We start from the raw sequence: 56,166 nt of genomic DNA on the forward strand, positions 1-56,166 counted from the left end.
AGGCGAGTCTGCGGTGTCGATGATCCAGACGGTCTTGGCCGACACACCGCACTTCTGCAGCGTGAGACCCTCGTCCTGGTACGCGGTGTGGGCGAGACCCGCGCACAGACCGGTGCTCTGGCCATGCGGCGCATACTCGACCTCCACCGCATGCAGGCTCCCGTAGTGCTTGTTCACCTCGGCGGACACGAGGCCGTCCTTGTAGAAGTCCGACACCGCGCCCGCGCGGTGGCCGATGATGTCCCCGGCCGCACGGTACGTGCTGACGGGGTGCATCGCGGTGGGCTGTCCCACCCTCGCCAATCCTCGGTAGACGGTCTCAACCAGGTTGGGCTGCTCGGACGTCCCGAACTTGGCGCTGTAGATCTTGATGCAGCTCGCGCCGCACTCGGGCGTGGCCGCACTCGCGGACAGAGTCCCCACCGCACTGAGACCACCCGCAAGGGTCACCACTGCCGCAGCAGCCAGCACCTTGTTCTTGACAGACATAGATGATTCCTTCACTCGAGTCACAGCCGCACCGTGCGCACTGCTCGGACGGACGGGCCCACACCGGTCACCCGCGCTCGAGTAACCCGCTGCCGCAGCCGCCTCCGCTTCCGGCCCTGTCGCCTCCCGGCGACCGGCCGACTAAATAGGCGAAATGCCAAAAAACGCACCTCATCCACTTAAGAGCATATGCTCCTAAGTGTGGGACGGCAACCCCCTGTCGCCAGCCACCGCCCGGCATGCCGGCGGCGGCCGCCGCGGCGATCGCGGCCCCGGCGGCCGTGCTGCAGGGGGAGCGGGCGACAGTCAACGCCTCACGCGGGGCCGGACTTTGCGCGCGACGGCCCGCCGACCATCCGGCGCGCCACGAGTGCAGGCTCGTCTGGTGGCGGAAGGGGGGCGCCTGAACGGCCCCTCCGCGCGGGAAGGCTCCACGCTTGCCATCCGCACACGTATGAGCATATGCTCGTAAATGTCAACGGGATCCACCGGGCCAGCACGTCGCCGTGCGCCCAGGGGCCCTGGCACGCGAGTGGCGCCGAACCGCCACTCCGTGCGAGCCGCAGAAACAGAGCAAGGAGGTCGGGCCATGCCCATGCTCGATGTGTACATACCCGAAGGTGCGCTGGAGGCCGACGCCGAAGCCGCGCTGCTGAACCGCATCACCGAGATCCTCATCGGCTACGAGGGATTCGACCCCGCCGATCCCGGGACCCAGGCCATTTCGTGGGCTTTCCTGCACCGTCCGGCCGCCCTCTACGTGGGAGGAAAACCCGCCGACGTGCCCCGCTACCGGGTGATCGCCTCGGTCCCGGAAGGACAGCTCGACCGGCAGGCCCGGGAGGCCGTGGTCGCCGAGGTCACCGAAGCGATCCTCGACGCCGAGAACGGAATGTGGCCGCGCGACCCCCGGCGCGTGTGGGTGTTCCCCGCCGAGATCCCCGAGGGCTACTGGGGCGGCGCCGGCCGCATCGTGCCATTGGCCGACATTCTCACCCTCACCGGCATCGATATCACGCAGGCCCGCGAGCTTGCCGCCCAGCGCATCACCGCGAGCCGGACCGAGCGCATCACTCCCTCGTGACCGGCGCAATGACAGCCCCGGCCCCGCGGCGCGACGGGGTAGGGCTCCGGCGATCCGACGGCGGCCGGAGCTCGTAGATCAGAACCTGGCAGCGGTCCGCAAGCTACCTCTGCACCAGGGCCTGTTCAATGAGGCCTACCGCACCCGCAACGTCTACGACCCCACGCCTCGCGGCCTCGACCTCTACGAGTACGGTCACGGTCCCGGCTTCTGACTCATCGGGCGTGCGTAGACGATCAGCGCGGCGTTCTGCGCTGCTACACAGCCCACTCCACTCCCAACCCGAAGGCGCGCAGGCGTGGCCGGGAGACCGCACGCAGAGCCCAGTCGGCAGCCCGGTGACGGTCGCGCCGGGCGGGCTCCTCCTGGAGGCGACCCACGACACCGAGACCGCCACCACCGCCCTGCGCATTCACGCCGTGCCCAGCTGCCCCGTCCCACCCGCACGTCCCCATCGTCGCGAGCGATCAGGACGTGCTCAAGAAGGTAGGGCCGCCTGAACACCCCACAAGGACGGCCGCCGGGCGCGGTCACAGCTTCCGTGGCAGGAACCGAATCAATGGCGATGTCGTCGAAGGGGCAATTGAGCTGCTGAAAGGCCTAGCCGTGACGAAATCCAGCATGTACCTGCTCGCCGCATCCGCTGCGCTTGCCCTCGCCGTGGTCGGCTGCGACGCAGGGTCCATACCGGCCACCGCCGGAGGCGGTGTCCAGGCCAAGGCAGCCCGATGGTCCGAACCGAATCGGTATTCTTTCCGGCTTCTTTCCGAATCCGGAGAGCGGGGCGGCCTTGGGGAGTACCGGATCACCGTGGGAAACGGGAAGGTCGTCAAAGCGATCGGCCTCGACGAGCCGGCCCGGCGCACGGTCGAGGAGAATCTGCAGGATGTCCCGACGCTTGGCGGTCTCCTCACTGATGTCCAGAAGGCCCGTGCAGGCCAGGCTGAAGTCGCGGAGGCGGTATTTGCCGCAGATGGACACCCCACTGAGATTCACATCGACTGGCTGGAGAATGCCATCGATGACGAGGCCGACTACCTCATCACCGAATACCGCGAACTCCCCTGATCGGCGCGGCAGGCGGGGGCAGCCCCGGCCATGAGCGCGAGACCCAACAGCGGGCCCAGAACCCGCACAGGTCTGCGTCTGCGCGGGCCTCACAGGCTGGTGCCGGGCCCGAAAATCTTGTACGGATGTCAGTGGCGGCGGTCACACTTGATCCATGACGCTTCGGCACCGCTGCTGCTGGTCCCCTCCGGATCAGCGATCAACCCCATGGTGTTGGACCGGCCGATGCTCCTGCCCGTCCTCGACACCAACGCGCTGCTGGTCGAAGCCTGCTCTCTGGTCAAGCACGCTGGCCGACAGGACCGGGTCACCGCGCTGGCCGCTACCGGCCGCGCCACCCCGTACGTCGCCGCGCACGTTCCCGGCGAGGTCGACGAACACCTGGCCAAGATGGCCGCCCACTTCGAGGTGCCGGAACGGCAGGCGCGCCGCGTGCTCGACCAGCAGGTCCTGCCCGCCCTTCGAGTGGTCGACCTGGAGATCCGCGACCACCTGTCCCCGCAGACCCGGCACATCCTGCGCATCGACCGGGAGATGCCGCTGAAGTACCGGGGTGACCCGGACGACGCGCCCACGATGGCGCTCGCGGAGTTCCTGGGGCCATGCGTCATCGTCACCCAGGACAGCGTCTTCTCCCGCTTCGGGTTCGCCGTCATCGAATGGATCCCCGTCGCCCAGAGCCTGTTGCGTTTGGCAGGCCTAGAGGCCACAGCCGCGAACGCGCTGGTCTTCATCGACCTGGCACTCCGGCTGTTCGGCGCGGGCGCTCACCGCCTGGTCGTCCTCGCCGCGCGCAATCCGCTGCCTACGACGGCCGCCGTGGCCGGGCTGCTGTGGTGGTGCTACCGCCGGGGGTACTTGGCCCGCGACAACTGGCGGCGGCGCCTGTCGCGGGTGGGGGAGGCGACAGTGCCACTGCTGGAGCTGGGCAGCGCCGCGATGACCGAGCACCAGAGGCTCAGCGACTCGCTCCTGGTGGTGGAGCCCCCGGCCTACCCCACCAGCGAGCAGCTGGCCGCCCGGCACCTCGCGCGCTGCGGCCGGCCCCTGACCCCCAGCGAGCTGTGCGACGCGCTCGCCCGCCGCGGCCACACGGTCTCCGCCGAGCGGCTGAAGCGGGACATGCTCGCCCACCGCGCGTTCGTCCGCGCCCCCGGCGACCTGTTCACCATCGGCCGCCCGGCGCAGGGATAACGCGATGGCACCCGCAGGTACGGCCTGCTGCCCGTGGGGTCAGGCAGCCAGGACGTCCCGCAACTCCCGTACGGGCGCTTGTGGTGGTGCTGCTGACGTGCTGCGGATGCTGGGGTGCGTACCGGATAGACACAGTCCGGCAGATGGCACAGGTGATCACGCCAGAGGATGCGGACAGCCGGTCGTACGTGCGCAGGGCGATGAAGCGGTTGGCGGAGCTGGGTCTGGCGGAGACGAGCGGCCGGGACGGCAAGCACCCTATTTGGAACCTGACCGTGCAGGGGCAGAAGGCTCTGGCCGAAGCGCTGGGCCGCACTGCTGTTCATGCCCAGGCTCCGCCGCGCGAGCGAGCCGAGCATCTCTGCCGTGAATGCCTCAAGCGAGGACGGACCTCGCACATCTCCTCAGGGGTCACACCTGATACAAGCTCACACGGTATCCGGCAGACGGCAGTTGGGGTACCTAACGAAGCTCTACTAGTAACTCGTAATTTAGGAATTATTATTGACACGCGCCGGTAACCGCTGCAAGATCCTGGAAACCGACCGCAGGCGCGCGGGGATTGACTGGTCCGAAGGCCGACCGCCGCACCCTCCACGAGGGAGCGGTACCTCAGACTCACGACCAGGACGGGTTGGCACGCCTGATCGAAGGATCCGATGTGAAACGACATCTCACCGTCCTCCTCGCCCTCCTGACCGGCTTGCTGGTCGTGGCAGCACCCGCCCACGCCGGGCCAGCGGCCGGCACTGTCGCCGTCACGGCGCCAGCACCTCAGCAGGTGCTGAGCCCGACGCCGTACATGGGCTGGAACACCTACTACGCGCTGGGTGGCGATCCGACCGAGGCCGAGGTCAAGTCAATAGCCGACTTCCTGGTCAGCAGCGGTCTGCGCGACGCCGGCTACCAGTACGTCTGGATCGACGGCAATTGGGCGGCGCCGACCCCACGCAGCTCGGCCGGCGACTTGGTGGCCAACCCCGACCAATTTCCGAACGGGCTGAAGCCGCTGGTCGACTACATCCACGCCAAGGGCCTGAAGGCCGGCATCTACACCGACGCCGGCCCGTACATCCCGGGCAAGTGCGGACTCGGCAGCCACGGCTACTATCAGCGCGACGCGGACCAGTTCGCCGCCTGGGAGTTCGACGCGGTCAAGGTGGACTACCTCTGCGGGATCGCCGCGAACCTCGACCCGAAGACCGTCTACACCGAGTTCGCGCAGGCGTTGCGGAACAACGCCAGCGGGCGCCCCATGATCTTCAACCTCTGCAACCCGGTGACCTCCCCGGACTGGGGCAACTACCCGGAGGAGCAGCAGTCGACGTACTCCTGGACCTACGCGCCGGCGATCGCGCAGTCCTGGCGGACGTACACGGATGTGGGTTTCGTCGGCGAGATCAAGTTCAAGGACGTGCTGCGGAACTACGATGCGAACGCGCGGCACCCCGAGGCCGCCGGGCCGGGGCACTTCAACGACCCGGACTACCTGGGACCTGAGCTGGGGATGACCGACGAGGAGTTCCGTACCCAGATGACGCTCTGGTCGGTGGCGGCCGCGCCGCTGCTGATCGGCAGCGACGTCCGTAAGCTCAGCCAGACCTCGCTCGGCATTCTCGCGGACCCCGATGTACTCGCGATCAACCAGGACACCGCCGGCATCCAGGCCGTCCGCGTCGGCCCCGCCGGTACGACGGAGACCTGGGTGAAGCGGCTGGCCAACGGTGACCGTGCCGTGATGCTGCTGAACCGGGGCGACAGCCCAACGACCCTGACCACGAAGGCGTCGTCGGTCGGGCTGTCCGGGGATCGGTTCACCCTGAAGAACGCCTGGACCAACCAGGTCACCGAGAGCGCCGGCACCATCAGTGCCGCCGTCCCGGCCCACGGCGCGGCCCTGTTCCGGGTCGTCCCGGCCACGGGCAAGCCCGGTATTCCGCACGTCGTCGCCGGCCTGCCGCAGGTGACGCAGGTCGGTGGCGACGCGGTGCCGGCCGGGGCCGCCCCGCTGGTCGCCGGCGGCGACCAGGCCCGGGTCGAGGTCACCGTCCGTAACGACGGTGCGCAGCCGGTCTTCGCGCCGCAGGTTGAGCTGACGGTGCCCGCCGGCTGGACGGCCCGTCCGCTCGGCAAAGCGCCGAAGCTGCTGCGCTCCAACCATTCCGCGACCTTCGCCTTCACGGTGACCCTGCCGGCCACCGCCGCGCCGGGCAGCACCGTGCTGACCGGCAAGACGTCGTACAAGGTGATCGGCAAGGGGCGCCTGCGGCAGGAGACGGCCACGGCGGTAGTCGTCGCACCGGCAGCGCCGGACGGCGACGTCGTACTGTCGCACCACAAGTGGATCAGCGCTACCAGCGGGTGGATGAGCCCGACGGTCGACCTGAGCGTCGGTGGCTCGTCGCCGATCAGCATGCTCGGCCAGGTCCACCCGACCGGTATCGGGGTCGCCTCACCCTCCGCGGTCCGCTACTACCTCGGCGACAAGTGCAGCCGGCTGACCACGACCGTCGGCATCGACGATGCGGTGCGCAACGTCGGCCCGGACGGCGGCACGTCGACCTTCCAGGTGATCGGTGACGGCCGGGTGCTGTTCGACAGCGGTGTGCTGACCCGCGACGACACCCGCCAGGCCGACATTGACCTGACCGGCGTCCGCGTGCTCGACCTGGTGGTCGGCGACGGCGGCGACGGCGGCTACAACGACCGCGCCAACTGGGCCGGTCTGAACGCCACCTGCTGATTCGGCTCGGCCGCACCCAGGTGACACCTCACCTCGGTGCGGCCGATTCGCCAAGACTTTGAGACGCCGTGGCGCGGTTACGCGCCACGGCGTTGTGACGTTGGGCCGGCCCGCATGGGGAGCGGACGGCGTCAGGCGCGCCGCAGCACAACGAGTTCGGGGCCCTCGATGACTATGAGGTCGCATTCCCTGAGCCTGATGCGGACCTGGGAGTAGAGCGTCGGTGAAGCCACATGCAGCATCGGGAAGATCACGAATTCAAGTGGCGTCCCTGTCCGCCTCATGGTGATCAGCAGATCGGACGGCATGCCCGGTCACCTCGATGATCTGCATGATTCCGGGCCGCGATCGGTTCGTCATTGCCGAGCAGCGCGGATGGGCCCTGCACTTCAAGGTGCTGGCGATCTTCATGAGTCTTCTAGCTACTTGCCCCTGAAGAAGTCGGGGTTTGCGTTGGGTTGACCTTTGGTGAGAGCTGGTGCTGGCTGCTGGTGAGTCGGGACAGTAGATGCGGGTCATCGGCGGCCGGGGGTGGTAGCGGTGTTGCGGGTCACTCCGCGGCGGGGCGAAGCGTTCCTGCCTTTGCTCCCGGCGGGGCGCTGCGCCGTCCGTCGTTGCCGAGGTCACCGGCGGTGACAACGGCGAGCTGGTTGTCCCGTGACAAACGATCTTGACTGTTTACCCAATGATCTTGACCGGACGTTAAGGCCGTTTTCTTCGGATCATCTTGCTGGTCAGATGTAGATGGAGGCGGTCTTGTCGTAGCGGGTGGCGCACGCCGCGCATCTGCTTGGGCTTGTTGATGCATCGTTCGACCGTATTGCGCTGTTGTGCGGGCGCTTCGTCCGCCTTCGCAAGCACGGCGCCCTCGCCCGGAGGCACCCGGTCCGACTCGAGCTTTGCGTACGGCGATCGGGAGCATGCCCTGGTCGATGCGAGCCGGTCGGAGTGTTGTGGCACCATCCCCGTTGTGGTTGATCGCATGGATGACGTGGACTGGTCCGGACTGTTCCATGCCGTGGGGCCCGCCTGCGATACGCCGCGGCATCTCGCAGCGCTCCTCGGCGACGATGCAAAGGCTTTCGTCGACGGGTACTCGCATCTGTGGTCGACGCTTCGCCGCGAGGGCAAGGCCTGGCCTGCGACGGCGCCTACCGCGCTGCTTGTCGTCGAGCTCCTGGACAATCCGTTGCTGGGGCCTGACGATCCCTCACTGCCGGACGCGATGCTCGCCTACCTGTACGCGGTCGGCGTCGCCGCCGACCTCGGCGACCGGGCTGTGGAGATCCGTGCTCGGGTCGAGGACCGCGCACCGGAGCTGCGGGCCTGGACTGACGACTACCTGTCGGCCGATGCCGATGGCCGGGCCCGGATGTGGCAGGACGGCACGGGGCTGGGTGAACTCGTCCTCGATCAGGCGGCGCTCGCCTGCTTCGACCTGGTTCCAGCGTTCCTGCGGCGAACACTGCCACACCTCGCGTCGGAACGTGCCAGGTGCAGGACGTGTGCCGCCGCAGCCGTCGGGTCACTGGCCCGGCATCCCTCGGCCTCGGCGCAACGTCCGGCGCTGCTTGAGCAGTTGACATCGATGGCCCGGGCCGCCGATTCCTCGTACGACCTGGCGACGATTTTGATCGCCATTGGCCACCTCGGCGGCGACACGCGCTCCTGGCTAACCGATCCGCATGCGGGCGTTCGGGGCTGCGCGGCCCTGGCGCCCGACCTTGCCGGCGACGACACGGCGGACCGGGTGCTGCTGGGACTGGCACAATCGCCGAGCGCGTTCGGCGAGTCCTTCGGCGACATGGCTCCACCGCTGCAGTTCCAGTTCAAGCCGTATCAGGACCTGCTCACGTCCGCACTGCTCTGGCGGCGATGGACGGCTACCGGCATCGCGACCCGCAGATAGCGATCGTGCTGACTGCGGTGAAGGCGACGGTCAAGGGCGGCATCGGCTAGCTCCGCGAGCGGCCGCGCGGCGGCGGCTGGCGTCCCGGCGAGCCGTGGCCGGCCCTGAACCGGCCGACGTGGCGCCCGGACATCCGGGTGGTCCCGTGCTGGGTTGCGTGACTCCTGGAATTCGCCCTGAAGGGACGGGGCTTCTCGCTATGCCGTGTGGGCGTTGCGACGGACCAGCCCGGCCCGTAGAACATTGAGTGCTCCCACTGTGTCGGCGTGCGCCGTGTGTCCGCACGACTGGCAGAGGAAGGTCTCCTGTGTGGGCCGGTTCTCCTTGGAGACGTGCCCGCATTCGGGGCAGGTCCGGGAGGTGTTGCGGGGGTCCACGGCGATCACTTCCCGTCCGGCGCTTTCAGCCTTGGCGTACAGGATCGTCAGGAACACCCCCCATCCGGCGTCGGCAATGCTGCGGTTGAGTCCAGCCTTCGCCGCTGCCCCATTGGGCAGGAATGCGCCCGTCTGCTCGGGGTCGGGCTTGGGTGCGGGGGCCTTGCTCATGTTGCGGATCTCGAGGTCTTCGTGCGCGATGACATCGTGCGCCCGGACCAGGTCGAGCGCGGTCTTGTGCGCGTGGTCGAGCCGCTGGCGACGGACCTTGCCGTGCAACCGGGCGACCTGGTCCACTGCGCGCTGGTGGTTCCTGGTGCGGTCCTTGGCCTTGCGGCGCGGGAACCTGGACAGGGCCTGCTGTGCGGCTTCGAGTTTCGCAGCAGCGCGGTGGCCGTGGCGCGGGTTGGAGACGAACTCGCCGCCCGAGTCGGCAAGGAAGTTGGCTATGCCCAGGTCGATACCGACCACGCTGCCGGTCGTCGGGAGCGGTTCGGCCTGCTCCTGTTCGGCGGTCAGCACGACGAACCACTTGCGGCCCTCACGCTTGACCGAGACGGTCTTGACCCTGCCGACCACCGCACGGTGCTGGTTAACCCTGACATGCCCGACCCCTTGCAGCCGCACGCGGGTGACAGGGTCGTGCGGGGTGGAGTCCCACCGGCAGCCGTCCCCGTCCTTCGGGAACTCCACCGTGTCGAACCAGCTCACCGAACGAAAGCGCGGACAGCCGGGCGTCTGACCGGACTTGATCCGGCGGAAGAACGCGGCGAACGCTTTGTCCAGCCGGCGCAGCGTCGCCTGCTGCGAGGAGAACGACCAGCGCCCCTGACGCTCAGGATCGAACGCCCTAATGTCCTTCAACTGCCCGGACTGCATCCCGTACCGGACGGTGGTCCTCGATACATGCCGGTAGGCATCCCGTCGTTCCTGTAACGCCTCGTTGTAGAGCGAGCAGTGATCCCGCAGCATCTCGCCAAGCGCGATCTGCTGGCCCGTGGTGGGCCGCATCAGGAACTTGTACGCACGAATCATCCAGCCCACCCCCCCTTTTGGGTCAGTCCGGTCAACATAGCTGGCGCCACTGACAACGCAGAGAACTCCGGCGCTCCGCGCCTCCGGGCCAGGGATCGCATTCCCGCCCGGCCTGAAGGCCGGGATTCCCCGCGAAGATCAGGGATGGTGACGTTCAAGCGGCGCTGTCACGTTGGCTGGCTGAGTGGGATGATCTTCGGGTTGATCACGCTGGAGAGGGTTGTCCGTGGGGGACGTGTCGCCGTCGTACAAGGGCCATCGGTACCCGGTCGAGGTGATCTCCCACTGTGTGTGGCTGTACTTCCGGTTTCCGCTGTCCTTCCGTGAGGTGGAGGAGCTGATGCTCGAGCGCGGTGTCGTCGTCTCGCATGAAACGGTCCGCCGCTGGTGTGCCAAGTTCGGGCAGGGCTACGCCAGCGCGCTGCGCCGCCGGCAGCACCGGCCCGGCGACAAGTGGCATCTGGACGAGGTCTCCATCAAGGTCAACGGCGAGCGGAAGTACCTGTGGCGGGCCGTGGATCAGGATGGCAATGTCCTGGACATCCTCGTGCAGAACCGCCGGGACACCGCCGCGGCCCGGCAGTTCTTCCGCAGACTGCTGAAGACGACCCGCACAGTGCCCCGGGTGGTCGTCACCGACAAGCTGCGCTCCTACGGCGCGGCTCACCGTGAGGTCATGCCCTCGGTGGAGCACCGCTCGCACAAGGGTCTGAACAACCGGGCGGAGAACAGTCACCAGTCAACCAGGCAGCGTGAACGGGCGATGAAGGGCTTCCGCTCCGTAGGTGGGGCCCAACGGTTCCTGTCCGCGTTCAGCGGGATCTCGCCCCACTTCCGACCCCGCCGCCACCTGATGACCGCACACCACTACCGAGCCGAAATCCGCCACCGCTTCGCCATCTGGGACCAGATCACCGGCGCTGTCGGCCGGCCCACCACGGCCTGAACACAGGCCCGGACCGGGGCCCACCATGCCCCGACGCCCCGTCAGGCACGTACACACCCAACAATGTGACAGCGCCCGCCGCATCGATGCCCCCGGGCAGCCGATGGGGCGCTGCCCAACGGAGTGGCCTGCCGACCCCAGCCGGACTCAGTCTCGAACCTCTGTGCGCTAACCCTCCTGCACCACGGGGCGCGCGTGCTCGACGATGTCGTCAATGAGGACGACCTGGTGTCCGACGGCGGCGAGCAGCGAGGCGGCGATCGCGGCCCGGAAGCCGCTGCGGCAGTGCACCCAGTGCTCGGCCTCCGGCAGGGACACGATGGCATTGGGCAGTTCGGGCAGCGGGATGTGGCGGGCCCCGGGCAGGTGGCCGGAGCGCCACTCGCGGTCACTGCGGACGTCCAGGACCTCCACCTGTCGCCCGGGCCGGACAGTGGCGAGGGTGGCGAAGTCGGATCGCGGGTAGGAGGCCAGCTCTTGTGGGCCGACCCATTCGAGCGGGTTTCCGACGGCGGCAGCCGCAAGATGGTCGAAGCCGATCCGCAGCAGCTCGATGCGGGCTGCCTGCAACTCGTTGTGGTCGGCGGCCAGCAGGGTGACGGGGGCGTCGAAGGGCACCAGCCAGCCGAGGTAGGTGGCAAGGGAACCGGAGGCGTCGAAGTTGACCGTGCCCGGCAGATGGACCGGCGCGTAGTCGGCTCGCGGACGCACGTCGACCACCCACTCGCCCGCTGTGATCCGGTCGGCCAGTTCGGCCGGATCCGCAAGCCTTGGCCCGGGGAGCGAGGCGCGGGGCGGCGGCCCGGCAGCGTTGATCGGCGCCATCCGGCGGTAGTACGCGGGGCAGGGCTCCAGACCCGTCAGTGTCCCGGTCACGAAGGCGTCTTCGGTTTGGCTGAAGACAGGGTTCACGGCCCGCTCGCGGCCGATGGTGGAGCGTTGGACCGCGCCGACGGTCGTCGCGGCGCAGAAGCTGCCGAAGCCGTGGGTCGGCAGGATGATGGTGTCGTCGGGTAGTACCTCGGCCAGGTGGCGCACTGATCGGTACTGCTGGTGGGCGAGCGGCTCGGCCAGGTCTGCACCCATGAGGTCGGTACGGCCCGTGGTGCCGTACAACAGGGAGCCGCCGGTGCATACCAGCCGAGGCGCCCCGTCGGCGGGCGCGAAGGCGTAGGCGAGATGGTGGTCGGTGTGCCCGGGTGTGGCGATCACCTGGATCCGCAGCTTCCCGGCCGTCAGTTGGTTGCCGTCGCCGATCCGGACGGCGTCGAAGCCAAGGCGCGGCCCGGCTGGCACCGCGTACGCCGCCTGGCAGCGGCGGGCGAGCTCCAGACCGCCTGTCACATAGTCGTTGTGCAGGTGGGTCTCCACGACCGTGTCGAGCCGCAGGCCGCGGTCCTCGAGCACACTGGTGACGCGCTCCAGGTCACGTTGCGGGTCCACGGCGACCGCGACCGACCCGTCCGTGATCAGGTAGCTGCGGTTCCCGAGGCTGAGCGTGGAGATCTGGATGATCTCCACGCTATCGGGCAGCCGCTCGGAGAGCCGCAGCTCGGCCTGGGTGGCCCGGCCCGGCTCCGCCTCGTCCGGCATCTCCGTGACACCACGCGGCGAGAGCGCCTGCAAAACCCAGTGCCCCGGGGGCACGTAGAAGCGGAATTCCCCAATCGCGGAGGTGACTACCTCACCGACGAACTCCCCTGCCGGATCGAGCAGCCGGACCCAGACGCCCGCGGCCGGCCCGTCGGCGACCTGGACGCGGCCGGTCACGACGGTTCGGGTGGTGGGTTTGGGATCCACGGGTGTCGCGGTCATCTCTGATCCATCTCGCGCAGCCCCGCCTATGCTTCCGGCGGGGTCACTTCTCGATCGGAACGCCGACCATCGAGCCGTACTCGGTCCACGAGCCGTCGTAGTTCTTCACGTTGGGGTGGTCGAGCAGTTCGTGGAAGACGAACCAGGTGTGGGCGCTGCGCTCGCCGATCCGGCAGTAGGCGATGGTGTCGCGGTCGAAGTCGACGCCTGCGTCGAGGTAGAGCGCCCGGAGTTCCTCGTCTGTCTTGAAGGTGCCGTCGTCGTTGGCCGCCTTGGACCAGGGGACGTTTCTGGCACCGGGGATGTGACCACCGCGCTGCGCCTGCTCCTGCGGCAAATGGGCGGGGGCCAGCAGCTCACCTGAGAACTCCTGGGGGGAGCGGACGTCGATCAGGTTCTGGTTCTGCTGCCCGATCGAGGCCAGCACCTCGTCACGGAAAGCCCGGATCGAGTAGTCCGGCTCCTTGGCGGTGTAGCCGGTCCTCGGTCGCTGCGGCACCTCGTCGGTGAGCGGCCGCGACTGCAGTTCCCAGATTTTGCGACCGCCGTCGAGCAGGCGCACGCGCTCGTGCCCGTAGACCTTGAAGTACCAGTAGGCATAAGCGGCGAACCAGTTGTTGTTGCCGCTGTACAGGACAACGGTGTGGTCGGGCGTGACGCCGCGCTCTGACATCAGCTCCTCAAAGCGCTTCTGGTCCACGAAATCGCGGCGGACCGGATCCTGCAGATCGTTCTTCCAGTCCAGCTTCACCGTGCCCGGGATGTGACCGGTGTCGTAGGCGCTCACATCCTCGTCGACCTCGGCGATCACCATGCTCGCGTCGTCCACGTGCTGCTGCACCCAGTCGGCGTCGACCAGGGATTGGTCACGGCTCATGGGCATGCCTTTCACTCGGGGTATACCCCTCTTCCAGCACAACCCCTGCCTCGGAAGGTGTCAACATCAGGATCCGCCTGGCAACTACAGGACCCCGCTCCAAAGCTGGAGCGCGCCGGTCGCAGGGCCGCTGGAAGACGTCGCTGGTGCTGACGACGGCTGGAGGCTCGCTCCAAGCCCCTCAGCGCCGCTTTGGCATCTGGCGTGCGCCGTAGCGGGCGGCCCCGGATCCCGCGGGCGGTGGCCTCTACCGGCCGGTCACATCGAGCTCGGCGTATATGCCGGCGGCGTAGTGGCTGGATTCGTTGCTCACCAGTTCGTAGCGGCCGGGCCGCGGCGGCGAGGGTGAAGACGCCGGAGCCGGTGTCCTGCCAGCTGGCGGGGAAGACGATCACGGGTGCGTAGGTGAAGAACTGCTCTCCGTGAGCGGCTCGCAGGATCGCGTTCCAGGCCACGGGCCCGAGGGCCGCGGCGAGCGCACCGGTCGCGGCGACGGCGCGGCTGCCCGGGTGGCGGCGATGAGGACGGCGGCGAGGACGGCCGACAGCGCGGCGCCGTAAACGACCTGGACATCCCACATGCCACCCTGCTGGACCTCGACTACGGCAGGGCCGGAGCGGGACCGGCTTGGCTACGCGACGCCTGCAGCCGACTAAGAGCGTCCGCCAGTAGGCGTGAGTTGTGGCTAAGCGGCTTCGGTGAAGTTCGCCGACGAGTGCTGGTCACAGGTTGAGCCCGTCAGCAGCGCATGACAGGCTCGTGCCCCATGATTGATGACTTTGCGAAGGACTACCTGCACAGCGACCTGCGAGAGATTCGCAAGGCGATGCTCTGGAAGCTCGACGGGCTCTGTGAGTACGACATCCGTCGCCCGCTGACCTCGACAGGTACCAACCTTCTTGGCCTGGTCAAGCACCTATCGCTTTGGGAGGCTAGGTACTTCGGCGAGGTCTTCGGCCGACCGTTCCCCGAACTTCTGCCCCGGTGGGACGACACCGCCGAGCGCGGCGCCGACCTGTGGGCGACCGAGCACGAGACGCGCGAGGAAATCACCGACCGCTACCGTCGCGTATGGGAACACTCAGATGCGACGATCACCACCCTCACCATCGACTCCCCCGGCCACGTGCCCTGGTGGCCACGCCCCAACGTGAAGCTGTTCAACATCCTGGTCCACGTGCTCACCGAGACCAGCCGGCACGCCGGACACGCCGACATCCTGCGCGAACAACTCGACGGCTCGACTGGGACAACAGCCGAATACGCGACTGATCAGCGCGACGCAGCCTTGTGGGATGCCCACGGAGCGACGATCGAGCGAGCTGCCAAAGCTGCCGCCGAGAAGGACCAGCACTTGACTTCGCCGTAGCCGCCTAGCGGATGCGCGGGCTGGCGGGCCGGGAGTCCCAGCGGTGGGTGTACCAGGCCCTGCGGATGAGGCTGCGGACGGTGATGATGGCGGTAGCCAGCTGAAGGAAGAACTCGGTGCAGGCGCGGCGGCGTTCGGTGTTGCGGCGGAGTCTGCCGAAGTTGTTCATCCACGAGTTTGTGCGCTCTACGACCCAGCGGCCGTCGGTCTGGATCGGGGTTTTCGTGCCTCGCTTCGAGATCCGGGGTGTGATGTCACGCTCGGCCAGGTTGCAGTAGACGGGCTGGTAGTCGTAGCCGGCGTCCAGGCTCAAGGCCGGGTGCTGCGGGACATGTCCGAGCTGCTCGGTCAGCTCGGCGAAGGCGTCGAGGGTTTGGGGCAGCAGCGTGTGGTCACGGATGTTCGCTCCGGCGGGCACCGTGACCACGGGTATGCCGTAGCTGTCGGTGAGCTGGGATCTCTTGAGGCCCTGCTTGCCCCGGTCCACCGGGGACCGGCCGACGCATTCGCCGCCCGCGGGTGCCTTGGTGATACAGCCGTCCGCGGCCAGGTCCTCAAGCTCAAGGCCCACCATCTGGTCGTAGGCCCGCAGCACCGCGAGGACCAGGTGGCCGGCGACACCGGCAGTAATCCACTCGTCCCGTCGGCGCCGGATCGTCGTGGCCGAACACGCCCCGTCTGCGACCCGCTCATAGCCCATCCCCGACACCAATGCCAGAACGAGCCGGTCGAAGACCACCGCGTCCTCGATCCGCGGATTGTGGCAGCCCAGCGGGTGCGTGACCGGCCGGGCGGGCAGCAGACGGAGGAACTCCTCACGGATCGGAGTGATGATGGACGCAGGCACAACTGACACGAACTCTCCCGATGGTCACAGAGCGTAGAAAACTCCATGATCATCAAATTCGTGCCCACCGTGCCGCCAACTTCACCACATCCATGACCTACTGGCGGACGCTCTAAAGGAAAGCGGGCTAGAGCCGTTGGAAGGGCTCAAAGGCTACGACGAGGCCAGCGACATCCGCGACGATCTCGAGTCCAAGGAGATTCGCACGATCCTGCAGCACCTGCGCACGTTCGGGATCTTCTACGCCGCGCGGCTTGACCTCGACTACGCCATGCTGCAGAAGTTCCAGGCCGCCTACAAGCATCCTGAACCGGGCGACTGCGGCCCACACTCCAGCGACCCCACCAACACGGTCATGGAAGAGGGGGGAACCGGGCTGGCCTACTGGAGCAACGAGGAACGCCTTGAACTGCTGCGTTGGTACCGCTACCTGTTCGCTATCGGTGAGTCGGCAGGAGCGCGAGTGCCGTCCGTTGCGACTGGTCAAGCCGAGCTTCTCCAAGCGGCCGAGTTTCACGGCTCCCGGGGCAGCAGGTGGCGGAGGTCTGGGCATCAGTTGGTACCACTGGTACCATGCCGGAACCCAGGGCCATGAACCTACGCTTCCCCGATCCCGAGCAGCGGGCCGCCATCGCGGCCGCCGCAAAGCAGGAAGGGGTCAGCATGCAGGAGTACATCCTGTCCGCCGCCTACGCCCGCGCCACCGCCATCGAGGACAGGTTCCTGGACAGTTTCAAGGAATCGATGGCTCGCAGCGGCGCCGCGTTCGCCGCCGAGCCCAGCAGCATCGACGCCACCGCGGAGCAGCGTGCCGCTGAGCAGCAGGCGCGCGAGTTCGAGCAGCAGGGGCAGGGCCACGCCGCGTGACCCAGCCGGAACCGATCCACCCGCTCGACGTCACCTACCTGCTGCACGCCGCCGAGATCCTCGACGGCGACCCCCAGGTCGACGACTACGGCCCCCTCTACGCAGCGGTCGCGCGCGTCAACGCCCAAGCCATGGACCGTGACATCTACGGCTCCCTGCACCTCAAAGCAGCAGCCCTCCTCCAGACCCTGGCAAAGCTGCCCTGCCTCGAGCATTCCAACGAAGCCTTCGCCTGGCACTCCGCCGAGGCCTACCTCGCCCTCAACGGACACCGGCTCGACTACCCGCCCAAAGCAGCCCTCGCACTCGTTCGGGACGCCGCCTCAGGGACGCTCGGTGTCGCCCGGATTGCCCGCCAGCTGCACGGCTGGACTGTCACCTGACTCCTCGGGTAGAAGTCTGGGCAGCGGGGCACGGCCCGCCTGGTCGACGTGCGAAGGGCTCCCGGGCGGGCTCCACCTTCCACACTGACCGGCTCCCACTGTTGCCGCGTGCGGCGCGGCCGTTGGCTGACCCGAATGGAACGGCGGCCGCCGCTATAAGACCCACCGGCAAATGGATCACTTGAGGCGTCGGGTGGTGGGGCGGCCGTCCCAGCGGTAGCGGCTCGTCGAGCGTCGAATGAGCATGCGGAGCGTGACGAGTGCGGCGGCGAGGTAGAGGTAGAAGTCCACGACATCGCCGCTCCTCTCGGTGCAGCGCCGCAGCTTGCCGTAGTCGTTCATCCACGAGTGCGTGCGCTCCACCACCCAGCGCTTGCCGGCCTGGATCGGGGCGGGCACGCCCTTGCGGGCGATCTCGGCCGAGAATCCCAACTCGCCGATCAACACACGTGACTTGGTGCTGTCGTACCCGCGGTCGAGGTTAACGTTGACGGCCTCCGGCATCGCACCGGCCAACTGGGTCAAGCAGGACACGATCGACCGCGGACGGGAGGCGCCGGGCGAGCTGACGACGGCCGAACGCGAAGAGCTGCGTCGGCTGCGGCGCCAGAACCGTGAGCAGGCCGAGACGATCGAGGTACTGCGAAAAGCGGCGGTCTTCTTCGCGAAGGAGAGCGATCGATGAGCGAGGTGTACGCGTTCATCGAGGCGGAGAAGACCACCCACGGAGTCGCTCTGTTGTGCCGGCTGCTGAAGGTGGCCCGGTCCTCTTTCTGCGCCTGGATGGCCGGCGAGCAGGCCCGCGCCGCCCGCCGGGCCGCCGACGACGCCCTGGCCCACGAGATAGCCGGCCGCGTCGTCGGTGATGTGCCGCTTGGCCAGGAGCCGGCCGGTGTCGTCGACCAAGGCGACGTCGTGCGTCCTCTCGGCCCAGTCGATGCCGCAGTAGATCAAGTTTTTCCCTCCGCAGGGTGCGGGTGTTTGCGCTGGTCACGAGCGCATGCGGGCCACGCAGCGACCTAATCCCAGGACTCGGCGCGAAGGCCGGTCCGCCACCTCAGTAGCCGTTCGTGGCACCAGCTCACCCCACGGGCCTCGGTCTATCTCGGGAGCTCGGACAGCTCGCGACATCGAAGAAGTCACCGCGGCGCGGGCTCGCACCACCAACACCAACGAGTGATCAAGCGCACGGTGTTGACGATGGTGGCGGTCACGAAGACACCGAACGCCGCCGCTCTGTAAAGAGGCATCGGAGCCAGGCCCTTGGAAGGCATATGTTCGACGTTCGCGTGGCCGCCACCGAGCGAGCCGCGGTGGCGGCCACGAAGGCACCGGACGTCACCGCTCTATGCGGAGGCATCGACGCCGTGTTCGCCGAAGGCGTCCGTCCGGTGCCCACGAGACCGCCACGCTGACTCGAACGATCCCTTAGGGCCATCCGGCCTTGGAGATCGCCGCTAACTACGGATTAGGTTCGCCGGGTTGCCGGTTGGGACGGGTGGCCCGGTGCGCTCTCGAGCTTGGCGTCGAAGTCAGGGTCGGTGGACTCCTTCCAGGTCTTGGTGCGCTGGAAGGTGATGCCATGCCGCTTGAGTAGCATCCGCAGGGCCTCGCGGCCGATGCGGATCACGCGTCCGTGGACTTTGCGCAGGTAGGCGGTGAGCTTGCGGATCGACCAGCGGGTGAACGGCTGGCCGAGCTTGACCGGGCGGGTGGTGGCCGTCTGGATGACGAAAGCTTCGTCGTCATCGCTGAGTAGGCGGGGATGGCCTCCCGCCCACCGAGGGTCCAGGCAGGCCAGGCCGATCTCGTTCGAAGCGGTGGATAACATCGCGGACGGTGTCCTCGTCGGCGGCCACGAGACGGGCGATGACCGGGACGGTGTTGCCGCCCGCAGAGGCCAGCAGGATCATCGCCCGCCGGTAGCGCACGCTGTTCGTGCTGCCCCGCCGGACGATCTGCTGCAGCTTCTGCCCCTCGTAGTCGGCGATCCTGCGGACTTGAACCCGTGGTGTCACCACGTCTCCTGACGCTGGATCGGGTCGATCGATCCCACCCGATCGCATCGGCAGCCAGACAGGACACCCGTGAACCGGTGAACCTTCCCGGTCGCAGCACAATCGTGTTGACCGCCCCCGGCAGGCAGTGCTTGAGTCGGCGCGTGGACAGCATTTCTGCCAACCGGCGGTTCTGGAATCAGATCAGCAGCGCCTACCAGCACGAGCATGACCCGCAGATCGGCGCAACGCCCCGGCTGTGGGGCACGTACGCCATCCCCGACGCGCACCTGCACGCCCTGGGCGACGTCACCGGCAAGCGCGTCCTCGAACTCGGCTGCGGCGCCGGCCAGTGGTCCAGGGCGCTCGCCGCTGAGGGCGCCACCGTGGTCGGGCTCGACCTGTCCGAAGCCCAGCTCGCCGCGGCAGCTCGCGCGATGGGATCGGCCCGCTACCCGCTGGTGCAAGGCGCCGCCGAACACCTCCCGTTCGCCGCCGACAGCTTCGACCTGGTGTTCTGTGACTACGGCGGGCTTAGCTGGGCGCCCCCGCACCTGGCCGTCCCGCAGGCCGCACGCATCCTGCGCCGCGGTGGGCGCCTGGTGTTCAACGTCGCCAGCCCATGGTTCGAAGCCTGCTACGACGAAGCCGCCAGCCGCGTAACCACGACGCTGCACCAGGACTACTTCGGGCTGGACACCATCGCCGAAGACCAGGGCGCGGTCAGCTATCAGCTCACCTACGGCGACTGGATCAAGGTCCTGCGTGGCGCAGGTCTCGTCATCGACGACCTCATCGAGCCGCGGCCCGAACCCGGAACAGCCAACGGCTACAACCAAACCGACCCGCCTGACTGGGCATACCGCTGGCCGGCAGAAATGCTCTGGGTAACCCACAAACCGTAAGCACCGCCGCACCGAGACGTGAAGGTATCCCCTTCCCGGTTGGCTCTAGAAGGTCCTGTCCTACGTGCCATCCGCCGACCAGCGCTGGTGCCGCTCATACACGGTCTTCCACGGACCGAAACGCGCAGGCAGATCCCGCCAGGGCACACCCGTGCGCTGCCGGTACAGGATCCCGTTGATGATCCTGCGATGACTGGCCCAACGGCCGCCCCACAGCCCTGACTTCGGCAGGTGCGGCTTCAGCCGGACCCACTCCTCATTGGGTGCGGATCCTTTGAAGGGAAGGGGGGCGTGCTGAGCTGGGCCGTGGCTATGAAGCGTCGGCGTAGGCGAGATGGGTGCCGCAGTGGGTGCAGCGGAAGAGCATGGCGCTTGCCCCCTGGCCGAGGTGGGTCAGGAAGTTCTCGAGCTGGGACGCGTCGTGCCAGCCATCCATCCGAAGGTCGAGTCGAAGCTGGTCGAGTGCCTCGGGGTGGGCTGCCAGTTCGGTGTATCCGACCTCGCCGATGAAGGCGGCCGCGTCGTTGCAGTGGACAAGCCAGTGCGGATCCTGCCAGGTGCGGAAGCCAGGGGTGCGGCGGGTGACCTGCACCAGGGTCTCCTCGCTGACGCCGTCGAGCCCGTATGCGTCGGTGAATTCACCTTCGAATCGTTCAGCGGCCCTGCCATCGGCGATGCACCAGGGGCAGAATCTCCCGCTGACGTCCTGGGCCGTGTAGAAGGTAGCGGTGTAGATCCACCCCGTACTGCGGTTGCAGCAGGCGCAGGTCTCGGCACTCTCGCGGACGGACCCGCTTGCGACGGGGTCGGGGTGGTAGCGGAAGTGGGGCAGGTTGGTACTCACTGGTGAGCCTGCCGTTGCATGGAGAGGTCCGCCTCGACGCCGGTGGCCTGTGTGTCGGCGGGCATGCCTGTGAACCTCATGGGTCGCAGTCTGTCCGCAAGCAGGCCCGTGATCAAGCGGTGAGGTTGAAGTCCTGCTGGTCGGGGGTGGGGTAGAGGCGCTCGTGCTCGCGGGCGGTGTGGAAGTGCCAGTAGGAGTCGAGGTCGCCGTTGGCGACGACCGTGCGGAGCCGCAGTACGGCTTCGGCTCCGTGAAGGCCCCAGCGGGCGCCGGTGATGTCGAGGCGATCAGCGATCAGGTGACGGCAGGTGCCTTCGACCGCGCCGGTGGCGATCGGCCACCCGCTGTCGAGCGCGGTGTCGTAGCGGAGCTGGTCGAGGTGGCCGGTCAGGTAGCGGTGGCAGGCGTCGACGGTCTCGCGGCGGGTGGCCGGCAGGTGTTCCCGGTCGGCTTGGGCGGTCATCTGGTCGGCGGTGCGGGAGGCGTGGCTGGCGAGGATCGCGGTCAGGTGGTCGGCCGCCCAGGCTTCGGCCTCGGTGGTGCCGGGCTTGTGGAAGGTGTGGGCGGCAGCCCAGACGTACTCGGCGACGTGCACGAAGTCCAGCAGCACGTGCAGAGTGACGCCGCGTCGGCCGGCCTCGGCGGTGATCAGGTCGAGCTGGTGACGGGCGCCGTCGACGAGGACGATCCACGGCCGCAGATGCTTCGGGTCGCGGGCCTGGGCCTGGTCGAATGCGTCGGCGATGACCTGCTTGGGCGGGCGGACCAGGGAGGCGGTGCACCATTTATTCTCGGCTCTCGGACCCGGGCGAGCGGGGCGTTCGCCGCTTCGGCCGCCGGGCGGGTGGATCACGTCGTGGGGGCGCCTGGGGGCCGGGCGGGTGTCGAAGACACAGGCCACGGTCGCCATCCGCTTCCGGTTCGGCTTCTCGCCCGGCGCAAGCCGGCCGCGATGGCCACCGACTGCAGCCTTCGCGGCGGCCCGGCGGGTGGCCTCCCGCAGGGCCTCGGGCCGCATGACCACGCCCTTGCCGTCCACCTGGACCACCAGCGGCATCCGCCGGCTGCACGGAACGGGGATCCGGGCCTGGTAGAAGTCGCCGACGTCGACCGCGGCTGCGACCGCCAGCTCTTCGAGCCGCCTTTTGCCCAGCACCTTCCCGCAGCGACGTTCGACCGCCTGCTGAGCCTGGTCGAACGAGCCGCGCACGGCTTCGGTGACCGCGAGCCTGCGCAGGCCCATCGAGTGGCGGCCCGCCGGCAGCGACAGCGCGGCGTCGGCGGGGTGCACGTTGCCGACGCCTGGGCCCCGGTGGGCGACCCGGGCAACGCGGACCAGCCCGAACATGCTGGCCAGCCAACGCGTGTGTCCCGTCTCCCGCCAGGGCCGGGCTCGTCCCTCCGGCCCCACCACGAGAGGCCTGCTACCGGCGCGGACCTGTTCCTCTTCGCGCATCGCACGGAGGTCCAGATGGTCCTGCAGCAGCTGCCGTAACAGCTCCCGCCCGGCCGCGTCGAGGTGTTCTTCCAGCTCGGCGTGGGTCCACGCGCTCGCATCTGTGCCCGACAGGGTGCACATCAGCGTCTCGAAGGCACTGACCGAGCGGGCAAAGGGGTCAGCGGTGGCATGAGTGTCGTACGGTTTCATCCCCAGGGCTCTTCCCGTCCTGCATCCGATAAGGGTCGCACCTTCGAATGTAGGCGGAAGAGCCCTGCTGTCAGGGGGAGTTGGATGCAGCAGCCGCCCGGCGGCGGGCCGGGGTGAACATACCGGGGGCATCCTCGTCCAGCCAGCCCCGCTCCACCAGCCGCTTCAGCTTCGACCGAGTGCCCTCGATCTTCCCCGTCTCGGCCGGCAGCCCGATCCTCGGCACGATCTGCTTGGCACGGACCGGCCCCGGTGCATCCGCCACCACCTCCACGATGTCGCGGTACACCGACGGCAGAACATCCGACATCATCCCGGGCTGCCAGTTCGGCACGGTCAGCACCCCGATGACCTGTCGCTCGGCCCCCGCATACGCCGACGCCACCGGCTCACCCGCAGGCGACTGCCCGGCATCGACCGCCACCACGGGCACCTCCGGATTCATCTCCGCCAGCACTTCGGCGACCGTCTCCCGCGCGATCCGCAGACGCTCCAACCCCTCCCGGGCCAGCTCCAGCCTCCCAGATAGCTCAGCGACCTCGGCCTCCAGCTCTCCCACCCGAACCCGGGCGGCTGCCTCACGGGCTTCCAACTCCTCGAACAGCGAGCCCATTCGCTACCCCTCCTCCACCACCACGGTAGAGACGAGAAGCCCCGAACACAGCCCCGATCAGCGTTCTCCCAGCTCAGCACTTCACTTCAAAGGAACTGCACCCCTCCTCATTCGTGAGATCTTCCCGTCCCATGACCGTGCCAACGACACGACCCCCACACAGACAAGATCCGCCGGACAGGCCCTAGTGTCCTGCGCCAGAGATCCGTCGGCAGAAGCGGGCGAGGGAGTCGAGGATCTCTTCGGCGGTCTTGGTCCAGATGAACGGCTTGGGGTCTTCGTTCCAGTCCTTGACCCATGCCCGGATATCGGCTTCCAGGGCCTGGATGTTCTTGTGTGCGCCACGACGGATCATCTGGTGGGCCAGGTAGCCGAACCACCGCTCGACCTGGTTGATCCACGAGGAGCCGGTCGGGGTGAAGTGCAGCTCGAACCGCGGGTGTTTGGCCAGCCAGGCTCTGATCGCTGGAGTCTTATGGGTGCCGTAATTGTCCACGATCAGGTGGACCTGCAAGTGAGCGGGCACCTCCTTGTCGATCCGGATCAGGAACTTCTTGAACTCCACGGCCCGGTGCCGGCGGTGCAGGGCAGTGATGACTTCACCCGTGGCGACATCGAACGCGGCAAACAGTGTGGTCAGGCCGTTGCGCACATAGTCGTGGGTACGCCGCTCGGGCATACCCGGCATCATCGGCAGCACCGGCTGAGACCGGTCCAGAGCCTGGATCTGCGACTTCTCGTCCACCGACAGCACCACCGCACCTTCGGGCGGGTTGAAGTACAGGCCCACGACGTCGTAGACCTTCTCCACGAACAACGGGTCCGTCGACAGCTTGAAGGTGTCCGCCAGATGCGGCTTGAGCTGGAACTGCCGCCAGATCCGGCCCACGGTCGACTTCGACAGACCACTGTGCTGAGCCATCGACGTCCGCGACCAGTGGGTGGCGTTCTTCGGCAGCTGTTCCAGCGTGGTGACCACCACCGCCTCCACCTGATCGACGCTGATGGTGGGCGGCCGGCCCGGCCGGGGCTCGTCGACCAGCCCGTCCAGCCGCTCGGCGAGGAAGCGTCGCCGCCACTTGCGGACCGTGTCCGCAGCCACCCGCAGATCCCGGGCGACCGCGATGATCGCCGGCACCTCCGGTCCCGCACACGCCAGCACAATCCGAGCCCGCAAGACCAGCGCCTGGGCCGACGTCGCCCGACGCGTCCACCGCTCCAACACCGCCCGCTCGTCATCAGACAGCAGCAACGGTTGAAGCTTTGGGCCCCGACGAGGAACTGACGCACCAACAGCAGAAGTCACGCAACTACTAACGATCAACTACTGGCGCAGGACACTAGTAGACCGCCGCGGCTAATTTTTGGGATAGAGGTGGCGCAGTTTGATGCGTGCGTCGTGGGTGGTGAACTGCCAGTCGACCTGACGTTGGTCGGTGTTGGTGGCGTTCTGCCAGGCCGAGAGTTCGGTGTTGAGGTTGTCGAGGTTGCTGATCCGGCGGTCGAGGCATTGCCGGGTCAGCGCGGAGAGTTCGATCTCGGCGATGTTGAGCCATGACCCGTGCTTGGGCGTGTGGTGGATCTCGAGGCGTTGGGCCAGGGCGAATGCCTCTTCTGGTTCGAATGCCTCGTAGAGCGAGGCGATGCCGTGGGTGTTGAGGTTGTCCATCACCAGCACCACGGATTCGACGTCGGGGTAATCCACGCTCAGCAGCTGCTTGACCTGGCCGGCCCAGTCGATCCGGGTCCGCTGGGACAGCGCCTGGACTCGACGCCATCCGCGCAGGGGTTCGACCCACACGAAGATCGAGCACGTGCCGCAGCGGATGTACTCGCTGTCCTGGCAGGCGTCGTGACCAGGGCGGGCCGGGAGCGGGTCGCGGGCATCGGCGAGGAGCTGGTAGGGCTTCTCGTCCATGCACACCACGGGACGTGCCGGATCGTAGGGCCGGGCATAGATGGCCAGCACGTCTTCCATCCGGGCCGCGAACTCCGCGTTCGCTCGTGGTGGGATGGTCCAGCACTTTCTCAGATGAGGACGCAGTTGCGTTTTTTTAAGACCCGCCCGATGGTGGAGTGGTCCAGATCGGGGATGTCCTCGACCAGCGCGACGTGCTTCTCCAGCAGCCGCAGCGACCACCGGGTATAGCCCTGGGGTGGCTGTGAGCACGCCATCGCGATCAGCCGGGCTTCGACCTCGCCGGTCACCGGCGAGGGCACCGGCGGGAGGTCACGCCTCTTCCGCGCGATCGTGGCGTGAACATCGCCACTGAACCGCCCCGGTTCGAATAGAGACTCGATTCCATGTAAGGATTGAGTCATGGCACGCCCCTCCTCCTATCCCCTTGAGCTGCGCAAACGAGCGGTCCGCATGGTCGCCGAGGTCCGCGGTGATTACCCGAACGAGTCGGCCGCGCTGAAGACGGTCGCCCAGAAACTCGGCATCGGCTCGGCCGAGACCCTGCGGAACTGGGTCAAGCAGGACGAGATCGACTCCGGTCGGCGGCCCGGCACGACGTCGGAGGAGTCCGCGGCGATGAAGGCCCTGAAGAAGGAGAACGCCGAACTCCGCCGCGCGAACGACATCTTGAAAGCCGCGGCAAGTTTCTTCGCGGCCGAGCTCGACCGGCCACACACACGCTCGTAGCGTTCATCGACGAGCACCGGGCCCGCTTCGGCGGTGTCGAGCCGATCTGCCGCGTGCTCACCGAGCACGATTGCAAGATCGCCCCTTCCACCTACTACGCCCACCACAAGCGGCTGGCCGAGCCGTCCGCGAGGACCGTGCGCGACGCCGGGCTGAAAGAGAAGATCAAGGAGATCTACGCGTCCAACTACCGCGTCTACGGGGCGAGGAAGATCTGGCGCGAGCTGAACCGCCAGGACATCCCGGTGGCCCGCTGCGCGGTCGAGCGGCTGATGCGCGAGCTGAACATCGCCGGCGCGGTGCGCGGCAAGAGGGTCATCACCACGATCCCGGACGAGAAGGCCGAGCGGGCACCGGACCGCGTCGAGCGCGACTTCGTCGCCGAGGCGCCCAACCGCACCTGGGTCGCGGACTTCACCCACGTGGCGACCTGGGCGGGCGTCGTCTACGTCGCCTTCGTCGTGGATACCTTTTCACGTCGCATCGTGGGCTGGTCCGCCTCCACATCGAAGGAGACCCAGCTCGTCCTGGACGCGCTGGAGATGGCACTGTGGCAACGCGACCGCGACCAACACCCGTATACGCACGGCGAGTTGATCCATCACTCCGATGCCGGGTCGCAATACACGAGTTTCCGTCTCGCCGAGCACCTGGATGCCGCCGGTCTCGCGGCGAGCATCGGTTCCGTCGGGGACGCACTGGACAACGCCCTGATGGAATCGACCATCGGTCTCTACAAAACCGAGTTGATCAAGCCGCAACGGCCCTGGAAGACGCTCTCCCAGGTCGAGCTGGCCACCGCCGAATGGGTCGACTGGTACTGCCACCGGCGCCTCCACGGTGAAATAGGCCACGTCCCGCCCGTCGAGTACGAGAACAACTACTACCTCGCGACCACGAAACCCCAGGTCACAACCGCTATCTGAGCTCTCTACCGAACCCGGGGCGGTTCACCACCGGTCTCGGCGAAGCGCTTGGCAACCAGCCGTAACGTCTCACCGGAGACGCCGAGCCGGGCCGCGATCACCTCCTTGGAATCCACGTCACCCACCGAGATATCCAATGCAAGCAGCACCCGCGCACGCATGATCATCGAGGCCCCACGAACACCCGTCGTGGTCACCCTGACCAACTCCTCACGATCCTGCGCGGTCAACCTGACCGGTCGCTTCTTCTGCGAACCCATGACGACAGTCCTGTCTGGCAAAAGGGAAGGAACCCATCAGACGCCAGCCTCCCAACCAGACATGCCATAACTAAGACCGACCGGCAAATGGCTACGTCGCTCGTTGGCTGACGGTCCCGGAAACGAGACAGGCACGGGCCCTGCGTGATCATGGAGTTCTCGACGCTCAGTGATCACGCGGAGGACCCGTGCCTGCGGTGCCATTTTGCCTGCTCGACCCCCTGTGGGACCAGTTCGCTGCTCTCCTGCCGGTGCGGGAGGCGTTCTCGGCGAGCCATCCGCTCGGGTGTCACCGCCGCCGGGTGTCGGACCGTGTCGTGTTCGAGCACGTCGTGCTGGCTCTGGTCCACGGTTCGGGGTACGAGCGGATTGCGAGTCCCGGGTGCTCCGACCGCACCATCCGACGACGCGTCAAACAGTGGGCTGAGCTGGGGATAGCACAACGAGTACATGCCTTGGCGCTGGAAGCGTACGACCGCATGGTCGGCCTGGGTCTGGCCGAGATGTCGGTCGACGGCTGCATCACCAAGGCGCCGTCCGGCGGCGAGAAAGCGGGCCGCTCACCGGTGGACCGGGGCAAGCAGGGGCTCAAGCGCTCGGTCGCCTCCGATGCCTGCGGCGTTCCGCTCGGCATCGTCTCCGACGGAGCCAACCGACACGATTCGCCCCTGCTCGGCCCGACTTTGGCGGCCGCCCGCACCCAAGTCGGGGCGATGCCCGAGTGCGTCAACGTCAACCTGGACCGCGGCTACGACAGCGCCAAGTCCCGTGCCCTGCTGGCCGAGTTGGGCCTCACGGCTGAGATCGCCCGCAAGGGCATCCCGGCGCCGATCCAGGCCGGCAAACGCTGGGTGGTGGAGCGCACGCATTCCTGGATGAACGCCTACGGCAAGCTGCGGCGCTGCACCGAGAAAAACGGCATGGTCGTGGACTTCTATCTCCACCTCGCCGCCGTACTCGTCACGCTCCGCATGCTCATTCGACGCTCGACGAGCCGCTACCGCTGGGACGGCCGCCCCACCACCCGACGCCTCAAGTGATCCATTTGCCGGTCGGTCTAAGCAGCGACACGCTACTAGCTGGCCTCGGCTTCGGCTCGGGCTCGGGTGCTGGCGAGTCGGTAGGAATCGGTGCCGGTCTCGATGATGGTGCTGTTGAACGTGAGGCGGTCGACGATGGCTGCGCAGAGGCGGGGGTCGGTGAAGGTCTTGGTCCAGCCGCCGAAGGACTCGTTGGAGGCTTCTCCTCGCGTTCGGTCAGGACCTGGAAGAGAAGTTCGGCGCCGTGGCGGTCGAGTTCCATGTAGCCGAGTTCGTCGATGCAGAGGAGGTCGACGCGGCCGTAGCGGGCGATGCTCTTGTTCAGCTGCTTCTCGTTGGCCGCTTCGACCAGCTCGTTCACCAGCTTCGTGGCGAGCGTGTAGCGGACGCGGTAGCCCTTCATCGCGCGCGAGGTCGAGGGCATCGGGCACGGCCAGGCGATCGATCGGGTGCACGACATCGGCGCTGCGCTCGCCGAGATTCTCACAAACGCTGATCGTGCCGGTCGGACGACGCTCGCGACCGCGACCGACCTCGCGGCCACCCGGCTGGGGACGGCACTGTGAACCTGCGGGCGATCTGCCCTGGATCGTTGATCGCCGCGGGCAAGGGGTGTAGCGGTCGGGCGTTCGCGATGCCCTGGTACGGCCGGTGCTCGTCCCGTAGGGCGTACAGGAGATGGCGCTGGTTCCGGATCAGTGTGCGGTCCAGTAGTTCCCGTCGGTACGTTCGCACCCACCTCTCCACGGTTGGGTTCACTCTCGGCATCCGGACCCCGCTGAGCACGGTCTCGATCCACCACATGCAGAGAAGGGTGTTCCGCTAGGGACGCTTGGATCACCTGAGCGCAGGTGCAGGTGCCTTGACCGAGCGCGTCAGACGCGAGTCTTTCGACCACCTGTGGGGGACCGCCGGCGACTGAGCCGTGGAGTGAGGCGCAGACGACGACCTACGAGACGGCATGGCGGGCGTGGCGTGATCTTGAGCGCGATCTGCAGGACGCGATCACGCAGTCTGCGAAGAATGAGGGCCTTGATCGCAACGACGTCGAGCAGGCTGTGCGCAATGCCTAAGTTTCAGTGCTGCAGGGCGGCGGGGTGGTCGGCGGGGTTCCCGCGCCATTCGATCAGGAAGACGGTTGCGTCGTCACTGGTGGACCCGCCGCGTTCCTGTTTCAGGGCCTGGGAGAGCCGGAGTGCCTCGGCCCGCATTCCTCCTTCCCGGTGTTCGAGTCGGTTGACGCAACCGATGAGCTTTTCCTCACCGAAGGGTTGTCCGTTTGCGTCCCGCTCTTCGATCACCCCGTCGGTGTAGCACAGCACCTTGTCGCCACGCTGGAGCTGGAGCTCGTTGAGGGAGGGGCATGTACCGCCGAGGCCGACCGGCAAAGTGATCGGACCTTCCAGCTGGCGCACCACCTGCTTCTCCCGGATCAGTAGCGGTACGGGGTGGCCCGCGTTGACCCATTGGAACAGGCCGGTGGTGATGTCCAGTTCCATCATCTGCGCGGTGCCGAAGTGGTCGGCCCCGAACTGTTCGGCGATGGCCTGGTCCATATACCGGTACTTCTCGGCCAGGCCGATGCCGGCGCGTCTGGCATGCCGGTAGGCGCCGATGGCGAGGGTCGCCATGGTGGCGGAGTCCAGACCGTGGCCCATCGCGTCGATCACGGCCGCGTGCAGGATGTTGTCGTTGAGGGCGTAGTCGAAGCTGTCGCCGGCGATGTCATACGAAGGATCGACGGCCCCGCCCACCGCGACCTGCGGCACGGACAACGTCAGCGGCGGCAACAGGGACCACTGCATTTCCGCGGCCACACTCATCGGTTCACGGCGGCGGGCCTGGAAGAACCGGTCGGTGTAGGCATGCTTGGTGACCAGAATGTCCGCGACCAGACTGGCGAGCCGGCGCAGCAGCCGCCGGTCGTCGTCATCGACGGCGTCCAGGGTCAGGGCCAGCACTCCCACCTCGTCGCTGCCGTCCAGCAACGGCAGATACATCCGCACGCCGTCCGCCTGCCCGACCTCGACGGGGGTGGCCCGCAGGAACGCCGTACCGGCCGGAGAATCAGCGATCTCCTCGGGCTTGCCGACAAGGAGTCTCTGGCCCGGCAGGGGCACCAGCAGTTCGCGCCCGTAGTCCTGCAGGAGGATCGAGACCTCGCGGCCACCGATGCTGGCCACCTCTTCCGCGATCATCGGAGCGATCAACTGCGGCGGCATCTCATGCGCACGGTCCAACAGCAGACCGAGGAGCCGCTCACCGAACCCCTCCGACCGGTCCACCACCTTCCTGCCGGGCCGCCGCTCACGTTCCTCCACAGCCGCAGCCGCCCCTTCTGGCCTGACCGGCCGCAATCGTTCACCTTCGTGAGACATCGACCATCGCCCCAGAAATTCGCTCCCCTGATCATCGCCGCCGACAGCTGACTCACAGGCTGTGAGGGCTTCCGTGGCCGGTGAATCACTCCACCAGTGCAAACGGGATCGGTATCGGGCTGAGGCTGAGTCAGTGAGGTTGCCGCAAGGGCGGCACCCCGGTGCAGGCAAGGCGATCTGGCCTGCCTCCTGACCGCACCCGACCGAATGCCTTTCGAACGTTCGCACATGGACACGACACGTCGGGGTACGCGGAGCCTGCACAGGCTGGGTCGATTCAGCCTGTGTTCCCCGGTGCTCGCATCGGGAAGGCCCCGTGACCTGTCGGCGGGTCACGGGGCGGATGGCCGTCGCCGGGTCTCCTGGCGACGGCCACACCTCCCAATCAGCGCTGATACTTCCGGTACTTCCGTCGGTCCTCGGATCGGTCCCACGGAGACGGTTCTACCGACGAACTGAGGGGTGTTGTAGGTGGGTTACCCGGACGTGCCCAGCAGATCGCGTCGTGTGGTCACCAGAGCCGGGAACGTGTCCGGCCACGCCGGGCCATGCCCTGGGACCGGTCCAGTCGAGCTGTTCCTGCAGGGCGTGCTGGCCCGGGAGGTTGTTACGCGGCAGCTGTTCGTCTGTCGTGGCGGCGGCGGATGCGGTTGGTGATGATCAGGAGGGCGGTGCCCAGCAGGAGGATCCCCGCGATCAGCCCCTTGAGTGCGCCACCGCCGGACGTTTCGGCGTCCACCGCGGCTGCTGGGGCGATGCCGTGGGTGTGCGGGAATTTGATCTTCGCGTGGAACTTCTTGACGAGCAGTCCGCTTCTGAGTTCAAGGGTGGCGCGCCAGGGGCCGTCGGCGACGTCGTCGGTTACGGGAATGATCACGGGCTCGGACTGGTGGGGTGCCAGGCTGGTGCCCAGTTGTACCTGGTAGGGGCCTGCGCTCAGGCTTCCGGACACCGAGGCGAGTTTCAGGGTGCCGGACAGGTCCAAGGCGCGGCCGCCGGTGTTGATGATCTGGGCGCGCACGATCGCGTGGCCGTCCGGGCCGCGTTGAGCTGTCATGGTGTGCGCGGTGAAGTTCGGGGCTGGGGGGTTGTGGCCGCCGACTGAGAGATACATCCGGATGCCGGTGCGGCTCACCAGGGCGATACCACCACCTCGATCGCCCCTGACTTGAGCCCAGATCACGGCATAGCGCTCGCCGGGCGCCGCGTCCCTGGGCACCTTGATTGTCACGGTGTCGCGGAGGGTGTCGTGGGCGGGAACATCGAGCGTCCTGCGTCGCAGCTTTGTCCAGGACGAGAGTTCGTTCCGCTTCCTGCCGGCTGCTCCTACGAACGCGCCGTGGGTGATGGTGGCGGCGGCCGGATACACCTCGACGTGCAGGGTGGAGTCAGTGGTGTTCAGTACTTCGATGCGGCGGTGCACGGTCGTGCCCGGCGTCAGGTTGTCGATGATGTAGTGCCGTGCTCGTGGATCGTCGGCCAGGTCGGCCGGGATGTCGACGAGGCGTACGCCGACGCTTCCCTGGCCGAAGTCCGACGAACGTGCCGGCGCGGCCGCTGTGTTGGTCGCAGGTGAGGCGGCGCCGGTGGCCGCGATGAGTGCCGCGGCCACCAGAGCCAGGACGAAGCTGCGCAAGGTGGAGATCCCCCCAGTGTTTTCGGTGTGTGGGTCAGGCCACGGAGTGGGTGATCGTCGAGCTGTAGGTGCCGGCCAGTGCGTCCGCGGGGATGGTGACGGAGATGGTCGGGTTCCACACGGCGGTGTTGATCCCGGACACGCTGGTGGCGGTCTGGACAGGGCCTGGCGGGTACAGGGGGTCCAGGTTGCTGGCGTTGACGATGGCGTTGCCGGTGACCGTGGCGGACGGCGTGCTGTAGCTGCTGGAGCCGGGGGCGGAGACCGAGATGCTCTGCGGTCCCGTGAAGTCGGTTCCGTTCGCGGTGACGACCCAGCCGGTCGTACCACCCCGGTTGTCTGCCACGGTGACGTTCCCCAGCTGTGCGCTGACCGTCTGGGGGGTGCTGCTGGCGGCAACGGTGCCCAGGCTCACCGGCCCCGTCGGCACAGTGATGTCGATGGTGCCGGTGGTGATCGAGAGCGTCACCGGCGTGGTTCCGCTCTGATCGGCCGAAGCCGGTAGGGGAACGGACAGAGCCGCCACCAGGCCGACTACGAGCGAAGCGGCCGCGATACTTCTGCGCATCTTGATCCTCAAATCGGGGGTCAGGTGCAGGTGTAAGTCACCTCCCGCCTGCTATCGGCAAAAGATCGCAATCAAGATCGCTTTCTTGCCTGTTTTCATCAGATCGGCCGCCATTTCCTCTTCTGAATGGTTTTTCCCTATAGTTCCATCAGCTGGGCAGGAGCCCGGTCAGTGAGCGGACTATCGCTAATCAGACTGAAGTAACCAGACCTGAAGTGCTGGTTGGGTGCCTTCTGTGCAGCCGTACTGGCTCAGGGCCGCACCATGTGGCCGGACGTGCGGCTCGGCCAGGAAGCCTTGGGCCCTCACGACAAACTGCTTGAGGCATCGGTCAGCTCAAACAATCCACCTTCAGACTGAAGCCCACTCCAGCCCGAGTGCGGCGAGCTGCGCGAGCTGGTCATCGGTGAGCCGGTCCCGCCGACTTTTTTGGTTACTCAGAAACACGCCCGACCGCACTGTCGTGCCGTCGGGGAGTTCTTCGACGTGGCCCCTTCCGACCACGTGCTTCCCCTCCCGCGCGATGTACTGCTGGCGGGCCACGACGCCCCGTGTGAGGCATCGGAGCCTTTCGCTGCAGCCTTCGCACTGACTGCCGCTGCGGCTTTCTGGGGCCGCACAGCCAGTTTTCACGCCCACCTCGTCCGGGCAATCGACGTGATCGTGTTCTCCGGGGCCGTCAGCAGAGCGCGAGCGTGCCGCACCTGTTGCTCCGCCATGGCGGGCGGCCGGCCGGCCGATACGCTTCCCGCGGGCCCGCGCTGCGGCCAGGCTCTCGTGGGTGCCCTGCACGATCAGTTCCCGGATGAACTCCGCGCATGCGGCGAACACGTGGAACACCAGGCGGTCGCCCGGAGTCGTCGTCGGAGCACGCTACCGGCCCGCCGGGGGCGGCCCGGCCCGGCCGAGGTCTGGACGACGCTGCGGCGGAGTAGCGGATGCGCTGCTACGTCCCTCCCATGAGGTCGGGACGGGGTGCCGTCACAGAGGGGCGGGCATATTGTCCGTATATGGGTGACGTGAGGTGTGACTGGTGCGGTGCGCGGCTGCCGGAGGCTGCGGGCCGCGAGCGCCGGTACTGCGGGCCGGCGCACCGGCAGGCGGCCTGGCGGGCCCGGCGCCGTTGGCGGGAGGCAGCGCCCGCGCGGAAAGGGGTGGCCGCGGTCGGTGAGGTCCTGCTGCTGCAGGTCTCACGCGTCGTGCGGCTGCCCGTAGTGCCGCCACCACCGGGTTCGCCTGTGGGATGGAACTGCGCTGCCGTGGCCCAGGTGTCTGATCTGGCTGGACAGCTGGTCCGCGCGGCGGTGCTGGCGGATCGGCAGGCCGGGGCAAGCTGGGCGCAGATCGGTGCGGGGCTGGGGATCAGCGCCGAGGCGGCCCGAAGCCGCTTCGGGCGCAGCCGCAGTGCCGCGCCTGTCGGCCGGGGCGGGTGACGGCCGTGCCGGGTCCCGCGGTCCCCGCAGATGCCAATGGCTCCGGAGAGGGGCTGCTGGATGCGGTCCTGGCCGACGTCATGCGGGATACCGGCGCATCGGTGGGGCTGGTGTTTCTGCTGCCGCCGGGGGAGCGGGTGCTGCGGCTGGTGTTGGCTTCCGGGATGTCCCGGGAGATCGCCGCTCCCTGGGCCCGTGTTCCCGTTGATGCGGCGATCCCGGTGGCGGACGCCGTGCGCCAGCGGCGCCTGGTCTGGCTGGGTAGCCAGGAGGAGATCGCCCGCCGCTACCCCCGGATCAGCATCGTCCTGCCGTATGACTTCAGGGTCGCCGCAGCCCCGGTCACCGACGGCACCACCGTGTGGGGCGGCATCGTGTTGCTGTGGCCCGTCTCGCACCCGGCGCAGCTCAGTGCGGCCGAGCAGGAGACGATCACCGCCTGCTGCCGGCGCGCGGCCCCGCTCCTGCAACAGGCCGCCGCCAGCGGCCGTCCGCTGGGGCCCGCCGACGAGCCCCGTCTGCTGCCTGCGCTGCACTCCCCCGAGGCCGACTCGGCCCAGGCCATGGCCGCCCTGGACTGTACTGAGCGGCTGCCGGTGGGCTGCTGCGCGCTCGACCTGGACGGCCGGCTCATCTACATCAACCCCGCCGGCGCCGAACTGGTCGGTGCCGATGCCGCCTCCCTGCTGGGCAAGCGCCCATGGGAGGTACTTGGGTGGCTGTACGACCCGGTGTTCGAAGATCGATACCGGGAGGCGGTGGTCTGCCAGCAGACCACCTCCTTCACCGCCAGCCGTCCACCCGACATCCGGCTGTCCTTCCGGCTCTATCCGCACGACAGCGGCATCAGCGTCCACATCACCCTCACCGGCGGGGACCCGACTGCCACGACGGAAGAGGCCGCGGCCCCTTCCCCCGTTGGGCTCGTCGGCGCGACGGGGCTGTACCACCTCACGCACCTCGCCACCGCCCTTGCCGAGGCCGCCAGCGTGCAGGACGTGGTCGAGCTTGCCGCCGACCAGATCGTGCCGGCCTTCGGCCCGAAGGCGCTGGCTCTACTCGCCGTGAAGGACGGACGGCTGCGGATCACCGGCTACCGCGGCTACAGCCTGGAACTGATGGACCGCTTCGACGCGGCGCCCCTGACCTCCGACACCCCCGCCGCGCGTGTCATCACCACCGGTGTGGCCAGCTTCTTCACCACCTTCGCCGACCTCAAGAGGGCCTACCCTCCTGCCGTGCACCAGGACGGGATGGCAGCCTGGGCCTTCCTCCCCCTGATCGTGTCAGGGAGCCCGGTCGGCTCCCTGGTCCTCGCCTACGACCTGCCCCGCCCGTTCCCGCCCGCCGAACGGGCCATGCTCACGTCACTCACCGGACTCATTGCCCAGGCCCTGGACCGCGCCCGCCTCTATGACGCCAACTACACTCTCGTCCGCTCCCTGCAGACCGGACTGCTGCCCCACACCCTGCCGCGCCTGCCCAGCTTTGACGTCGTCGCCCGCTACCGCCCAGCCGGTCACGGCATAGACATCGGCGGCGACTTCTACGACCTCATCATCTGCACACCCACGACGGCCGCCGCGGTGATCGGCGACGTGCAAGGCCACAACACCACCGCCGCCGCCCTCATGGGACAGCTCCGCACCGCCGTCCACGCCTACGCCACCACCGGCGCCTCCCCCGGCGAGGTCCTCGCCTCCACCAACCGCCTCCTGGTCGACCTCGACCCCGGCCTGTTCGCCAGCTGCCTCATCGCCCACCTCGACCACACCCACCACCGCGCGCTTCTCGCCACGGCCGGACACCCCCCTGCCCTGCTCCGCCACCCCGACGGGCATACCGACACCCTCCGCGTACCGCCAGGGCTGCTGCTGGGCATCGACCCGGACGCCGACTACCCCACCACCGAGATCCCCCTCCCTCCCGGCGCCGTCCTCGCCCTGTACACCGACGGACTCATCGAAACCCCCGGCACCGACATCGACGACTCCACCAACACGCTCGCCGGCCACCTGACAGCAGCGGAACCCGAGAACCTCGACGCCCTCGCCGACGCCCTCCTCCGCCACGCCAACCAATCCGCGCCCCGCTATGACGACATCGCCCTGCTCCTCATCCGCACGCCCGACCGACCATGAATGCTCCGCCCGCTGTGTGCGGGTGGCCCGGATCCCGCGTCCTTTCATAAATGACCGTCTGTGAGAGTTCTGCCCGAGCCCCGGAATGTGAACGATTTCCGCAGGTCGCCACCTCTGTTCGTTCCCGGGGACAGGTGTTTTCGCCAGCGTCATCCTCACAGCGTCGTGAGTCGCCTTCCGGTACTTCGTGGCGCCAGGCCGGTGGTGAAGCGTCGTTCCTGCGTCCTTGCCACGATGGTCGGTGTTCTGCCTGTGACCCTGGCACCCACCAGCGCCCAGGCGGCGACCGGACAATTCCTGTACGCCCAGGCCTACACGAAACTGCAGGTCATCCTCATCAACCCGGCTGGCGGCATGTGCATCCGGGCGACGAACAACGGCTACGCCCGCCACCTCACCGACCGGGCGGTCACCGTGTATCCGAGCCCTGCTTGCCGGGGAGAACCACCTCGCAGCAGGGCAGAGCAAGGCACTCGCCCTTGTCCAGCGCCATCTTCTCAAGTTGACGAGACCGTGACCCTGCTTCGTGAGGCGCGTTGGTAGGAGTGGCATGCGTACATCGGTGCCCGGTGTTGGTCCCGGTGCGCTTCCCCGAGCGGGCCGAGGCCGCGACGTTCCTGGTCCCGTGATCGACTGTCATGCCAGATGGCCCCTTGTGCGGTGGTGGCGGGTCCAAAGCCAGCCATCGGCCCGCTGAAGTCCCTCAACAGCCCCACGCTGAGCTGCGCCGGAGAGTCAGACCTCCGGAGTCGCCCGTCAGCCAGCCCCCTTCGGGCTGCGACGAGCGGTCGATGCACATGCACTCGACTGGGGAGCTGAAGAGCATGCCTGGGGATACTTTCGCGAATCCTCATCAGCCCCAGACTCTTTGAGTATCTGTACGGGTAGCAGTGGTCCATACAGTTAACAAATGATGGCCGTCATGACCACCACCTCGTGGATCGTGATGCTCGTCCCGGCTGTTCTTTTGGTTTCTGCTGTTGCGGCCTGGCCCGGCTCCTTAGCTCCACGCCAACAGCAGAGGTCCCGCATACGCCGCGTCCTCTTCTTACCTCTCAGTGCCGTCCTGGTGCTTGCTCTCGCAGCGTGCGGTCGCGCGAGCAGCGAGAAGACCGTGCGCAGACTCGCTGGCAACCCAGAAGCAGTGAAGGCACGGCAGGAAGCCGAGTCTGCGAGCCGGGACACCATCGCCGTCTGGGACACCGATACCCCGCTCACGCTCGGTCTGGTCGTTTTGGAGGATGCGTGCGCTGGCGGGCAAGCGAAGGAGTGGTTCTTCCAAACGGGTGACGACCGGTACAAGATCCGCTGCACGATGTACGTCACTGCCTACTTCGGCGCCGACCCCCGCCGTGTGGCCGACACTATCGACGGTGTCCTCACCGCAGGGGACCGCACCGGATCCCCCATCCCTTTCGGCCACGACTTCCAGTACGCGCGCACAGTCGTCGACTACTACCGGGGGAAGGCGGGCGACCCGCAAGGGCCGGGGACCGGCGAACCGAAGGAGCTGTTCAGCGCAGGCACGATCACTCTCAACTGGGACCAGGTGCACACCAGAGACACGCGTGAACTGATCGAAGAGCCGCGCCCGTGCACACCCCATGATCTGCCGGTGCGGCGGTGTCTGCACGAGCCGACCTTCACCAGCGTGGCTGATCTGCGTCGCGAGTACGGGATGGTATTCAAACTCACCTTCCCCACCAAGGACTACTTCACCGTCTGGAAGTAACCGGACTGGCGCCGCGACCTCACAACGGCTCACACAGTGAGCCGAGTTGTCGGTGGGTGATCAGGCAGCAGGCGAGCTTGAGGAGTGCTTCGTGGATGTCTGCTCGTCGTTCCCAGCGGATGCGGAGCTGATCTGCCGCAACCGCACCACCGGCAAACTCGCCTACTACCGCTGCTGGTCGCTCGCCCCGGTGGCCCTGGCCACTGTGGTCCGCGTGGCCGGGTCGAGATGGCGGGTGGAGGAGACCTTCCAGGACGGAAAGGGCCTGGCCGGACTAGACGAGCACCAGGTCCGCCGCTACCCTCCTGGCCCCGCTGAGTCACTCTCGCGATGCTCGCCCACGCCTTCCTCGCCGTCGTCCGCCACGTGTTCATCGCGCTTGCTCCAGCTGCTGTCCACCGTGGCTCACCGCCTTAGACCCACCGGCAAATGGATCACTTGAGGCGTCGGGTGGTGGGGCGGCCGTCCCAGCGGTAGCGGCTCGTCGAGCGTCGAATGAGCATGCGGAGCGTGACGAGTGCGGCGGCGAGGTAGAGGTAGAAGTCCACGACATCGCCGCTCCTCTCGGTGCAGCGCCGCAGCTTGCCGTAGTCGTTCATCCACGAGTGCGTGCGCTCCACCACCCAGCGCTTGCCGGCCTGGATCGGGGCGGGCACGCCCTTGCGGGCGATCTCGGCCGAGAATCCCAACTCGCCGATCAACACACGTGACTTGGTGCTGTCGTACCCGCGGTCGAGGTTAACGTTGACGGCCTCCGGCATCGCACCGGCCTGCTCTTTGGCCGCTGCCAGGGTGGGGCCGAGCAGCGGCGAGTCGTGCCGGTTCGCCCCGGCGGACACGATCCCGAGTGGAACCCCGCACGCGTCGGAGGCGACCGAGCGCTTCAGTCCCTGCTTGCCCCGGTCGACGGGCGAGCGCCCCGCTTTCTCTCCGCCGCACGGCGCCTTGGTGATGCAGCCGTCGACCGAGATTTCATCGAGGTCGAGGCCGATCATGCGGTCGTACGCCTCCAGGGCGATCCGGTGCAGCGCTTGCGAGATCCCCATCTGAGCCCACAGCTTGACGCGGCGTCGGATCGTGCGGTCGGAGCATCCGGGCGAGGAGATGCGCTCGTATCCGGAGCCGTGGATCAGCGCTTGGACGACGTGGTCGAAGACGACGCGGTCCGGTATACGCCGTCGATGGCAGCCGAGCGGATGGTCGGGGTCAAACTCGGCCTGATCGGGCAGCAGGGCCCTGAACTGGTCCCAGGCGGGTTCAAGCAGGCATGATGGCAGCGCGGGCACAGTCGTCCTTCGCGGTCACAGAGCGTAGAGAACTCCATGATCACGCGGGCCTGTGCCCGTTCTGCTGCCACCCCTCATCGCAACCGTGCTCCGCCACCTACTGCCGGTCGGTCTTAGCTGGTCCGAGTGGGGACGACGTCATCAAGCCTGATCACTCACCAGTCACTACCGGCGACGAGCCGCAGCTCAGGTGCGGCTGAGCGTGCTAGTTGACCACTCGAAGCATCACAGTTGGCCGCACGGCAGCGACGCATTCGCATTGCTCGGGGCAGGGGGTCGGTGCCTAGCGCGATCGGTACGCTTCCCGCGGAGGTGGGGATGTTCGGTGCAGTGATGTTCGGCGGTGGTGGTCTCATCTGCGTGACTCTTGGCATGTGGTTCGTCGGGCGACAGCACCGCAGGCGCGCCAGCACCCGTGCGGGATGGGGCGCCACGGCGATCGGGTTGGGGCAGTTCTTTCGCGCAGCCAGTTCCTTGTCTGGGAGCCGGCAGCCGCTCAGCTTCATCCTCGCCGTCTGCTTTGCAGCGTTCAGCCTTGGCGGCTTCTTTCTGGTGGCGTGCGACCGCGACACCCTCCACCGCGGTGGCCGGAAGCGCCGCAAGCTGCCTCCGCTGGGCCCGTGATGGGTGGCTGAGCGCCAAAGTGGCCAGCTGAAGTGCTGACATCAATGACTGACACCAACAGGCACGAACGACAGCGATCGGCGCCGAACACCTGCAGGTTCGATCGGTCCGGGGGGAAGCGGGGCACCGGCCCGTAGTGCGAGACGGGCCACCCTCCGCGGACGAGGCAAGTGATGGGGCTGAGTCATGAAGGAAGGCATGCTGCCGCCGGGGCAGCGCCTGGCCAATGGCCCCGACACCAGCCTCAGCCCGAGCGCCGCTGCCCCGCCAGCGCCGGTGACGGCACCGACGACCACGGCCGAGGCTTCGAGGGAGGCGAGCACAACCGGTGATCGAGCGGGCAACCGGTAGTGGCACCAGGCCGTGGTGGCCGGTGTGCGGATCACGGCGCCTCCGTCAGAAGACGGGTGACGTCCTGACGGCTAAGGGCTGTCCCGTAATTGATCTTCCCGAGCCCGGACAGCAGCTCTGTGCGTCCTGGCTCCGTGTTCAGCCGGCGAGGTTGAGGTTGTGGAGGCGGGCGATGCCGAGCATGGCGTGGTGGACGCCGTCGCCCTTGAGGCGGCAGTCGCGGAGGATCTTCCAGGTCTTCATGCGGGCGAAGACGTGCTCGACGCGGGCGCGGACTTGTTTGTGCGAGTGGTTGTGCTCCTGCTTCCATGCGGGCAACTCCTCGCCCGGGGTGCGGCGGTGGGGCATGAGAAGCCCGGTGCCCGGATAGCCGCCGTCGGCCATCGTCAGGGACTTACCCACGGCGGCCTTCGCGCCGGACTCCTCCCACGCCTTGCAGTCGTTGCGGTTGCCGGGCAGCGGACGGCCGACCACGACAACCAGGCGGGTGTCGGCGTCGATGACGACCTGGTGGTTGGTGGAGTATCGGTAGTTCTTGGACTGCTCGGCGACCGCGTGGTCGCGGGTGGGAACCAGGGTGCCGTCCACGATGAGGACGGTGTCCTTGGCGAACCGCTTGCGCTGCCGCAGGGCGATCTTCGGGCCGAGGTGGTCGATGACCCGGTTTGCGGAGGACTTTGACACCCCGAACAATGGGGCCAATTGTCGCAGAGTGAGGTTGGTGCGCCAGTATGCGGCTACCAGCAGCACGCGATCCTCCAGCGGCAGCTTCCATGGCCGCCCCCGGGCCGGGGTGTCGGCATTCTCTTGGCGCAGCTGCTTCACCAACTTCCCGAAGACCCGCGAACTCAGCCCGGTGAACGGGGCTATCCAAGTCGGCTCAGACGCCGTGATCACACCAGCCACAGCAAGATCATCTCAGTGGGGCCGACTCGAGCTCGATCTCCTGGCCTTCAGCTGAGTACCTTGGCGTACCAGTGATCCGCCTTGCCATGCCCTTCGTATGGCGCGGTCTCCTTGTAGCCGTGCCTGATGTACAAAGCTCGTGCCTCAGTAAGTTGGGTGTTGGTCTCACACACAATCCTGATGGCACCGAGCCTCGCAGCAGATTCCTCGACGGCGAGGAGGAGGCCGCGGCCCAATCCTGCTCCCCGCCCAGCGGGGAGCACGTACATCCGCTTGAGCTCCGCAGTCTCAGGATCACCCCTCAGCAGTCGCAACCCTGCGCAGCCCAGGAACTCGCCCTCACCGTTGCGTGCTACGAGAAACTCGCCGTCAGGCGGGCTGAGGTCATGGTGAGGGTCCTCAACAAGCACCGCTCGAAGCTCTGCCTCTGTGGCTGAACGCCCCAGCACCCGCCGCCCCATCTCGGTGAAGTACTGACGCGTCACCTCGTCGACATCCGTGCCAATGACAGGCTCCGCCTTGATAGTCCAGGTTGACATGCAGGCCATGGTCCCGGACTCACCCGTGGCCGTCCACGGTCCTACCGACAGGTTTCCGTCCAGCCCACACCACGGAGATCGTTACGGGACAGCCCTTAGCATCCCTGCCACAGTGGTCAGAAAACGAACCAACTGCCCCCGAAAAGGGCCCCCAGAACATATGAGATGCCGAGGCCGACCAACGCGAACAGCGCTAGGACGAGCAGGGTGACCACGGCGAACTGGCCACCGGCAGACTTCAGGGAGCGTTGCCAGTTCACGCGCCGAGCGTTCATGCCCCACCATTCTTCGCTGGCTTTATTCACGAGTAGTGCCGTCGGTTGTTCACGGGTTTGGGAGGCACCCAGATCCACGGTCGGGTGATGTTCACGAGTTTTGACAGCGCTGGGGCATGGGCGGCTACATCGTCATTTGTGCGCGGGCGACGACATGGTGGAGGACGGCCTGCCATTGCGTTTCGTACGGGCGCTGCGCCGCTCAGTCAGCGACCGCTGCGGCGGCCAAGGTATCCGGCGCGGGTATTCTGCTGTGTGAGTTGCAGGTGGCAGGGGCGATCGGGCGCGGTTTCAGCCGGGGGGCAGCGTGGTGCGTGTGCTTAAGGCGGTAGTCGCGGTCCTCGCCCTGGTGGCGGTGGCGGCGGGGTGTTCCTCGTCCGAGGGCGAGGACGAGGAGCGGCTGACCGCGCAGCGGGAGAACTACTGCACGCAGCTGAGGGCGTGGCAGGAGGCGCGGAACGCGGCGGGCACGGACACGGCGGAGTCGTCAGGGTACGACGAGGTCGGGGCGGTTACTCAGGACGCCTTCCTCGCGATGCGACCGCTCCGGGATGAGCCTGTCGGCGGAGGCCGCACCTTGGCGGAGGCGACGGTGGCGGCGATGAACAACAGTGATGCCGAGGCGGAGGGGCGTGTCGTGCAGTACTGCGGGGATGTCGGCTTCGAGGCGCTGACCCGCTAGTGACCTGAGTCAGAGATTCTCTGGTGTGGTCTCAGAACGCGTTGCCTTATAGATCATGTTGAGCATCGGTTTGAGTGAGCGGCCACGGTCGGGTGAACGTCAGCCGAGATCGGCATGCGCGTTCTTCCATGGGCTGGTGGGAGAACCCGCTTCGGTGCGGTGAACGGTCCCGAATGTAAAAGGGGGAGCCTATGCGTCGTGGGCTGTGGTGGGTGGCCGGGAGCGGGTGCGTTCTGGCGGCGTTGGGCGTGGGCGGTTGGCTGGGATTCATGGACGAGGGGCATCCGTTCGGTGATGCGCGGGCCTGCGAAGGGAGCGATGTTCCGCTGCAGCAGGAGCTTGATGTCGTACGCCTTGCTCTGCCTGCTGGTGCCGAAAATGTCCACTACGTCACGCGCTCTACGGCGGCGGCCGGAGGTGTTCGGTTGGCCGTGGCGTTCCGCAGTACCTCGCAGGCGATGCAGGCGTATTTGCGGGAGAACAAGATCGTGACGGAGGGGCAGCGCAACCTCAACGACGGACGGTTCGAGCTTGGTGACGTCGGTGCCGCCCCGTCGAGTCTCGGGCTGTGTGGGAATGTTGCTCAAATCCAGGCGCCCGCCGTCCTCATCGACAAGCAGCGCGAGGCGCTGGACGGGCAGGAAGAGATCGTCGACATCGCCCTCCAGCTGAACCCCGCCGATATGGCGGGCAGCATCCGACCCACGACGAGCGTCCTCCTCACGGTCACGGAGAGCTCGCGGTCGTGAGGAGAGCCGGCGTCAGCAGCATCGGCAAGTACGCCGACGCCCGACCAGCCCGGTTCGTGCCCATCGGGTTGGCCGGGTCGCAGGGCCGCTGCGGTGGCCGCATTCTTTGGTCGGCTGGATCGGCAAGTGCGCCCTGATTGCCTCATCCGCCAGGCAGGTGGGGGCCGTCGTTCCTTCTTCCTGGTAGGGGTATCGCTGTCGCCAGGGGGGCGGCGATGTTGTGGTGGCCGCGTTCTTCCCAAGCGCCGGTCAGCTGTCATGTATTCGATGCCGCGCAGCCATTTGGGGCCCTTGTAGCTGAAGAGGTGCGGGACTACCCGGCGCAGTGGGAACCCGTGTTCGGCGGTGAGGAGCTCGCCGTTGTGGTGCGTGGCCATGATGCCGAGTCCCAGTCATCCCCGGTTGGACGGTTACGTCGGAACAGCTACGCTGCGCGTCGCAGTGCGTCCTTGTGTGCCGTCTCGAGGGCCTGCTCTGAGGTGGCGGCTAGGTCCGGCACAACGCCTATGCCCTCCCAGTTGGTTCCGGTGACGGTGCTGATCGTCCGGGCGGTCGGCACGGTGACGGTGATGTGTTCCGTCACCGGGTGCCGGGCGGTCGGGTGAGCACCACCGTGGGTCGTTTCGCCGACGAGAACAGCTCGCCCGTGCGCCTGCAGGGTGTACGCCACGTCCTCCCCGCCCGAGAAGGTGATGGCACTGGTGAGTACGTACACCGGGCGCTCGAGGTAGCGCGGCGCGGGCAGATGCGAGGCGGTCCAGTACTGGCGGGTGGAGCCGGTGGAGCGCTCGTAGATGTCGTTGAGGTGCACCTGGTCGTCGGGGAAGAAGTAGCTGCACCACATGGCGGCGCCCTCGGGTGAGCCACCGCGGCACTCACGCAGATCGAGGATGAGCGCACTGGTGTGGGCGACCAGTTCCATCGCCGCACCGATCGCGCGGGCACCCTCGCCGGCGTCGGCGATCCGCCGGATGTCGAGATGGCCGATGTTGCCCTCGAGGTGCTCGAAGCGGCGGATGCCCTGGTTCTCGGCCCTTAGCAGTGCGAGGAAGGCTGCCCGGCCTTCATCCTCGTCCGCCGGATCCGTGGACTGGGGCTCATCCTGCCAGAGCAGCCTCAGATGCTTGTCCGGGCAGACCTCCTGCAGGTGGGCGGTCACGGCCGCGCAGAGTGCGGGGCCGCTCAGCGTGTTGTACGCCCCAGCTGCGAGCCGGCTCCGGATCGCGCCGTTGATCTCCACGGCTCGCTGGGGGAAGACGTATCCGGCCGTGATCCGGTCCAGGGCCAGGCCGACTATCTCTGCGTTGGTAGGCATGGCTGAGAAGCATAAGCTCCTGGCCGCGACGGGCACCCGAATTAATTCACGGACTGTCAGTGCCCCTTTAGAAGTGATCTCATTAGGGCTGCCGCTGCGACCGGACCGGTGGTCTCTCACATGCCGCGGTCTGGGCCGTACCAAGGCTCGGAGCGTTCGTCGGCGGACATTGGTAGGCGCCGCAACTGCACGGGGCCGGGGTAAAAGGCTGCGCTGTTGGGTCCGGTCATGTCTTCGCCGATGAGGTAGCGGTAGAGCCATTCTGCGAAGCTCATGCGGTGCTCTGCCCAGGTTTCGTCATAGTTCACCAGGAGCCTTGGGGCATCGGTGGCAGTGTGCAGGAAGATGGTCTCTCCTCGGTCGGTGCTCGCGATCGGCCACAACCCGTTTCGGGTGCCAAAGCTCAGATCGTCGAGTCCGAAGAGCTGGCGGGGGTCCTCATCCGCGTCGAGGTCTAGGTCGTCCCACGGCACCTCGGACCACGCCTGGATCTGGCCCTGGATGTGTTGGCCCAGGTTCCATCGCTCGGTCGCGGGGTGGGAGAGATACAGGTGTCCGTTGATCTGAATGGGGGCGAACGCGTCCACAAGGATCCTGTAGTCGGGAGGCAGTTGTATGCCGAGCTCTGCGTGGAGACGGTCCCAGGCAGCCGGGTCCGCATGGCGGTTCTGGGCCGGGCCGAGCATCGCCATGGCGGCGGCCAGGTAGTCAGTCATGAGTTCCTCGATGATGTGGGCCCGGCGCGGTCCCTCGCGTTGGGCCGGCGTCGTATGGGGCCGTACTTTACGGATCACGTGGAGGTGACGGCCTTCGCAAGCCTGCGATAGCAGATCAAGGTGGCGGCGATTCCGGCGAAGGCGAGGAAGTGTTCTGCCTTGCGTTCGTACCGACGGTGCAGGCGACGGCACCCGGCCAGCCACGCCACTGTTCGCTCCACGGTCCATCGGTGGCGTCCCAGCCGATGAGAGGGCTCGATGCCCTTGCGGGCGATGCGAGGGATGATGTTCCGGGTCCGGAGCCACCGGCGCAGATGGCCGTAGTCATAGCCCTTGTCGGCATGGAGCCTGTCAGGCCGTCGCCGGCGCGGTCCGCGTCGCGAGCGGATAGGCGGGATACCCCGTACCAGGGGCTCCAGCCCCTGGCTGTCATGGGTATTTGCCGCAGAGATCCCGATGGAGAGAGGCAGACCAGTCCGCTCGGTGATCAAGTGGATCTTTGAGCCCTTCTTGCCGCGATCTACGGGATTCGGACCCGTCAGATCCCCCCTTTCATCGCCCGCATGTTCAGCGAGTCCACACCCGGGCCCGGCTCCACTCAGTGAACCGCCGGTGTGCCGTCGGACCGGACGGGCCGAAGCCCGTAGGTAGCTGTCTCCACGTATAGCCTGTCGTGGCCACGAACACGATGGCCGCCAGCACCTGCCGGTCCCCATACCTGCGGCGACCCCCACCCACCCTGAGGCCGTACCGGAGCGGCTGGTACCACCCGTTGGAACAACTCCCACAATCCGTCCGGCACCAGACGCTCTACCATCGCCATCACGACCATCACCCTAGCGATCAAGCCAGTTGAGACGGTCTCTTAGCAGTGATCATTTCCAGCTTCGGTTCGGCGAGGGCGGACGTGCACCTTCCGGCGGGGGGTGGGGGAGGACGGACTGAGTAGGAGAACTCATGTGCGTCAGGAGGCGGGCTGGCAGGCTCCGCGGCATGACAAGTGGCAGAGGGGCGCTGACGGCCCTGCATCTCTTGCTGGTCTGGGCGACGATGGCGGCCGCGATGCCTGTGCTCGGCTTCGAGTTGGTGGTGACGGCCTGGGGCGGTGGTGCCGACGCGTTGGTGCCGGTCCTGGCCTTGGGTGTGCCGCTGATGGTGGGCCTGCTGGCCATGGCGGGCATACCGGCGAGGACCGGTGGTGCCGCTGTGTGGCTCGGCTGGGCTGCCGTGGTCTTCGCCCTCGGCACGCTCGGCGTCCTGGCGGGCCTGGCCGCCTACGGCGGGGACGTGGACCTGGGGGAGTGCCGGCACCCGGGTCGCGCTGACGGGGGTGCCGTACGCCGTCGCCGCGGCGTTCTTCGTGCCAAGCCGGTGGGTACGGCTCGGGGCGGTGGCAGTGCTGGCGGCCGGCGTGGTCTATGTGGGCCCCATCGGCCCGGTGCAGGCACAGCAGCGCCGGCATGCGGCGGAGATCGCGCGGTACCGGGAGCATCCGGAACTGCTGTATCTGGGCGCTCCGCCGCCTTCCCGGCGGCACCCGCGACATCACCCTCACCCGTCGCCATCACGACGCGGAGGTTGAGGTCACCAGCCAGTCCCTCGACGAACCCGGCCTGCGCCGCCTCCTGAGCACGCTGCACCCGCTGTCGAACACGGAGCTGGAAAGGCTGATGCGGGAAAAGGTGATCACCCAGGGCTACTGAGCCAGATCAGCCGGCCGTTCTGCACACTTCCCACCACGCCACCCGCATCGTAGGTGATCTGCCCCATGAGGTTGGCTGTCTCGTTGAACAGGGCGGACAGCGACTCGTGGACACCGAAGGACGGCAGGTCTCCGTCCCCGAATGAGCCGATCTGGCCCGTGCGTGTGTCGAGGAACTTGCCGTAGCAGGCGTCGCTGTCCGAGAAGATCGGAACCCACTGCTCGTGCCAGAAAGGAAGGCCCGGCTCGTCGGACGGGTCGTCGCGCTCGATCTCCATCTTGAAGTTGTAGAAGCTCTCCATGGCCGTGAGCCCCAGCAGGCCCCCGAGGCCGGGCAGGATCCCTGCGACTGAATCATCAGGGCCCTCGTCCAGTCCGGTTATCAGGAGCCACGCTCGTAGCTCCTGCGGAAACACGACACCCATGCGCTCCTGGGCCGCGTCAATCTCTCCTACCGCGACGGGAGGGAGTACCGACGACGCAGTCACCGGTGCGTTCACCTCCAGCCAGCTCAGCACACGCTGCCACGCCTGCCCCACTTCCCCCACGGCCGTTCCTCTCCTCCATCGCACCTCTCGTAGCTCACCGTACGGCCACTGTGTGTCGCTGGCTCAGTTGCACAGGACGGCCCTGACCTGACTGCCGCGTTCGGCGGAAAGCAGGAGCTGTTCCACCGCGTGTTCGACGAGTACTGCGGCTCAGTCGTCGACGCCACAGCCCAGCAGCTGCGCGGCGACGACAAGAACGCCTACGCGCGGCTGTCCACACACGTCCACGCGGTGGCGGCGGCCACCGCCGCAGACACCGCCCATCGCGGATGCCTGCTGGCCAAGGGCGCCGCCGAGCTGGCCGAACACGACCAGACGGTGGCCAAGCGGGCGCGCGCGACCATCGAGGCGCTGCGCGCGCTGCTGGAGGACGACATCGCCGCCTGTCAGCGCAACGGCGATCTCGCGGCGAACGCGGACCCCGGAAAGCTGGCCGCGCTGGTGCTCGCCGTACTGCGCGGCATCGAAGCACTGGGCAAGGCCGGAGCGAGCCAGGAGACGCTGGCGGACATAGCCCAGACCGCCCTCGCCGTACTGCCCCGCCCCGCGAACTGACGGCCCCACCGTGCCACGCCGTCAGAACAAGGCGTAGGACACCAGGCAGGGCAAGGGATACAACAACGGGTACCCTCCCCCGATCTGACCTCCAGCATCTCCGCAGGTCACCGCACCTGAAATGACCGGTCGGGGAGTCTGGCATTCCCCTCTGCGCACCCCCTGACGCTGTGACCGGAAGAAAAAGAAGGCGGGGCAGGAAGACGTGCGGGAGCACCTCGGGGGAGCAGGCACCGGTCTCCCCTCACACCTGGGGGCTATTGCCGGTCCTCATTCGTTTGGCGCGGTGGTCATTCGGCGGCCACCTCAATGGTGCTCCGTGAAAAGGCAGGGTCGGCGGCAAGGACCCAGAACGCGCGGCACGGCGCGCTGAGCAACTCGCCGCCATCGACCCCGACTGGAACCCCGGACAACTCGGCTGGACCGTCGACTGGCAACGCCACTACACCGGCCTCACCACACTCCTCGCGGCCGGTGCCGGCCTCGCCGACATCCAGCCCGGCATCACCCACCATCGGACGCTGGCTGATCCGGCAGCGACGGGACTGGGGCCAGCACAACGAGGAGCAGCGGCGGCGGCTGGTCGAGTTGGGCGTGGAAGCGGCCGTACGGCCCCGCAAGGAGCCCGCGAAGGTCGGCGCGGCAGGGCGGTGCGGCCTTCCAGAAGGGCTTGGAGGCCCTCCAGCAGTACGTCGACAGGGAGGGCACGATGCCCGGCCGGGGCCACGTCGAGGACCTCCCCGATGGCACGGAGCACCGCACCGGCATCTGGATCGGCAACCAGAAAGCACACCGCGACAAGCTCGACGCCGAGCAACTCCGCGCACTCGCCGGGTTGGGAGTGGAGTGGGCCGTGTAGCAGCGCAGAACGCTGCCCTGATCGCCTACGCCGCCCAATGGGTCAGAAGCCGGGACCGTGACCGTACTCGTAGAGGTCGAGGCCGCGAGGCGTGCGGTCGTAGACGTTGCGGGTGCGGTAGGCGCCCGCCGCCTGCCTACTCTGGCGCTGCGCCGGCGGGCCTGACTCGTACTGAGTCCGAAGCGGGCTAGCGGAGTGCTTGGGTGACGCGTTGTTTGAGCTGCTCGTCGTGGAGGCTGTCGGTCTCGCGCCAGGCGGCGTCGCTGATCTCTTCGGTCTGTAGTTCGCCGATGTCGGCGGTGGTGTGGAAGAGGAAGCGGAAGTCGATGTGCTGGTGGGCGGGTTCGTCCTTGGCGGGGTTGGCGTCGATGGGGTGGATGTCGATGTGGAGCGGGGTGTCGCTGCGCGGGGTGACGAGGTGTGGCGGGATTCCGGTTTCCTCGGTGAGTTCGCGGCCGGCGGCCTGCAGGAGCGTCTGGTCGTAGGGCTCCAGGTGACCGCCGGGGAGAAGCCATTTTTGGGTTGCATTGTGGAGAATGTGCAGTACGCGGTTGTCGGGGCCGATAAGGATCGCGCCGGCGGTGACGTGGCAGGGCAGCGTTTTCCGGCTGGTGAGGTCGTCCCCGTCGTCGAGCAAGCCAAGGACGGTACCGAGCTCGTGTTTGTCCTCGGGATGCTGGTCGAGGTAGGCGGTGAGGGTGGTGCGGATGTGGTCTGCCGTGATGGTCATGGTGATCACCTGTTGAAGTAGGAGAGCCAGGTCGCCGCGATGGCTTCGCGGTCGGGTGCGGGGACCTCATAGATGCCGGGGGCGAGGTCGCCGCGGGTGAGCATCCTGATCGCGGCCAGGATCTCGGCCTGGACCAGGAAGATGAACGGTACAAGGGCGGCGCCATGGATGAAGTTGACGGCGTTGCCCCGGGCCGACCAGCACCCAGAGCACGCGGCCCTTAAGACCTCACTTACCCCGGGCGCCAGTGGTGGCCGTTCACTGAGCGGTTCGGAGTACGAGCAGGCCGCCCACGACACGGCGAGCGGCCTGCTTCCCTCGTGGCGTTGTGCTGCCTGCCGTCAGCTCTGGCCGGCCGTGCGGCGCCTGCGCGCGATGAACACTGCGCCGGTGTCGACCAACCAAGACCGCGAGACCGACACCCGCGACGACGGGAGTGCTGCTCGACGCGCCGGTCCTGATCGCGTGGCAACATACGCACTGCCCAGCGGGGTTCCAGCGGGGCGATCGCGTTCTCACGCATCGGCACCTTGCGCGCCGGGGCGCTGCTTCTGGGCGTCGACGACGGCCCGCTCCAGCACGGCGGTGCATCCGACGACCGTGCCAGGCTTGATGGCGCCGACCTGCCTGACCTGGACACCGCGGCTGCCGAGATAGGCGTACGTCTTGCGGTCGAAGATCCATTCGGTGCGATCGCCGCTCTGCTGGTCGACCTGGGCCAGGGCGATGCCCTCGCGTCCCGCGGCGTCCTTGGCATGGTCCACCACCACAACCCCGGGGATCTTGCCCGCGGCCTGGTACAGCGCTGCGTTCAGCTTGGCCGGTGCGAGCTGCTCCTTGAGCAGGTCGCCGACAGTGGTGAATGCCTCCTGGTCCGGGGAGTTCCCCTGGCCCTTGGTCTCCTTGTAGATCTTCTTCAGCAGGGCGTCCGGGTCGGTGGGCAGCGTCTTGAGGTAGTCGTAGGAGGGGCCGCCCAAGGTGCGCTCGACGTCGCTGTTGAGGGTGATGCCGCCCTTGGGCTGGTAGCCGGGCTCGTCCAGCCAGCCCTGCTTGCCGTCGCGGGAATTCCATACCTCACGGATATGCAGGGGCTGGATCCAGCTCTTGGACTTGTATGCGTCGGTGTGCGAGACGAGGAGGGAGGAGACCTCGCTCTTGATATAGATGTACTGGCCCGGGCCGGGTTCGGGCGTCTTGCTGGCCGAGGCGGCGGCGGCGATGCGCTCGACCGTGGAGGCGAGCTGGGCGGTGCTGCCGGGCTCGATGCGGACGACTGGCGCTTCGACCGGGGGCGGGGTGGCCGCGGTGGTGCCGCTGCCCCCGGAACCCGTCAGCACGGTGAAGGCGAATGCGCCGGCCAGGGCGGCGGCGGTGACCGGGACACCGATCAGCAGGACACGGCGTGCCGGGCGGCGGGACGGCGCGGGGGCGGGTGCGGTGGGCTGGATCTCGTTCATCAGGTGCTCCTCGAGAAGCAGGTGACGGTCGAGCGACAGGTGCGGGTCTCCCGGCGCCGGCAGCAAACGGGCCAGCTCCGCGTGGTCCAGCGACTCCTCACGCCGCGACTTCTTGCGGATCATCCGGACCTCTCCTCGTACGACTCGTGTGACCGGGCCGCGGAAGTGCGGCCGCCCTGTACTTGTCCGTTGCGCGGTAGCGGTTCCGTGCGTTTCCTCAGTTCTTCGTCGGCCAGCTTGCTCAGCCGTCTGCGGGCGCGGGACAGGCGCGAGCGCACGGTGCCGACCGGGACGCCGAGCACGGCCGCCGCCTCCGCGTAGCCGAGCCCGGACCACACACAGAGCGTGAAGACCTCGCGCTCGCTCCGGGTCAGTTTCTTCAGCACCCGCTGGGCGGCAGCCAGCTGGTCGGCATCGGCTATGCGGCCGACGAGTTCGTCGGCGAAGTCCGGGACCGTTTCCTTGGCCGGCAGACGCTGCAGGGCCCGCTGGTGGCGGCGCGCAGCGCGGGTGGTGTTGCGCAGTACGTTCACGGCGATGCCCATCAGCCAGGGGCGCGGACTGTCGCCCTCGTCCCGCAGCTTGGCGCGCAGCCGCCACGCCTCCAAGAAGGTCAGCGAGACGATGTCCTCGGCGACGGTCCAGTCCCCGGTCACGCGCACCGCGTGCCGGTGGACCAGTCGGGCGTGGTCACGGAAGAGCTCGCGGAACGCCTCGGGGTCGCCTGCCCGTATTCGGGTGTGCAATGAGTAGTCCACGTCAAGCTTTGTCCGGACGGCTGGGCAGGTTCCCGTGGCGTGCGTCACACGGTCAGGAAACATGGGCTCCGCGGCCGGCTCGCCAACCAGCAGGCAGGGAGTGGACAGTATGCCCCCGGTTCGGACTCCGGGAGTGGTGTCCTCGTCCCCGGCGGCGGGCTCCCGCATCCGGTATGCCGTGTGACAAATCTGTTAATGATCACTAGTACTCCAGCCGTAGATCGTAATCTTGGCTGGCGGGGGCCGGTGCGGACATGGGTGCGGCCACCACTGATCATCGGTGTGTGAAGACAAACGATCACGCGGTGGCCGCAGGTCACAGCGTAGACCCTGCCCGCTGGCAGGAGGCATTCGAGAGCCTGATGGACCGGATTGCGGGCCGGTTCACGCGGGTCGAACCGCGCCGGCGAATGCGGCGGTTGATGCTCGGACTGCTCTCGAACCTGCCCCGAAAGAACTGCTGGACCATCGCCGAGTGGGCCGGGGAGCCGACTCCGGACGGCATGCAGCACCTGCTGAACCGCGCCAAGTGGGACGCCGACGCCGTCCGCGACGACCTGCGCGACTACGTCGTCGAGCACCTCGCTGACGACCAGGCGGTACTCGTCGTCGACGAGACCGGCGACATCAAGAAGGGCACCCGCACCGTCGGCGTCCAACGCCAGTACACCGGCACCGCAGGTCGGATCGAGAACTCGCAGGTCGCCGTCTACCTGGTCTACGCAGGCCGACGCGGACACGCCGCGGTGGACTGCGAGCTGTACGTCCCGCGCTCTTGGACCGACCAGCCGGACCGCTGCCGCGCGGCCGGACTCGACCCCGATAGCGAGTTCGCGACCAAGCCCGAACTGGCCGCCCGCTTGATCGCCCGGTTCCTGGACGCCGGCCACCACGCCCCCTGGGTGGCTGGCGATGAGGTCTACGGCGGCAACCCGAAACTGCGCACCGTCCTGGAGGAGCGCGCCACCGGCTACGTGCTCGCAGTGGCCTGCAGCCACGAAGTCACGACCCAGGCAGGCAAGTTCCGCGCCGACACCCTGACCAAGAAGCTCCCCACGCGTGCCTGGCAGAAACTGTCCGCCGGAGCCGGAGCGAAAGGGCATCGCTTCTACGACTGGGCCCACATCGACCTGCCCGACACCGCACCCGGCTACCGCCACCTGCTGATCCGCCGCAACCGCACCACCGGCGAACTCGCCTATTACCGCTGCTACTCGCCCCGACCAGTGCCCCTGGCGGCCCTGGTACGGGTCGCGGGCTCAAGATGGCGCATCGAGGAGACATTTCAGTCAGGAAAGGGCCTGGCCGGACTGGACGAGCACCAGGTCCGCCGCTACCCGTCATGGTCCCGATGGGTCACCCTCGCGATGCTCGCGCACGCGTTCCTCGCGGTAGTGCGTGCACGGGAGCATGCCGAGCCGACAGCGACGGATTGATCCCGTTGACCTGTAACGAGATCCAGCGGCTGTTCAACCTGCTGATCGCTCCTCCCACATCCGTGACTGCCCGACTCGGCTGGTCGCACTGGCGGCGACGCCATCAAGCCCGCGCCCGGGCCAGCCACTACCGGAGGCAGGCCGCTTGCCAGGGGTGAGGATTCACGTCCCGTAGCTAAGATCCGTGCCGCCGCTCGCCTCGATGAGCCAGGACAAGGATCCGGTCTCGCACGGCCAGCCCGTGGTGGCGACCTCGACCCATCCACTGCCCGGTTCGCTCACTCCCGCATCCCACCACCACCAACTGCGATCATCGCCCCGTCCCTCCTCAGTCGGATCGAAGTAGTAGAGCCAGTCCGAGAGCATCCATGGCCCCTGACACTCCGCCGCCTTCTGCTCGGAAGTCAGCGCGCGCCACCACCGCTCCCACGCCTCGACGTCGAAGGACGGGTCGGGAACACTCTCCGGCTCACACCGCTGCACGAACCACGTCGGCAACAACTCGGGCCACCGCTCGAACGCAGGCCAGGTGCCTACGCGTTCGATCACGGGTGCCAGAACATCACGCGCACCGCGGATGACTCGTGCCGCGTCATCGGCGGTGAACCGGACCCGCACGAGAAACGCCCGCTCCCGACGATCGCCAGCTTCCAGCCCGGCCCGAAGGCGCCGCAGCTCACCCTCCACGATCTCCACAACAACGAAGTGTGCAGCACTACCGAACCCGCAGCACCTCAAAAACGCCCCTACCCCAGACCACAAAATCACGATCTACCGCTGGAGTACTAGCTTGGGCTTGCCGCTGCGGTGGCAGTGACGGGGGTGGTGGCGCAGACGGTCCCGCGGTCTTGGATATGTGCGCAGGCTTGGGCGTCTTGGGGGCGGGTGGCCGGGACCATGGGGGTGTGAGCGTCGTGTCCGGTCCGCTGCCGGTATTCCTCGGTGTTGCCCTTCTTGGGGGTGATGAGGATCCGGTCCTCGGGGGAGGTGCGACTCATTTTGGCCCATGCCGCCCGGCAGTGCGGGCTGTAGCGCAGTTCGACGGTTGCCCCGTACTTGCGCCCGACGGAGGCGGTGACGGCGTCTTTTGAACAGATGGTCGTTGCTGGTTCCATCGAGGCGCAGGTCGCGCCCGCACAGGTAGCCGTGGCCGCAACCGTCGGGAACAGAAGCGCGGAAGCCGTCGAGCCCGGCTCCCCGGCTTGAGCGGGATTGTCGTCACCGGTGGCCCAGACCGTCACGACAGCGGCAATCGCGGCCACACACACGGTGGCGACCGCCGCCCACACCCACTTCTTCTTCGCCTGCTGCGCGGCTTTTGGTTCCGGCTGCGACGGTTCCTGGGGCCGCGACATCTTGGGTTCTGCCTCCGCGCGCCGGCGCAGCAGCAGAGCCTGCTGAAGCTCTTCCTCGTCCAACCGGTGCGCGCGCTCGGAGGCCGAGCGGACATGCCATACCGCCTCGATCGCCTCAGCGGAGGGGAGCATCTGGCCCTTCTCCCAGCGGGAGATCGTCGGCTGATTCGAGTTCACCTTGCTGGCGAGCCGGGTCTGACTCAGCCCGCACTCGGTGCGCCACCGCGTGAGCAGCTTGCCCAACTCGGCGCGGGCCGCCTCTGGCTCCTGCCCGCCCTGCACGCTGGCCTCCCGTTGCATGTCCATCCCCGCCCTAAGTAGCCGCGTATAACCCCAGGTCAGAGCCATGCATGCCGCTGCGTATATGCACGCATGACCCGGTGGCGGACCAGCGTAGAGATTCCCTGGCCGAGTGCGCCATGGTGTTCACGGCCGACGCAATCGTTCCGGCCACACCCCAACTCCCATGCCCCTGGGCCGCCATGCCCTCTGGGCGGGACAAGCACGTCAAAAGTCCATGACACGAAAGGGTTAACCACCATGAACACCACGTTCACTCCGCGTCTGCGGAACATCGCCGTCGCCGCCGCTTCTCTGGTCGCCCTCGGCGGAATCGGCGTGGCCGCCTCCCCTGACCTCGCTTTTGCGAGTGACAACCGGACCGTTTCGCAGGGCGCCCGCGCCCAGCACCTGCCCTCCACCCCGGGCAGGACCGCCACGCCGGCAGGCGGAAACATCCACGCCGCTGCGAAGGCGTGGCCGCAACTGAAGAGCGGATCCCGGGGGACGGACGTGCGCACCGCCCAGCACCTCCTTTCCGCCGCCGGGCACAACGTCACCGCGGACGGGGCGTTCGGGCCGCGTACGGCGGGTGCGGTGAAGGCGTTCCAGAAGCGCCACGGCCTCAAGGCCGACGGGCTCGTCGGCCCGAACACCTGGCACACGCTGATCCGCACCATCCGCCAGGGCTCTCGTGGCGAGGCCGTCAAGGCCGCACAGGTCCAGCTCGCCGCCGCCGGGCACAACGTCACCGCGGACGGGGCGTTCGGGCCGCGTACGGCGGGTGCGGTGAAGGCGTTCCAGAAGCGCCACGGCCTCAAGGCCGACGGAGTCATCGGCCCGAACACCTGGCACACGCTCGTCGCCGACACGAACGTCCCCGCCCCCCACACCCCGTCCGGCGGGGGCCGCCTGACCAACCGGCAGGCCCTGGCACAGCTCGCCGCCGCCAGCATCAAGCACCCCTCCGGCCGCACCAGCCTCGAAGGCGTGCGCGCCCGCACCATCCAGGGCGTCATCGCCCTCAAGAAGGCCAGCGGCTGCCCCATCACCATCACCGGCGGCACCGAGTCCGGCCACAGCGCCGGCCCCCGCTCCCACGCCAAGGGCTACAAGCTCGACCTGCGCACCCGCGACGAGGGCACCTGCGTCACCAACTGGATTAAGAACACCCAGCGCGAGGGCAAGCCGCGCGGCAACGAACCCCGCTGGCACGGCAGCCTCAACGGCATCTCCCTCGAGTACGTCTACGAGACCCCCAAGCGCGGCGGCG

Annotated in this window: 55 protein-coding genes and 10 pseudogenes (2 of these 65 cut by a window edge); 28 read left to right on the forward strand and 37 right to left on the reverse strand. The window is 67.6% G+C overall.

Annotated features, from left to right (window positions below):
• Positions 1–489, reverse strand: the 5' portion of a protein-coding gene (locus OHA03_RS34465) for a hypothetical protein (RefSeq protein WP_267007582.1). 213 nt of this gene lie to the left of the window's left edge; only the first 489 of its 702 coding nucleotides appear in the window; it begins with the start codon at positions 487–489; its stop codon lies beyond the left edge, outside the window.
• 589 nt (positions 490–1,078) lie between these two features.
• On the opposite strand from OHA03_RS34465, the gene OHA03_RS34470 reads away from it, so the two are divergent.
• From OHA03_RS34470 to OHA03_RS34490, 5 genes are all read left to right on the forward strand, one after another.
• On the forward strand, positions 1,079–1,573 hold the full coding sequence (locus tag OHA03_RS34470; protein WP_267007583.1) for a hypothetical protein: 495 nt from the start codon (positions 1,079–1,081) through the stop codon (positions 1,571–1,573).
• Positions 1,574–2,047: 474 nt separating this feature from the next.
• Entirely contained in the window at positions 2,048–2,641 is a 594-nt protein-coding gene (locus OHA03_RS34475) for a DUF6174 domain-containing protein (protein ID WP_267007584.1), read from the forward strand.
• 147 nt (positions 2,642–2,788) lie between these two features.
• Complete coding sequence (locus OHA03_RS34480) at positions 2,789–3,835, forward strand: PIN domain-containing protein (protein WP_267007585.1); 1,047 nt, start codon at positions 2,789–2,791, stop codon at positions 3,833–3,835.
• A gap of 143 nt (positions 3,836–3,978) precedes the next feature.
• Entirely contained in the window at positions 3,979–4,356 is a 378-nt protein-coding gene (locus OHA03_RS34485) for a replication-relaxation family protein (RefSeq protein WP_267007586.1), read from the forward strand.
• 140 nt (positions 4,357–4,496) lie between these two features.
• Positions 4,497–6,578, forward strand: a complete 2,082-nt coding sequence (locus OHA03_RS34490) for an NPCBM/NEW2 domain-containing protein (protein WP_267007587.1) — start codon at positions 4,497–4,499, stop codon at positions 6,576–6,578.
• 131 nt (positions 6,579–6,709) lie between these two features.
• Here the strand turns inward: OHA03_RS34490 and OHA03_RS34495 are convergent, their stop codons facing one another.
• The gene (locus tag OHA03_RS34495) at positions 6,710–6,886 is read right to left on the reverse strand and encodes a hypothetical protein (RefSeq protein ID WP_267007588.1); all 177 of its coding nucleotides are present in this window, start codon (positions 6,884–6,886) and stop codon (positions 6,710–6,712) included.
• Between the two features lie 674 nt (positions 6,887–7,560).
• Here OHA03_RS34495 and OHA03_RS34500 point away from each other — a divergent pair.
• On the forward strand, positions 7,561–8,487 hold the full coding sequence (locus OHA03_RS34500) for a hypothetical protein (protein WP_267007589.1): 927 nt from the start codon (positions 7,561–7,563) through the stop codon (positions 8,485–8,487).
• Positions 8,445–8,624 (forward strand): annotated as a pseudogene (locus OHA03_RS34505) (hypothetical protein); the annotation flags it as partial. The gene OHA03_RS34500 and the pseudogene OHA03_RS34505, both read left to right, overlap by 43 nt.
• 60 nt (positions 8,625–8,684) lie before the next feature.
• Here the strand turns inward: OHA03_RS34505 and OHA03_RS34510 are convergent.
• Positions 8,685–9,899 carry a transposase gene (locus OHA03_RS34510; protein ID WP_267007590.1) on the reverse strand — a complete coding sequence of 405 codons (1,215 nt, stop codon included), beginning with the start codon at positions 9,897–9,899 and terminating at the stop codon, positions 8,685–8,687.
• Between the two features lie 226 nt (positions 9,900–10,125).
• Between OHA03_RS34510 and OHA03_RS34515 the strand changes: the two genes are divergently transcribed.
• Entirely contained in the window at positions 10,126–10,845 is a 720-nt protein-coding gene (locus OHA03_RS34515) for an IS6 family transposase (RefSeq protein ID WP_267007591.1), read from the forward strand.
• A gap of 168 nt (positions 10,846–11,013) precedes the next feature.
• On the opposite strand, the gene OHA03_RS34520 is transcribed toward OHA03_RS34515, so the two are convergent.
• The gene (locus OHA03_RS34520; RefSeq protein WP_267007592.1) at positions 11,014–12,660 is read right to left on the reverse strand and encodes a DUF1416 domain-containing protein; all 1,647 of its coding nucleotides are present in this window, start codon (positions 12,658–12,660) and stop codon (positions 11,014–11,016) included.
• 43 nt (positions 12,661–12,703) lie between these two features.
• Complete coding sequence (locus OHA03_RS34525; protein ID WP_267007593.1) at positions 12,704–13,537, reverse strand: sulfurtransferase; 834 nt, start codon at positions 13,535–13,537, stop codon at positions 12,704–12,706.
• 766 nt (positions 13,538–14,303) lie between these two features.
• On the opposite strand from OHA03_RS34525, the gene OHA03_RS34530 reads away from it, so the two are divergent.
• Complete coding sequence (locus OHA03_RS34530; protein ID WP_267007594.1) at positions 14,304–14,906, forward strand: DinB family protein; 603 nt, start codon at positions 14,304–14,306, stop codon at positions 14,904–14,906.
• 4 nt (positions 14,907–14,910) lie between these two features.
• Here OHA03_RS34530 and OHA03_RS34535 read toward each other — a convergent pair whose 3' ends face one another.
• Positions 14,911–15,762, reverse strand: coding sequence for an IS5 family transposase (locus tag OHA03_RS34535; protein ID WP_267007595.1), 852 nt, complete (start codon positions 15,760–15,762; stop codon positions 14,911–14,913).
• 127 nt (positions 15,763–15,889) lie between these two features.
• Between OHA03_RS34535 and OHA03_RS34540 the strand changes: the two genes are divergently transcribed.
• The 3 genes from OHA03_RS34540 to OHA03_RS34550 are packed head-to-tail and all read left to right on the forward strand — an operon-like array spanning position 15,890 to position 17,003.
• On the forward strand, positions 15,890–16,348 hold the full coding sequence (locus OHA03_RS34540; RefSeq protein WP_267007596.1) for a hypothetical protein: 459 nt from the start codon (positions 15,890–15,892) through the stop codon (positions 16,346–16,348).
• Positions 16,327–16,620 (forward strand): DUF1778 domain-containing protein, encoded by a 294-nt coding sequence (locus OHA03_RS34545; protein ID WP_267007597.1) that lies wholly within the window; start codon positions 16,327–16,329, stop codon positions 16,618–16,620. The genes OHA03_RS34540 and OHA03_RS34545 overlap by 22 nt, the downstream gene beginning before the upstream one ends.
• Positions 16,617–17,003 carry a fic family toxin-antitoxin system, toxin component gene (locus OHA03_RS34550; RefSeq protein WP_267007598.1) on the forward strand — a complete coding sequence of 129 codons (387 nt, stop codon included), beginning with the start codon at positions 16,617–16,619 and terminating at the stop codon, positions 17,001–17,003. The genes OHA03_RS34545 and OHA03_RS34550 overlap by 4 nt, the downstream gene beginning before the upstream one ends.
• Positions 17,004–17,180: 177 nt before the next feature.
• Here the strand turns inward: OHA03_RS34550 and OHA03_RS34555 are convergent.
• Positions 17,181–17,507: pseudogene (locus tag OHA03_RS34555) on the reverse strand (IS5/IS1182 family transposase); the annotation flags it as partial.
• A 770-nt stretch (positions 17,508–18,277) separates the two neighbouring features.
• Here OHA03_RS34555 and OHA03_RS34560 point away from each other — a divergent pair.
• Entirely contained in the window at positions 18,278–18,418 is a 141-nt protein-coding gene (locus tag OHA03_RS34560; protein WP_267007599.1) for a hypothetical protein, read from the forward strand.
• Positions 18,419–18,516: 98 nt separating this feature from the next.
• Here the strand turns inward: OHA03_RS34560 and OHA03_RS34565 are convergent.
• Positions 18,517–19,021 (reverse strand): annotated as a pseudogene (locus tag OHA03_RS34565) (transposase); the annotation flags it as partial.
• 143 nt (positions 19,022–19,164) lie between these two features.
• Here OHA03_RS34565 and OHA03_RS34570 point away from each other — a divergent pair.
• Positions 19,165–19,905 carry a class I SAM-dependent methyltransferase gene (locus OHA03_RS34570; protein WP_267007600.1) on the forward strand — a complete coding sequence of 247 codons (741 nt, stop codon included), beginning with the start codon at positions 19,165–19,167 and terminating at the stop codon, positions 19,903–19,905.
• A gap of 63 nt (positions 19,906–19,968) precedes the next feature.
• On the opposite strand, the pseudogene OHA03_RS34575 reads toward OHA03_RS34570, so the two are convergent.
• The 7 genes and pseudogenes from OHA03_RS34575 to OHA03_RS34605 form a co-directional block, all read right to left on the reverse strand.
• Positions 19,969–20,166, reverse strand: a pseudogene (locus OHA03_RS34575) (transposase); the annotation flags it as partial.
• A 49-nt stretch (positions 20,167–20,215) separates the two neighbouring features.
• Entirely contained in the window at positions 20,216–20,749 is a 534-nt protein-coding gene (locus OHA03_RS34580; protein WP_267007601.1) for a CbrC family protein, read from the reverse strand.
• Positions 20,750–20,861: 112 nt separating this feature from the next.
• The gene (locus OHA03_RS34585) at positions 20,862–22,397 is read right to left on the reverse strand and encodes an ISKra4 family transposase (protein WP_267007602.1); all 1,536 of its coding nucleotides are present in this window, start codon (positions 22,395–22,397) and stop codon (positions 20,862–20,864) included.
• A gap of 70 nt (positions 22,398–22,467) precedes the next feature.
• The gene (locus OHA03_RS34590) at positions 22,468–23,010 is read right to left on the reverse strand and encodes a hypothetical protein (RefSeq protein ID WP_267007603.1); all 543 of its coding nucleotides are present in this window, start codon (positions 23,008–23,010) and stop codon (positions 22,468–22,470) included.
• A gap of 184 nt (positions 23,011–23,194) precedes the next feature.
• Complete coding sequence (locus OHA03_RS34595; RefSeq protein WP_267007604.1) at positions 23,195–24,316, reverse strand: IS630 family transposase; 1,122 nt, start codon at positions 24,314–24,316, stop codon at positions 23,195–23,197.
• A 51-nt stretch (positions 24,317–24,367) separates the two neighbouring features.
• Positions 24,368–25,150: an IS630 family transposase gene (locus OHA03_RS34600; RefSeq protein ID WP_267007605.1), complete on the reverse strand. Its 783-nt coding sequence runs from the start codon at positions 25,148–25,150 to the stop codon at positions 24,368–24,370.
• A complete protein-coding gene (locus OHA03_RS34605) occupies positions 25,039–25,332 on the reverse strand; it encodes a helix-turn-helix domain-containing protein (RefSeq protein ID WP_267007606.1) in 294 nt (97 codons plus the stop codon). The genes OHA03_RS34600 and OHA03_RS34605 overlap by 112 nt, the downstream gene beginning before the upstream one ends.
• Here OHA03_RS34605 and OHA03_RS34610 point away from each other — a divergent pair.
• A protein-coding gene (locus tag OHA03_RS34610; RefSeq protein ID WP_267007271.1) for an IS3 family transposase occupies positions 25,331–26,583 on the forward strand; the annotation gives its coding sequence in 2 pieces (ribosomal slippage) (positions 25,331–25,613 and positions 25,613–26,583; 1,254 coding nt in all). The two genes, OHA03_RS34605 and OHA03_RS34610, sit on opposite strands and share 2 nt — an antisense overlap.
• 5 nt (positions 26,584–26,588) lie before the next feature.
• Here the strand turns inward: OHA03_RS34610 and OHA03_RS34615 are convergent.
• The gene (locus OHA03_RS34615; RefSeq protein ID WP_267007607.1) at positions 26,589–26,843 is read right to left on the reverse strand and encodes a helix-turn-helix domain-containing protein; all 255 of its coding nucleotides are present in this window, start codon (positions 26,841–26,843) and stop codon (positions 26,589–26,591) included.
• Positions 26,844–27,031: 188 nt separating this feature from the next.
• Here OHA03_RS34615 and OHA03_RS34620 point away from each other — a divergent pair, with 188 nt between their 5' ends.
• Entirely contained in the window at positions 27,032–27,883 is an 852-nt protein-coding gene (locus OHA03_RS34620; RefSeq protein ID WP_267007608.1) for an IS5 family transposase, read from the forward strand.
• Positions 27,884–27,918: 35 nt separating this feature from the next.
• Here OHA03_RS34620 and OHA03_RS34625 read toward each other — a convergent pair.
• The 5 genes and pseudogenes from OHA03_RS34625 to OHA03_RS47890 all read right to left on the reverse strand — a co-directional run.
• Positions 27,919–28,298: pseudogene (locus OHA03_RS34625) on the reverse strand (ATP-binding protein); the annotation flags it as partial.
• 661 nt (positions 28,299–28,959) lie between these two features.
• On the reverse strand, positions 28,960–30,204 hold the full coding sequence (locus OHA03_RS34630; protein ID WP_267007609.1) for a PP2C family protein-serine/threonine phosphatase: 1,245 nt from the start codon (positions 30,202–30,204) through the stop codon (positions 28,960–28,962).
• 664 nt (positions 30,205–30,868) lie between these two features.
• A complete protein-coding gene (locus OHA03_RS34635) occupies positions 30,869–31,897 on the reverse strand; it encodes a hypothetical protein (RefSeq protein ID WP_267007610.1) in 1,029 nt (342 codons plus the stop codon).
• A 34-nt stretch (positions 31,898–31,931) separates the two neighbouring features.
• Positions 31,932–32,465 (reverse strand): hypothetical protein, encoded by a 534-nt coding sequence (locus OHA03_RS34640; protein WP_267007611.1) that lies wholly within the window; start codon positions 32,463–32,465, stop codon positions 31,932–31,934.
• Positions 32,466–32,816: 351 nt separating this feature from the next.
• On the reverse strand, positions 32,817–33,296 hold the full coding sequence (locus tag OHA03_RS47890) for a hypothetical protein (protein WP_323181300.1): 480 nt from the start codon (positions 33,294–33,296) through the stop codon (positions 32,817–32,819).
• Positions 33,297–33,475: 179 nt separating this feature from the next.
• Here OHA03_RS47890 and OHA03_RS34655 point away from each other — a divergent pair, with 179 nt between their 5' ends.
• From OHA03_RS34655 to OHA03_RS34665, 3 genes are all read left to right on the forward strand, one after another.
• The gene (locus tag OHA03_RS34655; RefSeq protein ID WP_267007612.1) at positions 33,476–33,898 is read left to right on the forward strand and encodes a hypothetical protein; all 423 of its coding nucleotides are present in this window, start codon (positions 33,476–33,478) and stop codon (positions 33,896–33,898) included.
• 5 nt (positions 33,899–33,903) lie between these two features.
• The gene (locus OHA03_RS34660; RefSeq protein WP_267007613.1) at positions 33,904–36,039 is read left to right on the forward strand and encodes a SpoIIE family protein phosphatase; all 2,136 of its coding nucleotides are present in this window, start codon (positions 33,904–33,906) and stop codon (positions 36,037–36,039) included.
• Positions 36,040–37,153: 1,114 nt separating this feature from the next.
• Positions 37,154–37,771 carry a hypothetical protein gene (locus OHA03_RS34665; protein WP_267007614.1) on the forward strand — a complete coding sequence of 206 codons (618 nt, stop codon included), beginning with the start codon at positions 37,154–37,156 and terminating at the stop codon, positions 37,769–37,771.
• 19 nt (positions 37,772–37,790) lie between these two features.
• Here OHA03_RS34665 and OHA03_RS34670 read toward each other — a convergent pair.
• Positions 37,791–37,901 (reverse strand): annotated as a pseudogene (locus OHA03_RS34670) (IS5/IS1182 family transposase); the annotation flags it as partial.
• Between OHA03_RS34670 and OHA03_RS34675 the strand changes: the two are divergent.
• On the forward strand, positions 37,863–38,213 hold the full coding sequence (locus OHA03_RS34675; RefSeq protein WP_267008292.1) for a hypothetical protein: 351 nt from the start codon (positions 37,863–37,865) through the stop codon (positions 38,211–38,213). The pseudogene OHA03_RS34670 and the gene OHA03_RS34675 sit on opposite strands and share 39 nt — an antisense overlap.
• Here OHA03_RS34675 and OHA03_RS34680 read toward each other — a convergent pair.
• Positions 38,206–39,057 (reverse strand): IS5 family transposase, encoded by an 852-nt coding sequence (locus OHA03_RS34680; protein WP_267007615.1) that lies wholly within the window; start codon positions 39,055–39,057, stop codon positions 38,206–38,208. The two genes, OHA03_RS34675 and OHA03_RS34680, sit on opposite strands and share 8 nt — an antisense overlap.
• Positions 39,058–39,375: 318 nt before the next feature.
• On the opposite strand from OHA03_RS34680, the gene OHA03_RS34685 reads away from it, so the two are divergent.
• Positions 39,376–39,681, forward strand: a complete 306-nt coding sequence (locus OHA03_RS34685) for a hypothetical protein (RefSeq protein ID WP_267007616.1) — start codon at positions 39,376–39,378, stop codon at positions 39,679–39,681.
• Between the two features lie 489 nt (positions 39,682–40,170).
• On the opposite strand, the gene OHA03_RS34690 is transcribed toward OHA03_RS34685, so the two are convergent.
• The 3 genes from OHA03_RS34690 to OHA03_RS34700 all read right to left on the reverse strand — a co-directional run bounded on the left by OHA03_RS34690 (position 40,171) and on the right by OHA03_RS34700 (position 41,830).
• Positions 40,171–40,938 carry a transposase gene (locus OHA03_RS34690; RefSeq protein WP_267007617.1) on the reverse strand — a complete coding sequence of 256 codons (768 nt, stop codon included), beginning with the start codon at positions 40,936–40,938 and terminating at the stop codon, positions 40,171–40,173.
• A 47-nt stretch (positions 40,939–40,985) separates the two neighbouring features.
• Positions 40,986–41,477, reverse strand: coding sequence for a GNAT family N-acetyltransferase (locus OHA03_RS34695; protein WP_267007618.1), 492 nt, complete (start codon positions 41,475–41,477; stop codon positions 40,986–40,988).
• A 116-nt stretch (positions 41,478–41,593) separates the two neighbouring features.
• Entirely contained in the window at positions 41,594–41,830 is a 237-nt protein-coding gene (locus OHA03_RS34700; protein ID WP_267007619.1) for a hypothetical protein, read from the reverse strand.
• A gap of 238 nt (positions 41,831–42,068) precedes the next feature.
• Between OHA03_RS34700 and OHA03_RS34705 the strand changes: the two genes are divergently transcribed.
• Both OHA03_RS34705 and OHA03_RS34710 read left to right on the forward strand, forming a co-directional pair.
• Positions 42,069–42,434 carry a hypothetical protein gene (locus OHA03_RS34705; RefSeq protein WP_267007620.1) on the forward strand — a complete coding sequence of 122 codons (366 nt, stop codon included), beginning with the start codon at positions 42,069–42,071 and terminating at the stop codon, positions 42,432–42,434.
• A 269-nt stretch (positions 42,435–42,703) separates the two neighbouring features.
• The gene (locus OHA03_RS34710) at positions 42,704–43,183 is read left to right on the forward strand and encodes a hypothetical protein (RefSeq protein WP_267007621.1); all 480 of its coding nucleotides are present in this window, start codon (positions 42,704–42,706) and stop codon (positions 43,181–43,183) included.
• 174 nt (positions 43,184–43,357) lie between these two features.
• Here OHA03_RS34710 and OHA03_RS34715 read toward each other — a convergent pair.
• From OHA03_RS34715 to OHA03_RS34730, 4 genes and pseudogenes are all read right to left on the reverse strand, one after another.
• Positions 43,358–43,557: pseudogene (locus OHA03_RS34715) on the reverse strand (molybdopterin-dependent oxidoreductase); the annotation flags it as partial.
• A gap of 50 nt (positions 43,558–43,607) precedes the next feature.
• Entirely contained in the window at positions 43,608–44,498 is an 891-nt protein-coding gene (locus OHA03_RS34720; protein ID WP_267007622.1) for a S41 family peptidase, read from the reverse strand.
• A gap of 116 nt (positions 44,499–44,614) precedes the next feature.
• Positions 44,615–45,214 carry an SMI1/KNR4 family protein gene (locus OHA03_RS34725; RefSeq protein ID WP_267007623.1) on the reverse strand — a complete coding sequence of 200 codons (600 nt, stop codon included), beginning with the start codon at positions 45,212–45,214 and terminating at the stop codon, positions 44,615–44,617.
• A 74-nt stretch (positions 45,215–45,288) separates the two neighbouring features.
• Positions 45,289–46,031, reverse strand: a pseudogene (locus OHA03_RS34730) (IS5 family transposase).
• A 643-nt stretch (positions 46,032–46,674) separates the two neighbouring features.
• On the opposite strand from OHA03_RS34730, the gene OHA03_RS34735 reads away from it, so the two are divergent.
• On the forward strand, positions 46,675–46,917 hold the full coding sequence (locus tag OHA03_RS34735; protein WP_267007624.1) for a hypothetical protein: 243 nt from the start codon (positions 46,675–46,677) through the stop codon (positions 46,915–46,917).
• Here OHA03_RS34735 and OHA03_RS34740 read toward each other — a convergent pair.
• Positions 46,901–47,464 (reverse strand): SMI1/KNR4 family protein, encoded by a 564-nt coding sequence (locus OHA03_RS34740; protein ID WP_267007625.1) that lies wholly within the window; start codon positions 47,462–47,464, stop codon positions 46,901–46,903. The two genes, OHA03_RS34735 and OHA03_RS34740, sit on opposite strands and share 17 nt — an antisense overlap.
• Before the next feature lie 129 nt (positions 47,465–47,593).
• Here OHA03_RS34740 and OHA03_RS34745 point away from each other — a divergent pair, with 129 nt between their 5' ends.
• Positions 47,594–48,019 (forward strand): TetR/AcrR family transcriptional regulator, encoded by a 426-nt coding sequence (locus OHA03_RS34745; protein WP_267007626.1) that lies wholly within the window; start codon positions 47,594–47,596, stop codon positions 48,017–48,019.
• 290 nt (positions 48,020–48,309) lie between these two features.
• On the opposite strand, the gene OHA03_RS34750 is transcribed toward OHA03_RS34745, so the two are convergent.
• Positions 48,310–48,534: a hypothetical protein gene (locus tag OHA03_RS34750; protein ID WP_267007627.1), complete on the reverse strand. Its 225-nt coding sequence runs from the start codon at positions 48,532–48,534 to the stop codon at positions 48,310–48,312.
• Between the two features lie 149 nt (positions 48,535–48,683).
• Between OHA03_RS34750 and OHA03_RS34755 the strand changes: the two are divergent.
• Positions 48,684–48,878, forward strand: a pseudogene (locus OHA03_RS34755) (helicase); the annotation flags it as partial.
• 187 nt (positions 48,879–49,065) lie between these two features.
• Here the strand turns inward: OHA03_RS34755 and OHA03_RS34760 are convergent.
• The 3 genes from OHA03_RS34760 to OHA03_RS34775 form a co-directional block, all read right to left on the reverse strand.
• Positions 49,066–49,608, reverse strand: a complete 543-nt coding sequence (locus OHA03_RS34760; protein ID WP_267007629.1) for an NUDIX hydrolase — start codon at positions 49,606–49,608, stop codon at positions 49,066–49,068.
• Between the two features lie 515 nt (positions 49,609–50,123).
• Positions 50,124–51,188, reverse strand: coding sequence for a CU044_5270 family protein (locus tag OHA03_RS34770; RefSeq protein ID WP_267007630.1), 1,065 nt, complete (start codon positions 51,186–51,188; stop codon positions 50,124–50,126).
• The gene (locus tag OHA03_RS34775) at positions 51,185–51,823 is read right to left on the reverse strand and encodes an RNA polymerase sigma factor (RefSeq protein WP_267007631.1); all 639 of its coding nucleotides are present in this window, start codon (positions 51,821–51,823) and stop codon (positions 51,185–51,187) included. The genes OHA03_RS34770 and OHA03_RS34775 overlap by 4 nt, the downstream gene beginning before the upstream one ends.
• Positions 51,824–52,185: 362 nt before the next feature.
• Here OHA03_RS34775 and OHA03_RS34780 point away from each other — a divergent pair.
• Positions 52,186–53,417, forward strand: a pseudogene (locus tag OHA03_RS34780) (IS701 family transposase).
• A gap of 4 nt (positions 53,418–53,421) precedes the next feature.
• Here OHA03_RS34780 and OHA03_RS34785 read toward each other — a convergent pair.
• Entirely contained in the window at positions 53,422–53,808 is a 387-nt protein-coding gene (locus tag OHA03_RS34785) for a hypothetical protein (RefSeq protein WP_267007632.1), read from the reverse strand.
• A gap of 236 nt (positions 53,809–54,044) precedes the next feature.
• Positions 54,045–54,914, reverse strand: coding sequence for a DUF2690 domain-containing protein (locus OHA03_RS34790; protein WP_267007633.1), 870 nt, complete (start codon positions 54,912–54,914; stop codon positions 54,045–54,047).
• 240 nt (positions 54,915–55,154) lie between these two features.
• On the opposite strand from OHA03_RS34790, the gene OHA03_RS47895 reads away from it, so the two are divergent.
• A protein-coding gene (locus OHA03_RS47895) for a peptidoglycan-binding protein (RefSeq protein ID WP_323181301.1) crosses the window boundary here: on the forward strand, positions 55,155–56,166 show its 5' portion. It continues 26 nt past the right edge of the window; 1,012 of the gene's 1,038 nt are visible here — the first part of the coding sequence; the start codon lies at positions 55,155–55,157; its stop codon lies off the right edge, out of view.

Source organism: Streptomyces sp. NBC_00154, assembly GCF_026342835.1.
In the GTDB taxonomy this organism is placed as follows: domain Bacteria; phylum Actinomycetota; class Actinomycetes; order Streptomycetales; family Streptomycetaceae; genus Streptomyces.

Bases quoted from the DNA above. Each gene is read 5' to 3' on its own strand.
- OHA03_RS34470 (WP_267007583.1), top strand. From the start codon at position 1,079: ATGCCCATGCTCGATGTGTACATACCCGAAGGTGCGCTGGAGGCCGAC.
- OHA03_RS34485 (WP_267007586.1), top strand. From the start codon at position 3,979: ATGGCACAGGTGATCACGCCAGAGGATGCGGACAGCCGGTCGTACGTG.
- OHA03_RS34495 (WP_267007588.1), bottom strand. From the start codon at position 6,886: ATGCCGTCCGATCTGCTGATCACCATGAGGCGGACAGGGACGCCACTT.
- OHA03_RS34500 (WP_267007589.1), top strand. From the start codon at position 7,561: ATGGATGACGTGGACTGGTCCGGACTGTTCCATGCCGTGGGGCCCGCC.
- OHA03_RS34510 (WP_267007590.1), bottom strand. From the start codon at position 9,899: ATGATTCGTGCGTACAAGTTCCTGATGCGGCCCACCACGGGCCAGCAG.
- OHA03_RS34520 (WP_267007592.1), bottom strand. From the start codon at position 12,660: ATGACCGCGACACCCGTGGATCCCAAACCCACCACCCGAACCGTCGTG.
- OHA03_RS34525 (WP_267007593.1), bottom strand. From the start codon at position 13,537: ATGAGCCGTGACCAATCCCTGGTCGACGCCGACTGGGTGCAGCAGCAC.
- OHA03_RS34530 (WP_267007594.1), top strand. From the start codon at position 14,304: ATGATTGATGACTTTGCGAAGGACTACCTGCACAGCGACCTGCGAGAG.
- OHA03_RS34545 (WP_267007597.1), top strand. From the start codon at position 16,327: ATGCCGGAACCCAGGGCCATGAACCTACGCTTCCCCGATCCCGAGCAG.
- OHA03_RS34560 (WP_267007599.1), top strand. From the start codon at position 18,278: ATGTTCGACGTTCGCGTGGCCGCCACCGAGCGAGCCGCGGTGGCGGCC.
- OHA03_RS34585 (WP_267007602.1), bottom strand. From the start codon at position 22,397: ATGAAACCGTACGACACTCATGCCACCGCTGACCCCTTTGCCCGCTCG.
- OHA03_RS34590 (WP_267007603.1), bottom strand. From the start codon at position 23,010: ATGGGCTCGCTGTTCGAGGAGTTGGAAGCCCGTGAGGCAGCCGCCCGG.
- OHA03_RS34605 (WP_267007606.1), bottom strand. From the start codon at position 25,332: ATGACTCAATCCTTACATGGAATCGAGTCTCTATTCGAACCGGGGCGG.
- OHA03_RS34615 (WP_267007607.1), bottom strand. From the start codon at position 26,843: ATGGGTTCGCAGAAGAAGCGACCGGTCAGGTTGACCGCGCAGGATCGT.
- OHA03_RS34640 (WP_267007611.1), bottom strand. From the start codon at position 32,465: ATGCGCAGAAGTATCGCGGCCGCTTCGCTCGTAGTCGGCCTGGTGGCG.
- OHA03_RS34655 (WP_267007612.1), top strand. From the start codon at position 33,476: ATGGGTGACGTGAGGTGTGACTGGTGCGGTGCGCGGCTGCCGGAGGCT.
- OHA03_RS34685 (WP_267007616.1), top strand. From the start codon at position 39,376: ATGTTCGGTGCAGTGATGTTCGGCGGTGGTGGTCTCATCTGCGTGACT.
- OHA03_RS34695 (WP_267007618.1), bottom strand. From the start codon at position 41,477: ATGTCAACCTGGACTATCAAGGCGGAGCCTGTCATTGGCACGGATGTC.
- OHA03_RS34710 (WP_267007621.1), top strand. From the start codon at position 42,704: ATGGACGAGGGGCATCCGTTCGGTGATGCGCGGGCCTGCGAAGGGAGC.
- OHA03_RS34720 (WP_267007622.1), bottom strand. From the start codon at position 44,498: ATGCCTACCAACGCAGAGATAGTCGGCCTGGCCCTGGACCGGATCACG.
- OHA03_RS34725 (WP_267007623.1), bottom strand. From the start codon at position 45,214: ATGACTGACTACCTGGCCGCCGCCATGGCGATGCTCGGCCCGGCCCAG.
- OHA03_RS34735 (WP_267007624.1), top strand. From the start codon at position 46,675: ATGCGGCGGAGATCGCGCGGTACCGGGAGCATCCGGAACTGCTGTATC.
- OHA03_RS34750 (WP_267007627.1), bottom strand. From the start codon at position 48,534: ATGGTGGGTGATGCCGGGCTGGATGTCGGCGAGGCCGGCACCGGCCGC.
- OHA03_RS34760 (WP_267007629.1), bottom strand. From the start codon at position 49,608: ATGACCATCACGGCAGACCACATCCGCACCACCCTCACCGCCTACCTC.
- OHA03_RS34770 (WP_267007630.1), bottom strand. From the start codon at position 51,188: ATGATCCGCAAGAAGTCGCGGCGTGAGGAGTCGCTGGACCACGCGGAG.
- OHA03_RS34790 (WP_267007633.1), bottom strand. From the start codon at position 54,914: ATGCAACGGGAGGCCAGCGTGCAGGGCGGGCAGGAGCCAGAGGCGGCC.